Here is a 52,690-nt window from a genome sequence, read left to right as displayed (position 1 = left end):
TTCAAGTCCGGTGAGCTTGCTTATTTCACGCAAGTAGCAGCCCACGAAGCTATTCACCGCGACTTCTTGAAAGCAGCTATCATCAACGTAGCTAAGGCGAGCCCCATTCAGGACCTCACGCCCAACTTCAGCAGCATCACATTCACCTCGCGTGCATCGGTGCTAGCCACAGCACAGGCTTTTGAAGACCTAGGCGTAGCTGCTTACAATGGTGCAGGCAAGCTCATTTCGGCTAGCGACAGCAACGGCGCTACTTACCTCACGGTAGCTGGCAAAATCGTATCGGTAGAAGCTCGCCACGCAGCCTACGTGCGGGACCTGATTACGCCCGGCTCATTTGCCGATGATAACCAAGTAGATTCTAACGGCCTCGACAAATCGATGACTCCCACGGCCGTTATCGCCGTAGCTCAGAAGTACATCAACCAAACGCTGGATGCTTCTTCGGTAGGCAAATAGTCTTCTTCCCCACTCGTAATCTGTTCATAGCCATGAATTTCCTTAATATCCTCAACCAACTGGCGGAAGTTGACTCTAACGTATTCGACCGCTTCGATTCGCGCCGCGCCGTTTTTTCCTCGCTTGGCACAGTAGCTAAGCGCTCAGCCCTGGCCGCTGCCCCCGTGCTGATAACTTCGATGTTCCAGAAGGCCTACGCTGGCACCAATGCTGGTGACCCAATTGAGGTGCTCAACTACGCTCTGACGTTGGAGTACCTAGAGGCTGACTTCTACAACAAAATGAAGGCGTCGCCCTTCTTTGCTACGGCTTCGTCAGCCGACCAAGCTGCTATCAATCAGATTAGCAAGCATGAAACGGCACACGTTGCTTTATTGAGAACAGTTATTAGCGGTGTTGGGGGTGCTAGCGCAGTAGGTGCGCCTGTATCATTCAAAACCTCCACGTTTGCTACACTAACATCGTTTCAGGCGCAGTTGGCAATAGCTCAGCAGCTAGAAGACATTGGTGTTCGTGCATACAAAGGCCGTGCTACCGATTTGCAGGGTCTACCAGATGTAAACGTTCCTAACGTTGGTACTATCAATGCCCTTGAATCGGCTTTGCGCATCCACTCTGTTGAGGCTCGTCACGCGGCTCATATCCGTGTTATGCGCGGCCAAACGCCTTGGATTAATGGCAATGGCGACCTAGACTCGCAGCCAGCTTACACTGGCACTACCCCAGAGAACAACGTAACCCAAGCTGGTTATAACCTGACTTCGGCTGGTGTTATTACTCCAGGTGTTACTTACAGTGCAGCTGATGTACAAGCTGCCTTCGACGAGATTCTAACTAAAGCCGAAGTACTGGACAATAGCCGCGCAGGCAGTTTGGTACAGTAATTAGCTCTGCGCTTAAAAAAGGCTGGCTCCTTCACGGAGCCAGCCTTTTTTTATTTAGGCCCGTCTATTCCAAGAGCACCTGCAGCGCCTTCGTTTTACTATAAAAATTATTGACTTCTGACTACAATCGATTGCAGTGTCTCTTTACTAGCGCGATGCAGCTTAGATTTCATCAAATACCGTTCTGCTTGAAGTAATTACTTAACAACAACCTTACACTAAACAAAAAAATTGTTGAATATATTTGAGTAGCAATTTCCGATTGCTTAGTCGCCAGAATGGTGAAAAATGTGGCCTAGGCCACTGCTTTCGCGTATAAGGTGGCCGCAGTAGTTATCTCTTCCTGTTCTTTATAACCCCACTCTCCCACCCACCATGCTAGACTACGTGAAAACAATCCTGCTCAAGGTCAGCTTCAGCAAGGTACTGTTTGAAAAAGAGCTGCGTAAAGCGCTCCGCCACGTTTTGCCTGCCGAGCTACCCGATTTTCGTACGTGGTGCTACGAGCAGTTTTCCCGCCTCTACTGGGCGGTCATGAATCGGATTTTTGCTCAGCACACAGCGGCTGGCACCCCCCTAGCTTCCTAGGTCGAGTTGGCTTTGGCCAGTCACAAACTTGATGTTCCGCTTGAGGCCCTCATAGCCAGTACGCTTGAGGGCCGATTGCCGAAATAATGCTTGAAATACTTCGTGGGTGATATCTTGCCAGTCGCTGGTTGACAGTGTTTTCAGGTCCGGGTGCGGCTGAAACTGCGCTTCCTGCGTGGGCTTGGCAAAGCGGTTCCAGGGGCACACATCCTGGCAGATATCGCAGCCAAATACCCAGTTGCCAAACTGCCCAGCCACATCCTGCGGTATTAGCTGGTCCTTGAGCTCGATCGTGAAGTAGCTGATGCACTTGCTGCCATCGACCACGTAGGGCTCAGTAATGGCCTGTGTAGGGCATGCGTCGAGGCACTTGGTGCAGGTGCCGCAATAATCGCGGATAGCCCCGTCGTATTCCAACTCCACGTCTACTATCAGCTCGGCAATGAAGTAGAACGAGCCCGCGCCGGGCGTGATAAGGTTAGAGTTTTTGCCGACCCACCCTAGGCCGCTTTTCTTAGCCCACGCCTTGTCAAGCACCGGGGCTGAGTCGACGAAGCAACGCCCGCCTACTTCACCGATATTGGCTTGGATATCGGCCAGCAGCGTTTTCAACTTGTCTTTGATGACAAAGTGATAGTCGCGCCCGTAGGCGTATTTACTGATTTTTAGCGTGTCGTCGGGCTGCTGGTCTTCGGCCGGCGGGTAATAGTTGAGCAGCAGCGAAATAACTGACTTGGCACCATCTACAAGCAAGCGCGGGTCGAGGCGCTTGTCGAAGTGGTTTTCCATGTAGCCCATTTTGCCGTTCATGCCTCGCTTGAGCCAGTTTTCGAGCCTAGGCGCCTCCTCTTCCAAAAACTCCGCCTTGGAAATACCGCAAGCCATAAACCCGAGCTCCACAGCGCGGCGCTTGATATAAGGAGTCCATTCGGCGTGCAAAAGCATTGGAAAGCGGGCAATTGAACCTCAAAGAAACGAAGAACGCGCCGCTGGGGGCGGCGCGTTCCGTGGAATGCAGTCTTCGGCAGCAGCGACTCTAGGAGGTAATCTCACCAAATAAGTCGCCATTGTTGCCGCGCAAGTGCTGAGGCAACAGGCGCCCTAGGTGCTGATAAGCCGCCTCGGTAGCCTCGCGGCCGCGGGCCGTGCGCTTGATGTAGCCTTCCTGGATGAGGAAGGGCTCGTACACTTCTTCAATGGTTTCGCCTTCTTCGCCCACTGCTGTAGCGATAGTGCTGATACCCACCGGGCCACCTTTGAACTTGTCGATGATGGTAGTGAGAATACGCTTGTCCATGTCGTCGAGGCCGCGGGCATCTACGTCAAGGGCATTGAGCGCAAACTGCGCAATCTCGACCGTGATGGTGCCAGTGCCTTTAATCTGAGCAAAGTCGCGGGTGCGGCGCAGCAAGTTGTTGGCAATACGGGGCGTACCACGCGAGCGGCGGGCAATCTCGAATGCCGCATCTTCGTGAATAGGCGTGTGCAAGATGTCGGCCGAGCGCTGCACGATGCTCGTCAGCAGTTTCGAGTCGTAGTACTCAAGGCGGGCCGAGATACCAAAGCGGGCCCGCAGCGGCGCCGTAAGCATGCCCGAGCGTGTGGTAGCCCCAATGAGCGTAAAGGGCGATAGCGAAATCTGCACCGAGCGGGCGTTGGGACCCGAGTCGAGCATGATGTCGATGCGGTAGTCTTCCATCGCCGAGTACAGGTACTCTTCCACCACGGGGTTCAGGCGGTGAATCTCGTCGATGAAGAGCACGTCGTGCGGCTCTAGGTTGGTGAGTAGGCCAGCGAGGTCACTGGGCTTGTCGAGCACCGGGCCGCTAGTCATTTTGATGCCGGCGCCTAGCTCGTTAGCAATAATGTGCGAGAGCGTGGTTTTGCCCAGGCCGGGAGGGCCGTGCAGCAGCACGTGGTCGAGGGCGTCGCCGCGCTGCTTGGCGGCAGCCACGAATACCTTGAGGTTTTCAAGAATTTTATCCTGGCCCGTGAAGTCATCGAAACTTAGCGGGCGCAGGGCCTTGTCGATATCCTTGTCGGTGGCGTCGAAGTGGTCGTTGCCGCCAGTGAGATAGGCTTCGCGCATAATGGGGTAGTGGTTAATTACTCGTTGTCAGTTGGCCGTTGGGAACGGACTATTGGCTAACCAAATTAGTTAGCAAAAAGCTCCCTAGGTGGCCGCAAAAACAACCTTATTCGCGCGGCAGCAGCACTTCTATTTCGAGGTGCAGCCACTCGTCTTCCCAGGCTTTGTGCGCTAGGCGAGCCTCCAGCGGGTAGCCGGCATCAAGCAGGCGAGCTACGGTTTCATTGCGAGTTTCGGGCAGGTAGCCGAGCCAGTAGCTATTCTTATCGCCGGCCGCACCCGAATGCACTTTCACTGCCCAATCGTCGTATTTACTATCGGCTTCACGTTCTAGGCGCAGGGCCTGGCCCACCTTAAGCTTCTTTTCTTGCGCGGGCAGTTCGGGGCGGTGGGAAGTGCCCGCAACGAGGCACTCCAGCAAAACGAGGGGAGAAGAATCAGCCATGGAGTGAAAAAGAATAAGTGGCCCTGCTGCGCCCCGCGGGGCGACTGAGGACCTAGGCACGGGCTAAAAGTAAGGCTATATAAGCAATTAGCCCTTGGTTGCTAGCCCTAGCTTTCTCGAAGAGAAAAAACTAAGAGTTAGCAACCAAGGGCTAATTACTAATCGCACAAGCGATTAGTCTTTCAGGTCGCCACCTTCTACGTTGCGCTGGTCGAGGCGGTCGGGGGCTTTGTTGCTGTTCTGCTCGGTATCGTGGCCACGCTTGCTAGCACCTTGGCCGCTGCTGCCAATGTGCGCAGCTACGCCGTCGCTGGTTTGGTCATCGGCCTGCACATTGGGGTCAAAGTTGCCATCGCCCGAGCGGGTACGCATGCGGTGGGGCAGGTCGGGGTCGGGGCCGCCCTGGCGCATGTCATCGCCTTGCTCGCGGTATTCGGCGTTAGCTTCTTCGCGACGCTCTTGGCGGCGAGTTTCAGCGTTTTCGTGGTGGGCTTGGTTTTCGTTTTCGGTAGCCATAAATGAAGACAAGAGAGGGTGAGACTGTCGATGGCTATACGGCAGGCAGTGGTGGGGCGTTGGGTTGAGCCGCAAGGCAGCAACCTAGGTTGGCCGCTTAGCAAGTTTTTTACGTTACATTCATCCCACTCACTTTCATTTTTTCTTCATGAAAAAGATTCTGCTTTTTGCTGTGCTTGGGCTAGCTACAGCTGGCTCGTGGGCCTTTTATCCGAAAGCGGTGGCGCCAACAGGCTACCTCATGGTAGTGGGCAGCGGCCGGCCGGGCACCACCTCTTCGGTACCTGAAATCACGACTATTCAGCCCGATGGTACGCGCCAAGTGCAGCGGCTACCCGACATCAAAATCGGCACCGAGCGCAACAGTACCGCCGCTGCCGTAGAGTTGCATCGCGTAGAGCTACTAAAAATCAACGCGCTAGTGGCGCAGGGTTGGCGCGTGGCGCACGTGACGCAGAGCACGGTGGGCGTAGGAGCCACTACCGAAACGGTGTACTTGCTGGAGCGGCCCTAGGCAGAATCGCACAGCAGTTGGCCCCAAAGCAATGCACTAACGAGCATCTTTTGGGATATAGAAAGCGCTATGTACTTTTCGTACCTCTTCTCGCCCTCTTTTCCCTACCTGCTCCATGAAAAAAACGCTTGTCTGCGCCACGCTGACGCTAGCTGCCATTGGTTTGTGGTCGTTTTACCCACACGCCACCAATGAGGGACGGTCACAGTACCTTTTCCTTATAAGTGACCTCACGCTGGCCCCCGAACAACAGTATAATGTAGGGCTAACTACCGTCGAGCCCGATGGCTCTTTTCATACCGAAGAGCTACCCGACAATTTCTACTCTTATGCGACGAAAGAGAAAGTAGCCGCGACGATTAGCAGCGAAAACACTAGCAACCTTTATATTAACCGCCGCAACCGTTACTCTCGCAACTTGCTACTACAACGAGAATTGCTCAAGATAAAAGAACTAACTGCGCAAGGCTGGACGCTTACGGCAACCGTACCCGACAAATCGGGGGTTCGGTATATTTTTCAAAAGCCGGCGGTACAGTAAACACTTGTATTACTGTCATTCTAGCATTTGCGCTGAGCAAGGCAGTTAATCCATACCTAGGTCGTTGGTGAAGCTGCTTTGCAGGCGTATTTCTTCGACAGGAACTCCAGACTGGTCGCTAGTAAGGCCTATAACGGCCTGCTCAATTTCATATTGGCTGGCAAAAGGCGACCTCAACAATTTCTCATAATTGAAGGCTACCGTCCAATCTATCAGCTCTGCTACCGTTTGCGTATACCAATGTGGCACGCGGGGCAAGAGTTGACCAGTCAGCCGCTCCCACAGCGAAGGTGTGGTAGGAGCCGCTTGCAGCGGAGACAGTGGCGGCAGAATTAACCCATAGCGTTCTCGCAAAGCGTGTCGATAGATTTTGAGAGCCGGGGCACCGGGAAATACCTGGCCTAGCGGCGTGACTTCAGCGCTGCCGGTCGGCAACTCACTTAATATCTGTTTGGCCACCACTGTCCGTACTGTCGATTGCTGCTGCCCGGCTACACCTAGCCGCTGACTAAACCAAGTTGCCACGTCGCCGACTGTGTAAAGCTTTTCTGCCGCCTCATCTGGTATTTCCTGGTTGAAATACCGCTCAAAGGACATGGCGAGTTCTGCAGTGTCGAGGCCCATACTAGCTTATGTATCAGACAATAGCTACTATCACTGCCTGCTTCTTAGCAACAGCCCGCTGCAGAAAGCCTTTTAACTCTACTAAGCTATCCTGCATCCAATCTTCAAGCTCTTCGTCCTCCCGGTTCCAGACACTAGGATAGATATCAAAATTCGTCATTTCTAACGGATTGAAGCGCTTGCTTATTTCCGATTGGCTCACTGTAGCTAAAGCCTGAGCAAAGGCAGCCACTTGAGGAGGCAGTAAAATGCGCGCCGGACCGTAGCCAACATCGTGTTCTTCCTCGTTGCCTACCTGCTCGCCACCCAGCAGAAGGGAGTTTAGAGGGGCCTCACCACCCCAAGCAGTACCAGTTAGGAGGTAATGAAGCCCGTGCCACGCCTTGTCGAGGTCTAAAGACTCGCCCTGCGCCTCTTCGGGCAATTCATCTTCGCTAGCTTCATCATAGTATAGCAGCACCTCATCTGGTTCCTGCAACAGTTTTTGGGCATAAGCAGGGCTTAGTTGCCGCAGCTCGCAAGTCATCCCCATTTCATCACTTCTATTTAAACGCCTGGATACCGGTAATATCCGCCCCAGTGATGAGCAGGTGAATATCGTGCGTGCCCTCGTAAGTCACCACCGATTCGAGGTTCATCATGTGGCGCATGATGGGGTACTCGCCCGTGATGCCCATGCCGCCGTGAATCTGGCGGGCTTCGCGGGCCACGTGCAGGGCCATGTCTACCGAGTTGCGCTTGGCCATGGAGATTTGGGCGCTTGTGGCTTTGCCTTCGTTTTTGAGCACGCCTAGGCGCCAGGCCAGCAACTGGGCTTTGGTTATTTCGGTAATCATCTCGGCGAGCTTCTTTTGCTGGAGCTGGAAGCTGGCGATAGGCTTGCCGAACTGCTCGCGCTGCAACGAGTATTTCAAGGCCGACTCGTAGCAGTCGATGGCCGCGCCAATGGCACCCCACGCAATGCCGAATCGGGCCGAATCGAGGCAGCTCAGCGGACCGCGCAGGCCTTCTACATTGGGCAGAATATTCTCCTTAGGTATCCGCACATTGTCGAAAACCAGCTCGCCGGTGATGCTGGCGCGTAGGCTCCACTTGTTGTGGATTTCGGGGGTGGTAAAGCCTTCCATGCCGCGCTCCACGATGACGCCTTTGATACGGCCCTGTTCGTTTTTGGCCCAGACAACGGCCACCTGGCACTCAGGCGAGTTCGATATCCAGAGCTTAGCGCCGTTCAGGATAAAGTCGTCGCCATCGGCTTTGATATTGGTGGTCATGCCGCCGGGGTTCGAGCCGTGGTCGGGCTCGGTGAGGCCGAAGCAGCCTAGCCACTCGCCGCTGGCCAGCTTGGGCAGGTACTTGCGGCGCTGCTCTTCCGAGCCGTACTGGTAGATGGGGAACATCACGAGCGAGCCCTGCACCGAGGCTGTGGAGCGCATGCCCGAGTCGCCACGCTCAATCTCCTGCATGATGAGGCCGTAGCTGATATAGTCGAGCCCGCCGCCGCCGTATTCCTGCGGAATGGTAGGCCCAAAGGCGCCTACCTCGCCAAACTTGCGCACGATTTCGGAGGGGAAATGCGCCTGCTGCGCCCACTTCTCGATATTGGGCGAAATCTCCTTTTTGACGAAGTCGCGGATGCTCTGGCGCACGAGGATGTTCTCCTCCGTCAGCAGGCCATCGAGGTCAAAATAGTCGGTGAAGCCGTTGGCGTTGGTACTACCTTTTTGGGCAGTGTGGGCTTTGGCTTCGGGCGAAAGCACGTCGGCAATAGAGGACATGGGCGGGGCAGGTTAGGTTGAGGCAAATGTAGCGCGGTCAAGGTGTACCATAGACCCTGCGGGGCCGCATAGAGGTATCTTATGAAACTACCACTTACGCACGGACCCACAGGATCCACGGTACGCCTTGACCGCGCTACTGGTAAACCACTGATAACTCAATTTCCTCCCCTAGCTGCGCCACACCGTTTACTTCGACCTCTGTACCGCCAGGCAGCTGCATCCGCAGCCGGCCGTTGGGTAACACCGCCAGTACCCGACCCCGCACGGTAGCCGGTGCAGCCGGCGCCACAGGCGGACCTACGCGGCGTACTTGTCCTAAGTCCAGTTCGACCACGCGGTCGGCCAAGCGGGCTATTTCGGCAGGGTCGTGGCTAATAAGTACGGTCGTGAGCTTAAACTGCCGGTGCACCTCCCCTAGGGCCTGCTGCAAGCGCTGGCGCGTAGGCAGGTCGAGGGCCGACAGCGGCTCGTCGAGCAGTAGTAGGCGCGGGCGGCAGGCTAGGGCGCGGGCCAGCGCCACGCGCTGCTGCTGCCCGCCCGAGAGGGCGGCCGGGCGGCGGGCGGCTAGCTCCGTAAGCTCCAACAATTCTAATAACTCGCCAACCGTTTGTTTTGCACCAGATTGGCCCTCAGCCGCAAAATTCAGATTTTCGCGCACCGTCATATTTGGAAACAACGCGTAATCCTGAAACACGAATCCTAGGGGGCGGCGCTGCGGCGGCAGCCACTGGCGGCTGGCGTGGTCGTACCAGAGTTGGCCTTCAACCCGTAAAAAGCCCGCATCGGGTCGGGTAAGACCGGCTAGCATTCGTAGCAGCGTGGTCTTGCCGGCGCCCGAAGGGCCACTGAGGGCTAGTAGCTCGCCGGGCGCCAGCGAGAGGGCCACGTCGAGGGTACGCGGGCCAGCGGCGGTGTGGAGGGCTTTGGTCAGGTGAAACTCAATCACGGGGCCTAGGACAGGTGGGCGGCGTCTTTCTTCGAAAACCAGTATAGCCCCACCAAGATGGCAAAGGCCACAGCCAGCAGCGTGCCCGCGTAGGCATTAGCTTGGTCGTATTGCAAGCTCTGCACTTCGTCGTAAATGGCGATAGATGCCACTCGTGTGCGACCGGGCAGGTTGCCGCCTATCATCAGCACCACCCCAAACTCGCCTAAGGTGTGGGCAAACGTAAGCACCGCGCCATTGAGTAGGGCGGGCTTCATATTGGGCAGCAGCACCCGCCACAGCGTGGTACCGCGCGACTTGCCCAGCGTGTACGCCGCCTCGGTGAGCGAGCGCGGCAACTGCTGAAACCCTGCCTGCAACGGTTGCACCATAAACGGCAGGCTGTACACCAGCGACCCCACCAGAATACCCGGAAACGAGAAGTTGAGACTTAGCCCTAGTTTCTCAATTAGGAAGCGACCTAGGGCTGTGCTATCACTAAATGCTAGCAGCAGGTAGAAGCCAATGACAGTGGGCGGCAGCACCAGTGGCAAACTCACCACTGCCTCGGCCAGCGGACGCAGGCGACTGCGGCTGTGCGCCAGCACATACGCCAGCGGCAGCCCTAGCACCAGCAGCAGCGCAGTGGTGCAGGAGGCCAGCGCGAGCGTCAGGCGCAGGGTTTGCCAGTAGTCAGGGGGCACTTTGGGAAGGTATATGTTGGAAATTATCGACTATAAATCAGTCATCCTCATCTGTCATGCTGAGCTTGCGAAGCATCTTCTCACGTCGGGTTGACCTAGCGTGAGAAGATGCTTCGCAAGCTCAGCATGACAGATGATTTTAGTAATTCACTTCTTACAAGCCAAACCCATACTTCTTCAATGCCTGTCGGGCCGTGGGGCTGACCATGAAGGCGGCAAACACAGCGGCGGCAGCGTTGGTGTTGGCGCGCTTTAGCACTACAAAGGTCTGCTGCAAGGGCGTGTGGGCCGTAGTCGGGATAAGGTAAAAGTTACCCGCTCGGCGCAGCACGGGGCTGAGGGCAAGCGAGTAGGCAATTAGGCCTGCATCGGCGGCGCCGGTAGCGGCGTACTGGGCGGTTTGGCCGATATTTTCGCCTAGCACCAGCTTGGGTTTTACTTGGTCATAAAGCTTGTAGTGGCGCAATATTTCCTCGGCTTTCTTACCATAGGGGGCGTGTGCGGGGTTGGCAATGGCCACGCGCTTTACCTGGGGGTCGAGCAGCACATTCATTCCCTTTGTGCTGGGGTCGAGCTTGGCGCTCCACAATACCAGGCGCCCTAGGGCATACAGTTGCGGCGCGCCGGCCGTGAGGCCCGCCTGCTGCAAGCGGCGCGGATAGTAGCTATCGGCCGAGAAAAACAAGTCGAACGGGGCGCCGTGGCTGAGTTGCTCGTAAAACTTGCCCGACGAGCCGTAGACCACTGTGGCCCGCGCCTGCGGGTGCTGGCGGTTATAAATCGTGACCAGCGAATCGAGCACATACTTTAAATCGGCAGCGGCGGCAATGGTGATGGGTGCCGGCGCTTTGGGCGGCACTGACTGCGCCACGGCGAACCGGCTGGCACCTAGGGCAATTAGGACTACTAGAAAGAAACGAAACATAAAAACAGGAAGGCAGCAGTACCCAGGGGCTACCGCTATATACCTGAAGATACAACCCTACCCCGCCCTAGGTTTCGCGCAGCAGTAAGCCCGGACGCAAAGACCCCACCTCCAGCCCCTCCCCTCCGGGAGAGGGGAGCCGACCTACTCGAACGTTTGGTAACGCTAGTAGTCGTCAGGCTCCCCTCTCCCGGAGGGGAGGGGCTGGGGGTGGGGTCCTACGCTAGATAGCCTCTTTTAAAATCGCAAATTCACCGACGCCAAGAAATTGCGCGTGGCCTGTGGGAAGTACCAGTTGAAGGTTTCCTGGCGGCCGCTGGCGCCTACGTAGCCGTAGGTGTAGCCATTGGACACGTACTCGCGGTTGAGCAGGTTGTTGACGAGCAGCGCCAGCTCGATTTCCTTCATAAACGACGGGTGCAGGGTGTAGCGCACTCGAAAGTCGAGCACCTGGTAGGCGCCGATGCTGCGGTTGTCGCTGGCCGAATTATCGAGGTACTGGCGGCTCACAGTTTTGTAGAGCAGCGCCAGGCGCAGGCCTTTCAGCGGCTGGCCCTCTAGGGTGTGCGCTGACACGGCCGACGGCGAATACGAGATGGTAGTGGTGCGGCCCTCGGCCGAAATCACGGGGTTGTAATCGGCATCGTAGGTGATGTCGCGGTAGTCCTGAATGCGGTTATGGCTGAGTGTGAGCGTACTGCTAAGGCTAATTTTGTCATTGGCCGACACGAAGCCCGTGAGCTCGACGCCGCGGCGGTAGCTGCGGGCCACGTTGGTGCGCAAGGCGGTGCCCACGTCGTTGAGTTGGCCGGTGTTCACGAGCTGGTTGCGGTAGGTCATGTAAAAGCCGTTGGCCTCGACGCGCGCGGCGGTGTTCGGACCTAGGAAGCTGAGGTCGGCGCGGGTGAAGCGGTAGCCGCCTTCCCAGTCGTTCATCCGCTCGGCCTGGGCGGGCGCGTAGCCGGGCTGGCGGTCGGTGAAGTCGGCGCGCACCGGCTCGCGCTGCCCTACCGCGAAGCTGGCGTAGAGCTGCTGCCCGTGCCCGAGCGACGCCGTGAGGCCAGCCTTGGGGTTGAAGAACGTGTAGTTGACGCGGGTGGTCACATCGGCTTGGTCGTCCTCTACTCCATCAATTTTGTAGATAATGCGGCGCACCTGCGCATCGCCGTACACACCCAGCCAGGGCAGTACCTGCCAGGTAGCGCGGGCGTAGGCGTTGAAATCAGTTTTGCGGGCCGTGTTGAAGTAATAGCGCTGATTGATAAAGCTATTCGAGGCGTATTGAGCCCAAATAACTTCGCCGTAGTGGTCGTTGTCGAAGCGGTTCCAGCCGCCACCTAGGGTAGCTTGGAAAGCACTGCTGGCCTTGGGCTGGTAGTTGAGGGCGAAGGTGCCGCCGTAGAAATAGTTATCGAGCCACTTGCGGTCGATGAGGTTGGTGCGCGTGAGCGTATCGCCGCCGATTATCACGTTTTGCAGGCCGTAGTCGGTGAAGCGGCGGCGCTCGCGGTAGCTTTCGTAGTAGCCAAAGCCCCGGGTGAGGTGCAGCGCGGCACCTAGGTTCCAGTCCGAGCCCAAGCCCTGCGAGAGGTGCAGCTGGTAGTGATTTTGCTGGTAGTTGTCGGTCTGGTTGTCGTAGGTGTAGTAGCTGTAGCGGCGGCCTTCCTGGCGCACGCGCTCGGCATCGGCAGCCGACAGCTCGCCGTTGTCTACGTAGGTTTGAAGCAGCGCCTGGTTGCCGGTAATGGCCGGCTCGGGCACGCCGTTCCAGGCCTGATACGTTTTTTCGCGGCCCGAGAAGGTGATGAATTTCAGCAGCGTATTCTTATTCTGATAGCCGGCCGAGAAGTAGTACGACTTCAAATCCGACGCCGCCCGGTTCATGTACCCTTTGCTGCTGATACGCGACAGGCGGCCATCAAACGTGAAGTACTTGCCCACCAGCCCGGTGCCGAACGATACGTTGTTCTTCCAAGTATTGAAGGAGCCAAACGAGTTTTGCGTCTCGCCATAAGCCTCGCGACGCACATCGAGGGTCGAGATGTTGAGGCTGGCGCCAAAGGCCGCGCTGCCATTCTGGCTCGTGCCCACCCCGCGCTGCACCTGAATGCTGTTAATGGACGACGCCAGGTCGGGCAAATTCACCAAAAACGAGCCGTGCGACTCGGGGTCATTCAGCGGCACGCCATTGACGGTGGTGTTGATGCCCGTGCTGCTCGTGCCCCGGATGCGGATATCGGTGTAGCCCACGCCCCCGCCGGCGTCGGAGGTCACGACCACGGAGGGCGTTTGGTCGAGCAGGTAGGGCAGGTCTTGGCCGAAGTTGCGCTTGTTGAGGTCCTGCTTGCTGAGGTTAGTGTACACCGTGGCGGTGCGGTCGCTGGCGCGCGAAGCTGTCACAAGGGCCTCGCCCGTGAGCACGCCGCCCGGCTGGAGCTGCGCGCTGAGCTGCTGCGCATCGGCGCGGCCTTGCACCGCCCGCACCAGTGGCTCGTACCCTAGGAAGGTGATGCGCAGCTCGTGCGACCCGGCCGGCACGGCCGCCAGGCTGAAGGCCCCAGCCGGATTGGTAGTGCCGATGGCTGCGCCATCGAGCAAAATGGTAGCGCCGGGTAGCGCCTCGCCCGTGCGGGCATCGGTGATGGTGCCCGACACGGGGCCTTGGGCCCAGGCGGGCGCCGAAGCCAACCCTAGGAGGGCAGCACCGGCCAGTAGTACAGTTTTAGGCAACTTAAACTAAGAAAAGCAACACGTACCCGCGCCCCAGGGGTCGGCACACAGGCAAAAACGTTCGCGGATTGTTCTTTCCCGACGCCGGCATTACCCGGTTCCGGTTCAATGGGTGTAATCTCAGCCGCCGAGCTTATTCCCGGCTAGCACCCCTAAACACGGCGCAAAGGTACGTCCCCCTGACTTAGACCCGAAATTTTTAATCTGCGACGGCCCTAATGTCCGGCTTGCCGCTTTTTCGTTTGCTGAGCATCAGTTAATTTAGCCTACGGCTAGGGGGCGGCGCAACGCGGGCCGGCGCGTTTACGTTGCCTAATCCGGCTCCGCTCGTTTCTGGTCTCTGGTTCCCACCGCCTGTCGGCCCTTTTCTACCGTCCTGCCTTATGCATCAGCTACTCTTCGCTTTAGTTATGCTTGCAGTATTTACCTTATTTATGGTAATACCGCGGCGGCGGCGGGTGCCGCCCCCCCCACCCCCTTCCGACGGCGACGACGGCGGCGGCGAGCCTCACGACCCCGGCCTGCCCGACCTCGACCTGCCGCCCGGCATCTCGCGCCCCATCAACGACTGGGAGCCCGACTACAACCGCCGGCGCCGCCCGGTAGACGTGTAGGGTTTAATTAGGGTTTGATTCAAATAAGATTGTCATGCTGAACGCCAGTGAAGCATCTCGCTCGCATCGTTGGAGTACTATCCTAACGACCCGAGCGAGATGCTTCACTGGCGTTCAGCATGACAGTAAGTGTGCCTAAGCAGACCTCACCTACCCAATCTCTATTGTGTAGTTGCAATCAAACATTTGGCTCGGGGCCAGGGTCATAATCCCTTCTTTATCGCGCAGCTCTTGCGGCGGGCCCACAGGGCTAGCCACGCCCTGCCAGGGCTCGATACACACGAAGTTGGCGCCGGGCCCTTTGGTCCACAGCCCTAGGTAGGGAAACCCGTCGAACTGCATCCGCACGAAGGGGCCGGTTTTGTCGGTCTTTTGCAGCGTGATGCGCGTGAAGTCAAAGTGGTCGAACACCAGCGCATCGTCGGCAAACAGCTCGTAGCTGAGCGGCAGCGTGGCCTGCTGGTTCAGCACAGGGGCCATTTCACCGGTGCGCAAGCCGCCGCGCAGCAAGTGTCGCTGCAAAGTGACGGGGTGGTCGAAGTGAAAGGCGTAGTCGGCAAACTGCCCGCCTTCGGACCCTAGGGGACAATTGAAGGCCGGGTGCGCCCCGATACTAAATAGCAAGTCCTGGTCGGCTGCGGCGGGGTTGCGCACGTGCCAGCCCACCGTGAGCACCGAGCCACGCAGCGTATAGCTCACGCGCAGCTCAAACTCAAACGGATACACCTCCTGGCTAGCCGCACTGTGCATCAGCTGAAAAACTAGGTTATCAGCCTCCTCATGGATGAGCTGAAACTCCTGGTCGCGGGCAAAACCGTGCTGCGAGAGCTTGTAGGTCTGGCCGTTGTGCAGGTAGGTATCTTCGGGCAGTTTGCCCACAATGGGGAACAGCAGCGGCGCGTGGCGCGCCCACTGCGCGGGGTCGGCAGGCCACACGTACTCAAGCCCGGTGGCGAGGTTTACGAAGCTGGTAAGCTCGGCGCCGTGCGCGGCAATGTGCACGCGGGCAGTAGCAGAGGTGAGGGTAGGCATTTTGAAGGAGTTATGAGCAGTGAACAATAAGCAATTAATCAACTCGACAACTGCGCGTCGATGGCCGCCCGGGCCAGTGCCAAGCGCTGGGCAGGCGGGCCGCTAACTTCGGCGAAGGGCCACCCTCGGCTTACTAACTCGGCGCGGTATAGGTTGTAAAAATGCCAACGCTGCGCCGGGTCGGGGTGCTCGCGCAGGGGGTCGGGCGCCCAAGGCAGGTCGGGCGCCAGCAGCAGCGTGAGCGCGTAGCGCGGACGCGCCAGCTCGGCTTCGACCCAAGCCGGGCAGGTGCCAAAGGCGTTCTCGGCCCATATTTTAATGACCAGCAAATCGGTATCGCAAAAGAGCAGCCGGGCGGCTTGCGGCGCGGCGGCGTCCTCGGCCGCGAGCTGGCCGCGGGCTATGGCTTCGAGGTCGGCCAGGGCATACCTAGGGCCGTGGGCTTCGAGGTAGGTGCGGGCATACTCGGGCACGAATACGGTGCCATAGTGCGCCGCCAGCTCAGCGGCCAGGGTTGACTTGCCCGCCGATTCGGGCCCAGTGATAGAGATACGCTGCATACCTAGGACGCTAGGGGTGCGGCTGGGCCGGCCGCTTCTTTTTGCCACTGCTGGCGCCACTGCTGGCGCCACTGCCAGTAGCCATACGCGGCCAGGCCTAGGTACAACGCATAGAGCAAGCTAGTCGGATACAGCTCCTTGACCCACAGCACGGGCACATAAATAACATCGACGAGTAGCCACAACCACCAATTTTCGAGGCGCTTGCGCATCAGCAGAAACTGCGCTACCAGGCTGGTGCCCGTCGTGAAGCTGTCGAGGTATGGAAACGACGAATCGGTATGGTGCGCCAGGTAGTAGCCAAAACCCGCCGTGAACACCGCGATAAACCCGGCCCCTAGGGCCCACTCGGCGGCTGTGGTGTGCGCAATGGCCAGCGGCGTCTGGTTGCGGCCACCGTACAGCCACTCATACCAGCCGTAGGCGCTCAGCGCGATAAACATCACCTGCAAGCCACTGTCGGCGTACAGCGCTTTTTGGTAGTAGATGAGGATGTAGAGCAGGCAGCTAACAATGGCAATGGGAAAGTTGAGGAGCGACTCGCGGGCGGCCAGCCACACGCAAGCAAAGCCGGTGAGCACGGCCAGCCATTCGAGGGCGGAAGTGCCGCGCAGGGCTTGCACCACCGTAGCCTGCACCTCAGAAAACGCAAAAAGCAGCATGAGCAGTAAGCCTTAAAAGCCGCGCAAGGTAGCCCGCCGGGGTACTTTTGTTCTATGCTACCCGACCTTACTCCCGCCGCGCTGCACGCCCGCTTGGCGGCCGGCGAAGATATTCAGCTCGTAGATGTGCGCGAGGAAATGGAATTTGACTACTGCCGCATCGCGGGCAGCATGCTTATTCCGCTGGGCGAAATCCCGCGCCGCGCCGCCGAAATCCGCACTGAGGGGCCAGTAGTGCTCATTTGCCACCACGGCGTGCGCTCGGCGCAGGCGCTGGGCTACTTGCAGCACCGCCTAGGTCACCAAAACTTGCTTAACTTGAAGGGTGGCATCGACGCTTGGAGCCGCGAGGTTGACCCGTCGGTGGCGCTGTACTAATAGTAAGCTGGTACGTAGTAGAAGCCAGTTATCCTTTATACTACTAAGCCCATGCCCACCTCCCCCACCCTAGCCGACCGCCTGGCCTTGCGCGAGCGCCCCGCCGGCCGGCCACTTATGTATCAGGACTGGGGCGATTTGCTATTTATGCACTGGCCGGTGCCGGCCGAGGTCATTCAGCCGCACCTGCCGCCGCGTTTGCAGGTCGATACCTACGATGGCATGGCGTGGCTGGCCATCGTGCCGTTTCGGATGTGGGATGTGCGCAGCCGCGTGACGCCACCCGTGCCCGGCGTGCGCGAGTTTTTGGAGCTAAACGTGCGCACCTACGTGCACCTCGACGGCGTGCCCGGCGTCTGTTTTTTTTCGCTCGATGCCACCAACGCGCTGGCCGTGTGGGCGGCGCGCACGTTTTTTCACCTGCCTTATTTTCGGGCGCAGCTCACCCTAGAGCGGCCAACCCCCGAGCGCCTGCACTACACCGGCCACCGCGTGCACAATGGGGCACCGCACGCACACTTTAGCGCCACCTGGCACCTAGGCGAGGTACTGCCGCCCAGCGAGCCGGGCTCGCTGGCCTTTTTCCTGACCGAGCGCTATTGCCTCTACGCCGCTTGTGAGAAGGGCCAGCGCTTGTACCGCGGGCGCATCTCACACGACCCGTGGCCGTTACGCAGCGTCGAGTTGTTGAATTTTGAATCGGACCTGGTCGAGGGCCACGGCTTGCCGCCGGTGGTGGGTGAGCCGGTGCTACATGCGGGCGGTCCGTTGCACGTCAGCTTGTGGGCCTTGCAGCGGGTGTGAGGCATTTACCCCACCCCCGGCCCCTCCCCTCCGGGAGAGGGGAGCCTGACGACTTAATAGCATTCGCTTACGTTTGCTCGCGGTCGGCTCCCCTCTCCCGGAGGGGAGGGGCCGGGGGTGGGGTAAATGCCCTAGGTGGCTGCCGTAGGCGCGGGCACAGCAAAGGTGTTAAGCAGCCCGCTGATGGTCATGTACTGGCCGGCCAGTGCTATCATGTCCACCACGCCTTTCTCGCCAAAGGTCACGATGGCTTGCTCATACAGCTCGGGGGCTATTTGGTGGGTAGTGGTGAGGCGGTGGGTGAAGTCGTAGGCCACGGCCTCGTCGGCTGATAGCGTGGCGGGCTTTTGGCCGGCTACCAACTGCTGCAGGGTAGCTTCGTCGAAGCCCGCTTGACGGCCCACGGCGGTATGAGCGTACAGCTCATAGGCCGCCTGCCAGGCGGCGCCCACCGTCAGAATGACTACTTGGCGCACTTTCTCATTTAGTGAGGTGTGCTCGCCCTCAGCAGCTGTCACGCTCATGAGCGCCTTAGCAATGAGGGGACTGCGCAGCATGGCGTTGAAGGGGCCCACCAGGCGGTCGTCAAAGGTCGCAGCTTGGAAGCCCGACTTCTTGGCCCAAGGCACCATGGTGTCTTGCAGCTGATTATAGAGTTTTTTCTGGTCAGAGTTTAGGTCGTCGGGGGCCAGCAGGGCTAGCCGCCCGCCTAGGTTGTCTTCGAAGGTTGCCATAGTGGGTGGGCGCGTCGCGCCGAATACTTGATACGCTCCGCATACGGCTACAACCTAGCCAGCGGCTACCCTAGGCGGGTACCAGCACGGTACTTTGCTGGCCTCAACCAGCTAGCCTGGTATTTTCGCTCCCTCCTTTTACCAAGCGCCGTTTGTTATGCCCGTTTCGCTTCCCACCCGATTAGCCAGTTTAGTGGCGGCCAGCCTGCTGGCTAGCTTGCCGGCGCTGGCCCAACAGCCGGCCCAGCGCCTAGGTCTCATTCCGCTGCCTCGCGAGGTGAGCACCCCGGCCGGCACCTACTCGCTGCCCCAGAAAATCAGCATCTACGCCCCCGGCAAAGATGCCCAGAACGTGGCCGGCCTGCTCAAGGAAATGCTGGCGCCGCTCGGCAAAACCGTAACCGTTACTAACAGCGCGGCGGGCGCTCAGATTAAGCTACTCACGGCCAGCACTGTGCCGAGCGCCGAGGGCTACCGGCTAGTGGTCGATAAGGCCGGCGTGCAGCTCACGGCAGCTAGCGGGCCGGGGCTTTTCTATGCCAGCCAGACGCTGCTGCAATTGCTGCCGCCGCGGCCCAGCGCCAGCAGCAGCCTGCCCTACGTGCGCATCGCCGACGAGCCGTCCTTTCAGTGGCGCGGCTTGCACCTTGACGTGAGCCGCCACTTCTTCTCGGTCGATTTCGTGAAGAAGTACATCGACTTTCTGGCTAGCTACAAGCTCAATACCTTTCACTGGCACCTGACCGACGACCAGGGCTGGCGCATCGAAATCAAGAAATACCCCAAGCTCACCCAAATAAGCTCTGTCCGCAAGGAAACGCTGATTGGGGCGCAGCAAACGTTTAAAAAACCTTCGGACTTTAAGTACGACGGCCAGCCCTACGGCGGTTTTTACACCCAAGACCAGATTCGGGATGTAGTGGCCTACGCCAAGCGCCGCTACGTCACCATCGTGCCCGAAATCGAGATGCCCGGCCACTCGGTGTCAGTGCTGGCGGCCTACCCCGAGTTGGCTTGCAAGCCCAGCACCTACACCCCCTGGACGATGTGGGGCGTGAACGAGGACATTGTGTGCCCAACCGAGCCCACCTTCCGCTTTTTCGAAGATGTGCTTACCGAAGTAGCGGCCCTGTTTCCGGGCAAGTACGTGCACATTGGCGGCGACGAGGCACCTAAAACCCGCTGGAAGGAAAGCGCCGCCGTACAAGAAATCATGAAGCGCGAAGGCTTTACTGATGTTGAGCAGGTGCAGGGCTGGTTCAACCGCCGCATCGAGAAATTCTTGGCCACCAAGGGCAAAAAGCTCATTGGTTGGGATGAAATCTTGGAAGGTGGCATCGACGCTAGCGCCACCGTGATGAGCTGGCGCGGCGAAAAAGCGGGCATCGAAGCCGCCAAGCACGGCAACGACGTGGTGATGTCGCCCGCCGGCTACCTCTACATCGACGCCGGCCAAAATCCCGTGCCCCACAGCCCCAACGAGCCGCTGCACATTTCGGGCTACCTGCCGCTAGATAAAATCTACAACTACAACCCGCTGCCCGCCGAGCTGACGCCCGCGCAGCAAAAGCACATCCTAGGTCCGCAGGCCAACCTCTGGACTGAGTATGTTGAGACGCCCAACAAAGTCGAGTACATGCTGTTCCCGCGCTTGCTGGCCGTGTCGGAAGTGGCCTGGACGCCGGCAGCCCGCAAAAGCTACCCCGAGTTTGTGCCGCGCATGAGCCAGCACTTCGCCCGCCTCGACGCCAAAAAGGTCAACTACCGCGTGCCCGAGCCCCTAGGTCTCGATAGCGTAAACATGGTGAAGCAAGGCGGCAAAGCCGTGTTCACACTGCGCTCGCTGGTGCCCGGCGCCCAAATCCGCTACACCCTCGACGGCCTCATGCCCGACGAAACCACCACGCTGTATACCAAGCCACTATCGGTGCCGACGGGGCAGCAACTTCTGGTGCGGGCCGTCACCATCGCGCCCAACGGCCGCAAGAGCCCACCCGCCGAGTTTATTGTGAAGTAAAAACTGTAGCTTGGACTCTGCGAGTCCGAGAGCGAGCGTAGCGAGCATCGACGTTAGATGCTATTGAGTAGCGTACCTAGACCCGGGATGCTCGCTGCGCTCGCCCTCGGACTCGCAGAGTCCAAGCTACTTCTCTCGTTTAGTTTTTGATAGCTCGCAGCATACCCGCCAGGGTCGGCGCGGAGTACACCTTGCCCCGCGACACTACGGCGGAGATTTTGCGGGCGTTAGCTACGTTGACCAGCGGGTTGGCGGTCAGCAACAACAGGTCAGCGTCTTTGCCCACGGCGATGGTGCCGGTGCGGTCGGCCACGCCCATAAACCGCGCGCCATTGAGGGTGGTGGCCCGCAGGGCTTGTGCAGGCGTGAGGCCGGCTTGCACCAGTTCGCGCAGCTCGTCGTGCAGCGAGGCGCCGGGGTACGTGTAAGAGTTGAAGGGCCCGCTATCGGAGCCGGCCAAGATGGTGACGCCGGCGGCCTGCATCTGCGGCACGAGGGTCATGAACTTGGCTTCGAGCTTTTGGGTGAAGGCCCGGGCGGCGGCCGACTGTTGCCGGGCGCTGGCCTGCCGCTTGGCGTAGGTACGCTGAATTTTGGGGTCGATATAAGCCAGCAACGTATCGTGGGCGTGGTCGGTGGTGCCTAGGTTGGCCAGCGTGTTGCCGATGGCCAGCGTGGGCACGGCGGCTGTGTGGTGCGCCGCCATCTGCTGGAAAATGCGGGCCGCGGCGGCTAGGCTATAGGTGTCATACACGGCCGGCAGCATTGCAAACAGCCCTAGGGGCTTGGAAGTGTTCAAGCTGGCGCGCACCAGCGCCGTGAGGCTGTCTTCCTTGCCCGAGCAGGCTTTGAAGACATAGTACAGATGCTCGGTGGCGTCGAGGCCACGGTTCACGGCTTCGCCCAGTGTCACCGAATAGGGCATGTGACCGGTGGTTTTCATGCCCCGCGCCTCGGCCTGGGCGATGGTGCTGAGGTAGGCCTCGCCCGAGATTTTGCTGTCGTAAATCTTGACGTAATCCACCTTCAGCCGTTGCAGCGAGTCGAGGGCCTTGCCGACTTGGGCGGGCGTGGTCACCTCTAGCGAGCCAGGCCAAGTGCCGCCCGGCCCGTCAATCTTGGGCCCCGAGGTGAAGAGGCGCGGGCCGGCCAGCGTGCCCGCCGCCTCTTCGCGCCGCCACTGGAAGATGTGCGGCGTGAGGTCGCCGCCGCAGTCGCGCACCGTTGTGATGCCGTGGGCCAGGTACAGCGTCAGACTCTTTTTATTGGCCGCCGCTAGGCTGTCGCCGCCCCGAAAGTGCACGTGCATATCCCAGAGGCCCGGCATGAGGTAGCGGCCGGTGCCGTCAATAGTTTGCTGGGCGGCGTACTGGGCTTTGCTAGCCGGCTCTAGGCGCACGATTTTGCCCTTTGCCACGGCCACTACTTGGTTGGGGCGCAGGCGGCCGGTTTCCACATCTACTATCGTTACGTGGTTGATAACTACGTCGTAGCTGGTAGGCGGAGCGGGTCGGTGCCCAAAGGCAGTCAGCAGCGCGGCAGCGCCTAGGCCCAGGAACAGAAAAGAACCTTTCATAAGCCGCAAGTAAACGCCTAGGGCGGCAACTGCGGCTGGGCTCGTGCCCGCCTCATGAAATCACGCCGGCCGAGGCCTCTGCCTAGGCTACTGGCAGGTGCGTTGTGATGGCGATGCGGTTCCAGGCATTGATGGTGATGGCGGCCATGATGGCCTGAGCCACCCGCTGCTCGCCCAGCACGGCCACCGCCTGCTGGTACGTGGCCTCCGATACGCCGCCTTTGCTGATGAAGGTAATTTCCTCGGTGAGGGCCAGTAAGGCTTGCTCCTCGGGGGTGAAGAGGCTGGTTTCGCGCCAGGCATTGAGCAAGTACAGGCGCTGCTCGGTTTCGCCATCGTGCCGGGCTTCACGGGTGTGCATATCCAGGCAAAAGGCGCAGCCGTTGAGCTGCGAGGCGCGCACTTTCAGCAGGTGTTTTTGGATGGGCGTAAGCTGGGTGGTACCTAGGTATTTTTCGAGGGCAAACATGGCCTTGTAGGCTTCGGGGGCGACATGCTGCAAATTGAGGCGCTGGCTCATAAGAGGCTGGGGGTGATTGAGTACGCAGCAAAATTCCGCTTGCCTCACCCCTCTTCTCCTTAACCTAGGTTAAGAAATACGGCCCGGCTAGCCAGCGCTGGCTTTGGCCCTCACCTTACTCAGAAACTCGGGCGTGCAGCCTAGGTACGAGGCCAGCATATACTGCGGAATGCGCTGCACAAACCCCGGAAACCACGTGCTAAACTGCTGGTAGCGCTCTTCCAGCGACTGCCCGTGGTGGTATACCCAGCGCATCTGGTCGGCGGCGGCGGCCCGCTGCAGCACCAGCCGAAAGTAGCGCTCTAGTGCGGGCACCTGCGCCAGCAGCGCCTCCTGCTGCGGATAGCTCAGCACCGCCACCGTGGTCGGCTCCACGGCCTGAATATAGAATTCCGACGGCCGCTGGCTGAGCAGGCTGGTGTAGTCGGCCAGCCACCAGTTTTCGAGCGCGAACCGTGTAATTTGCTCGGCCCCCTTCTCGGTAACGAAGTACAGCCGCAGGCACCCTTGCAGCACGAAGTAGCTGGCGGCGCAGGGCTGCCCGGCTTCGAGCAAATGCGCCTTGCGCGGGAGCGCCTACCGGGTGAAATACTCGCCCACCAGTTGTGCCTCGGCCGGCGTAAGGGCCACGTAGCGCGCAATGTGGGCGAGTAATTCGGGGTACATCTTTGAATGAAATAACTTCCCACGCTTTGAGCTAAAAAGCAGCCTAGGCGCTACCTAGGAGCCCAAAATTGCCTGCAAGCTCGGCTCACTCTACTACTTAAGGTCGTCGTAGCCACCGCCATTCACGACGTGGCGGAAGCCTTTCTGATACATGATGTCGGCGGCCTTGCTGCTGCGCTTGCCCGAGCGGCAGTACACCACGTAGGTTTTGCTGGTGTCGAGCTTGGCCACTTGCTGAGCGAAGTTGTCGTCGTTCACGTTCAGGTTTTGGGCGGGCTGCAGGTGCCCTAGCATGTACTCGGGGGACGTGCGCACGTCTAGCACCTGGGTGCCCGGCTGCTTGAGCAGTTCCTTAGCCCTGGGGGTGTTGATAGTGGCCGTGGGGGCCAGCTGGGCCGGAGCATCGGCCGTGGCCGCGGGGGCTGGCGAAATGGCGGTCGTAGTTTGCGGGGCCGACTGGTTGCAGGCCGTGGCCAGCCCAGCCACTAGCAGGAAAGCATACTTTTTCATATTCACAAAAATACCTGTTTAGTGCTACCAACCGGCCGACGCTATCTAACTAAACCAAGCAGCTGTTCAATCGCTTTTGAATTTACGCAGCTACTCCGCGCCCTAGGTCGCTTCCACGAGGCCAGTGCCGCCGAAGCGGTCGAAGCGGACTGACCGGAGCCTTGCCTAGGTTTGTTGTGCCGGGCAGCTGGCTGCTTAGCAGGTCCACTTAGTGCACAGCGCTAACAAAGTACCTTCGCCAGCCTTTCAGCGCCTTTTCCTCATGAACCGCATCGACCGCCTGTTTGGCATGACTACCCTGCTGCAAGCTCGTCGCTATACCTCGGCCGAGCGACTAGCCGAGCAGTTCGGCATCAGCGTACGCACGGTGTACCGCGACATTAAGGCCCTGGGCGAGCAGGGCATTCCAGTCGGCTTTGAGGTGGGACGCGGCTACTTTCTGGTGCAGGGCTATTTCTTGCCGCCGGTCAGCTTTACCCCCGACGAAGCCAATGCCTTGCTGCTGCTCGAAACCCTAGGCGCTACCCTGGCCGATGGCTCCATTCAGCCACATACGGCCGCGGCATTGCAAAAGGTGCGCGCCGTGCTGCGCCCGGCCGACCAGGACCGGCTGGCGGAATTGGCCAGCCGCATCATGCTGCACGTGCCCGAGTATGCCGAAAGCCACACGGCTCACTTGGCCACTATTCAAGCGGCCATCGCCAACGGGCGAGTGCTGGAGGTGGACTACCAGGACAAGAACGGCGGCAGCAGCCGGCGCCGGGTCGAGCCCATTGGGCTGGTGTTTTACAATTTCACGTGGCACTTCATTGGCTGGTGCCAGCTGCGGCAGGCGTACCGCGACTTCCGGGTGTCGCGGGTGCAGCACCTCGCGGCCACTACCCTACCCTTTGCCCACTCGCCGCAGCTTACGCTGGCCGACTACCTCGCCACCCTAGGTCTGCCGCGCACAGCGTAATTTTTTTTATAGGGCCGAAATGGACTGCCATAGGGCTGTCAGTGGGGGTGCCGCTCTTTGTGGCATCATCATTTATTTCTCAAGCCCCATGCAGTTCGCTTCCGTCCGCCTCATCACCGCCGACCTCCCGCGCCTCGTTGAGTTCTACGAGCAAGCCACCGGCCTCCCCGCCACGCGCTACACCCCCGACTTTGCCGAGCTACCCACGCCGGGCTCGACGCTGGCCATCGGCAGCCTGCGCACGCCCGAGCTATTTGGCGATGCGCACACGACGGCCGCCGCCAACCGCTCGGCCATTATCGAGTTTCACGTCGCCGACGTGGATGCCGACTACCAGCGCCTGGCCGACCTACTAGCCCCCACCCTGGTGCAGGCGCCCACCACCATGCCCTGGGGCAACCGCTCGCTGCTCTTCCGCGACCCCGACGGCAACCTAGTCAACTTCTTCACGCCCGTAACGCCGGCCGCGCAGCAGCGGTTTGCTAAGCAGGCGGCAGCTTAAAAAGCCTTAAAAATCAGAAATGTCATGCTGAGCTTGCGAAGCATCTTATCACGTTGGGTTAACTACCCATGACGTGATAAGATGCTTCGCAAGCTCAGCATGACATTTCTATAGATAAGGTACCCTAGGGCCTTTATCCCAAGTACGCCATGTCCTCGGCGCTCAGCTCGATGTCGGCGGCGGCTAGGTTTTCGCGCAGGTGAGCCACCGACGAAGTGCCGGGAATGGGCAGCAGCAGCGGCGACTTGTGCAGCAGCCAGGCAATGTTGAGTTGGGCTTCGGTCACGCCTTTTTGCTGGGCTAGCTCGGCGAGCTTGTTGCCCGCGTTGGGCAGGCCGTGCACCAGCGAGAAAAAGGGTACGAAGGCGATGCCGTGCTGCTCGCACAGCGGCAGTACTTCGCCGCCGCGGGTTTCGCCGTGGCCATCGTTCATCGTGGTGCGCTGGGCGTAGCTGTACATGTTTTCCACGCTGGCTACTTCGCCCATACCTAGGGCGGCGGTCAGCTCTTCGGGGGTGACGTTGCTTACGCCCACGTGCTGGATTTTGCCCTCGCGCTGCATATCGTACATGGCGCCCATCGACTCTGCGAAGGGCACCTCGGCGCCCGGCATCACACGGAAGTGCACCAATTGCACGGCCTCTTGCTTGAGGGTGCGCAGGTTGCGCTCGATGCTCTGGCGCAGCTGCTCGGGCCGGTTGAAGGGCGGCCAGCTTTTGTCGACGGGGTTGCGGGTGGCGCCTACCTTGGTGCAGATTACTAGGTCTTTGTTGTAGGGGTAGAGCGCCTCGGCAATAAGCCGGTTGGTGATGTCGTCGCCGTAGTAGTCGGCGGTGTCGATGAAGGTAACGCCGTTGGCGACGGCGGTTTTTAGCACTTCCAGGGCCTGCGGCCGGTCGGCGGGCTCGCCCCAGATGCCGGGGCCGGTGAGGCGCATGGTGCCGTAGCCCAAGCGGTTGACGGTGAGCGGCTGAGCCGACGTGGGGGCAATGGTGAGGATACTAGACATGAGAGAGAAGAGAATAAAGAAATTTATAGGCGAGCAGTCCGCACAGGTTAGTTACCAAGGCGTAGGGCCTTCTTCGCTGAAGAACTGGCCAGTGGGGCCATCGGGCGGCAGCGTGGCGTATTTCACTAGCACCTGCGCGGCGTGGGCTGGCGAGTGGCCTTGGTGCCTGGTAAAATCCGTGGCCGTGTAGCCGGGGTTTACCGAATTGACCTTGATGGCCGTGTCGCGCAGCTCGTAAGCCAGGCAGATAGTCCAGGCATTGACCATCGCCTTAGAGGTGGTGTAGGCCACGGGCTTTACCTGGTAATACTCCCAGGCGGGGTCGGCTTGCAGCGTCAGCGAGCCAATGCTGGACGATACATTGACGATGCAGGCCTGTGGTGCCAGCCGCAGCAGCGGCAAAAACGCCTGCGTGGTGCGTACCACTCCGTAGAAGTTGGTGGCGAAGAGCGACTCGATGGCGTCGAGCGGAATGGTGGAGGGCTGGTGGGCGAGATTGCTGGGAATACCGGCGTTGTTGAGGAGCGCATCTAGCTGCGGCGTGCGCTGGCGCACCACTTCTACTGCCCGCCGCACCGACTCGTCGCTGGTTACGTCCAGCTCCACAGCTTGCACCTGGCTTAGGCCCACCGCCTGTAGTTGCTGCTGCGCCTGCTGGCCCTTGGCCGCATCGCGGCTACCTAGGAACACGAAGTAACCGGCTTGCAGCAGTTGCTGAGCAGCTTCGTATCCAATTCCCTTGTTAGCACCAGTGATGAGAGCGTATTTCATATAAAATTGAGTGCAAGAACCCGCGTCGCTGTAGCAGCACAAAAGTGCGGGTTACTCCAGCAGTGGGTATGGTGAATACTTCACTTTCTACGGAAGCCTCACCTTACTCGCTGCTCCGTAGTTGCCGCTTGCCCGAATACTAGCTGCGGCACCAGCGCCACTAGCCTAGCGCTGCGACATAACTGCAGTGTATCAGGTGCGCTGCCTTACCTCAGCCAGCCTTAGGTTACCTTTCTTTACCAAGGGCTAATGCCGGTTTCGGGCGCGCTGTCGTCGCTGAAGAACTGGCTAGTGGGGCCATCGGGCCCTAGGGTGGCGGCCTTTACCAGGCGGGCAGCGGCCTCTTGTACGGTGCCGGGGCCGCTGTGGTGGTTGAAGTCGGTGGCGGTGTAGCCAGGGTCTACTGCATTGACCTTGAAGGGCGTGTCGCGCAGCTCGTAGGCCAGCATGATGGTGTAGGCATTCAGCGCTGCCTTAGAAGGCTGGTAGGCGGCCCCTTTCACGTGGTAGTACTTCCAGGTGGGGTCGTTGTGCAGCGTGAGCGAGCCCAGGCCGGACGTGACGTTGACGATGCGCGGCTCAGGCGACTGGCGCAGCAAATCGAGGAACGCCTGCGTGACTTCGACTACGCCAAACACGTTGGTGTCGAACACCTCCTTAATCATGGCTACGCTGGCGCTCGTGGCGGGCTGCACCGGAGTGCCCAGGATGCCGGCGTTGTTGATGAGCACGTCGAGCACGGCCGTTTTTTGCCCTAGGGTTTCGCGGGCGGCAGCTATGGAAGCGCTGTTGGTTACGTCGATAGCGAGTGGCTCTACCTGGGTAAGGCCTTCGGCGTGGAGCTGGTCTACGGCCTGCTGGCCGCGCTCGGCGTCGCGGCTACCTAGGTACACGTAGTAGCCTTGCTGGAGGAGCTGGCGGGCGGCTTCGAAGCCGATGCTCTTGTTGGCGCCGGTGATGAGGACAGTTTTCATGGGGAGGTTTTGTGCGTTGTTTGAACAGCACAAAGGTCCTGGGCGCTGCAAGCGCCGCCGTTACCCATTTTGCGGCTTCACTGGTACATTTTGCGGATGTTGGTTCGGTACTCAGCGGGCGTGGTGCCGGCCTCGCGCTTGAAGAAGCGCGTGAAGTACGAGGCATCCTGAAAGCCTAGGTCGTAGGCGATTTCCTTGAGTGGCTGCTGGGTGTGCAGCAGCAGGCGCCGGGCCTCTAGCACCAGCCGCTCGTGCAGGTGCTTGATGGCGGGCCGCCCGGTCTGAGCCTTAATCACTTCGCTTAGGTGCCCGGCCGAAATATGCAGCTGCGTGGCGTAGGCGCTCACCTCGTGCACTTCCCGAAAGCACTCTTCCACCTTGGCCTGGTAGGCGCGTAGCAGGCGCTGGTCGGGCGTGGGCTCGGCTTCGGCGTACTGCGCGGTGTAGAGGCGGCTCAGGAAGGTGAGCAGCACTGTGAGGTAGGCCCCCAGCATACGCTGCTGCCACTCGCCGGGACGCTGATACTCAGCCTCTAGCTGAGCCAACAGCGCCTCCACCGTGTCGGCTTCGGCGGCCGTCAGGCGCAGTTCGTGGCCGTGGTGCGGGTTCTGCACAATGGGCAGCGTGCGCAGCTCGGCGTGCTGGGCCACAAACTCAGGCGTAAACTCCAGGTGCGTGCCCCAAAAGGGCGTAGGCTCCTCCTTCACCAGTATTTGGCCCGGCTCGGAGAAATACACGGTATTGGGACGGTGCTCGTAGGGCGTGAGGTCGGCCCAGTGCCGCCCATGGTTTTGGCGCACAAACACCAGCAGATAATACGCCTTGCGGTGCGGCAGCAGCATGTCGGCTTCAATCACGGTGCCGCCCTCCGACCGCGCCATCGTGAAAGTTTCCGGGCCGTTGCCCTTGAATGGGTGTACCGGCACCGGCGGCCGGCTAGTGAGCGTCTGCATATCCCCGAAACTATCAACCGGGCCGGAAGTTGGCTAGCCCGGTTTGCACTTAGGTGCTGCTACCGCCTGGCAGCGGACCTAGGCGGTGAGCTGCTGCAAGCGCAGGTGCTGCAAAAGCATAATGGTTTTGCCATCCTGGATTTCGCCAGTACCTACCATCGCTAAGGCCTGGGCTAGGGGAAGTTCTAGCACGTCAATCTCTTCTTCCTCGATGCCGCCGCCCCCACGCCGCTCGGTGGCCGCCGAATAGTCAGCTAGGTAGAAATACAGCCGCTCGGTTACCGAGCCGGGACTCATGTAGGCTTCCATCACCTTGCGCACCGACGTCAGCCGGTAGCCGGTTTCTTCTTCGGTTTCGCGCAAAATGGCGGCCTCGGGCTGCTCATCGTCGAGCAGGCCCGCACAGGCTTCAATCAGCATGCCGGTGGGGTTGCCATTGATGAAAGTGGGCAGCCGAAACTGCCGGGTGAGAATAACCGTGTCGGCGGCCGGGTTGTGCAGCAAAATGACGGCCCCGTTGCCCCGGTCGTAGGCCTCGCGCGACTGCGTTTCCCAGGCGCCATTTTTTCGCTGGTAGTCAAAGGTGAATTTGCGCAGTGTGTACCAATTACTGGACAGCGTGACTGGTTCGTGCAGCCGAATACGTTCATTCATGATGAAAAAATTGTTCGTTTATGTTTGAGTATATTCCTTTGTGATTGTCTATATGCAAGTAAGGCCCCAGCCATGAATTTCCAATTGCGTAAGCAGTATTTGCTAGCTACCCTGGCTCAGCTCGGCAGCCTCGATGTTACCGCCGCCGCCCAACAGCTCAGGACGACTCCCCTCACCATCCGCCGCGATTTAACCCAACTGGCGGCCGAGGGCCTGGTGGTGCGCACGCACGGCGGGGCCGTGCTGCCCGACGTGGTCAAGAACCCAGTGGCCTTCGCTCGTAAGTCAACTAGCCACGCCGCCGAAAAGGCGGCCATCTGCCAGCTGGCCGCCGCCCAAATTGCCGCTGGCGACACCATTTTTATTGACTGCGGCAGCACCACCTTCCCGCTTTGTCCACTTATTCGCCATCTCCAGCTGCGGGTGGTCACCAACTCGCTACCCGTACTGTCCGAACTGGTGGGCTCGGCCGTGCAGGTGGTGCTACCTGGCGGCGAAGTAGATGCGAAGCGCCAAGCCCTACACGGCACGGTGGCCGTAGAGCAGCTCAGGCGCTACCGCGTAGATAAGGCCTTCCTAGGGGTCGATGGCCTCTCCTTGCAACGCGGGCTGAGCGCCAACAGCGAGGTCGAAGCTGCCACTAGCCTGGCCGTGGCCGAGGCGGCAGGCCATGTGTATTTGCTGTGCGACGCTAGTAAGCTAGAGCAGGACAAGTACCTGCAATTCGCTCCTCTCTCCCTCGTCAACACCCTCATCACGGACGCCCGCGCCCCCGCCGATTTGCTAGCCCGATATCAGGAAGCCGGCCTAACAGTGCTCACTCCTTAATCCATAAAAACACGCCAGCCGCTACCTAGGACAGTAGCGGCTGAGTTCAGGAGGGTGGTCGGGCTGCTTCTGCTATTACGCCGCCCGCCTAGGGCTGCGGCTCTGTTTCAAGCTAGTGCTGGGGTAGCCGTGGCGGCAGCTTCTTTGCCCGCCCGGCCCAGGTGCGTGTCTTGGAAGCCAGTGGCGTACTTGAGGCCGTAGCCCAACAGACGGTCGAAAGCGCTGTGAAACAGCAGTACGGTGCCGGCCAATACCAGCAGGGGCAGCCCCAGCGCCCAGCCCGCTACCCCTACGACTATAGCCAGGGCCTTGTGGTGGGCTAGGTTGTAGCTGGCGGCGCCCACGCGCGGGCCAGCTAGGTAGCCCAGCATGCTCAGGTCGGGCAGCAAAAAGGTGGCGGGCAGCACCCACCAGGCATAGGGCAGGTGGGCAAATACAAATACGGCCAGCAGCAATTCGGCCAATTCTTCGAGTTTCAGTAGGGTTTTCATGGGCGTAAGCGGGGGGATTGAAGTGGTGAAAATCAATACCCAAAATTCCGCTGGTCCCTAGGTCCCCGACGATAACAAAAGATAAGAAATACCTCCCCCGCTGCTACTTCTCCCGCGCCACCCGCGCCCGAATGCGACTCAGCGACACCGGCGTGACGCCTAGGTAATTGGCCACCAAGTGCTGCGGTATGCGCTCCAGTATTTTGGTTTTGCCGCTGGCTAGCAGCGCCTGGTAGCGCTCTTCGGGCGAAAGCATGAGTTGCTCGACGAGGCGGGCATCGGTGCCCAGCAGGTGGTACTCGGCCATCACCCGCCCAAACCGCTCGTAGGCCGGGCACTCGTCGTAGAGTTGCCGCAGCACCGCGTAGTCGAACACCAGCAGGTCGGTATCGGTGAGAGCCTGAATATTGAGCCCGCTCGGCTGGCCCGTCAGACAGCTCGGGTAGTCGCCCAGCAGGTGGTTTTCGAAGAAGAAGTACGTGGTGCGCTCCTCACCACTCGGCCGCAGGTAGTAGAGGCGGCAGCTGCCCTGGAGCACCAACGCAATTTCGGGTCGGTGCTCACCGGCCTGCACAAAGTGCTGGCCCCGCCCTAGGTGGCACGGCCGCACGGCCCCGGCCAGTAGCTGCCACTCGGCATCTGTGAGGGTAGGCACAAAGCGACGCAAATAGGCAAGCAGCGGGTGCATAGGCAGGCAGGGCTAGGCACCAAAGCTACTGCGTAAGCAAGCCGCCGAAACTACTAGCTATTTGGCACCTAAGTTCACGCACCTCCTTGCCTTCCGCAACACGCCAACCGCTAGCCAGGTAGTGACTGGGTGCATAAGAAACAAGTAGCAGTGCACCACACGGGCAACTCTCGACTTACCCTAGGCGAGGCAACTGACGCAGCCGGAGGCGCAGGTACTGCTGTAGCCAAATGGGGTACAGATTATACCCCACATTGAGCAGGCTAAGCAGCCCGGCCCAGCCCCAGTGCCCTAGGGCTACCGCGTAGCCAGTGGTTAGCAAGAAATACACGAGCATCACCCAGTGAAAGCGCTCTAGGTGGTAGCTGGTGCTCACCACCTTGGCTAGGTTGGCCCGCGGGGGCAGATACTGATACTGCGGGTAGCGGTGCCGCAGCAGGCGGTTGACGAGCGTGCCGTGCTGGGTGAGGTGGTTGAGGGCCGGCACCCGCAGCTTGCGGTACACTGCGGGCCGGGCACTCAGTTGCAGGTGCCGCAGCCAGGCCGTGGGCCACGCGTAGACCAGCAGACTAAGGGCAACAAACCCATACAGCCACGGCCGCGCCACGTGCTGGTAGCAAAACACCACCAGGGGCACCAAACTCAGCACCGACCACAGCACATTGGGCACGGCATTGCAGAAGGCCACCACAGCCGGGGAGGGGGTAGCGCGGCGAGGCTCGGCGGCTGGCATATAAGGCTGGGCTAAACAGCTGTAAAGTAGCAACTAGTGCGCATTATTGCGCCGCCACTAGTGCGCACTAGTTGCTTTGCCCTTCCTAGCTGATGGCACGGGGCACAGCCCCGCGCCATCGGCGCATCAAGGTCATTGCCGTTATAGAAAAGCGCTGAGTGGCACGCCGCAGTCGGGAAATGCGCTGCTGAACGGGTAGTGGTGCGCTTCATCCACCAGGCGGGCTGTCACAGGGTTTTGGTGAATATAATCACGCTTCTGGCGCATCCACTCCTCCGAGTTCAGGCTAATGGGGTGGTTGCCTTCTTGCCAGATTTTGAATGCCTGCCCGTGAGGCCGGCCATAAAACTGAAGCAGCCGCAGCAGCCATTCGCGGCGGCTCTCCTGCGGATGCGTCTCGACCAGCGTATATAACCTTTTGGCCGTGTAGCTTTTCAAGTCGCGGACTACGTGCGCCAGCAGACGGTCATCCTCAATCAGGTCGGCAATGATGTGAATGTGACTGGGCATGACGCAGAACGCATACACCCGCAGCCCCTTGTGTCGAATGCAGTACCGCAGACTTTCCAAAAACACCTCGGCATAGTCGGAGCGGGTAAATAAGTCTATCCACCCTACTACCGTTAGGGTCACGAAATACAGTCCTGCTTCGTGCGTTTTGTAGCGTTCCGACATACTGCAAAGGTCAACGCAATTTCTCTCCATTCTTTCTCAGCCGATGACCGATGGCGCGGGGCTGTGCCCCGTGCCGACTATTCGCAGGCCTCTGGCCTGCCACGGCCACCCGCTACCCGCACAACTTACAACGACCGCAGGCCAGAGGCCTGCGAATAATCGGCACGGGGCACAGCCCCGCGCCATCATGAAACAACAGAGAGGCTCCTAGGTGCCGCTAGCGCACGGCCGTGGCTTCCACCTCCACTTTCAGGCCCTTGAAGGCCAAGAAGTTGACTTCGACCATCGTGGCGGCGGCCTGGATGCCGTGCCGGGTTACCCAGTCGGTAAACACGTCGAAGCAGCCGCCTTCGCCAAAGAGCGCGGCCGTGTCGGTGGTGTACAGGCGCAGGTGCACGATGTCGCGGCACTGGTAGCCGGCCGTGGTTACTACCTGCTCCACATTGCCGAGCACTTGCCCGAGCTGGGCGCGCATGTCGGCGGTGCTGGGGTGGCCGTCGGCGTCGATGGCGGCCTGCCCGGCGCAGTAGAGCGTAGCGGCGGGCTGGGTTACTTCTACGGCTTGCTGGTAGGCACTGGGCGCTTGCCACTGCCAGGGGTTGATTGCGCGCTTTTCCATTTCGTAAGCTAGGTTATCGCGCCGGCCCTAGGGCGGCGCGGGGTGAGGTTGCGGGGGCAAAGGTCCCGGCCGGCCCCGCCCGCTACCTGTGACCTAGCGCACTATTTTGGAGGCCGCTCCTGGTCGGCTAGCCGGCTCAGAGTCTCGCGCGATACCCCTAGGTAGGCCGCCAGCAGGGTTTTGGATACCCGCTGCGGCAGCGTGGGGTACTGGCGCAGCAGCCGCTCGTAGCGCTCGCGGGCGGGCAGGGCCAGCAGCGACACAATGCGCTGCTGCGCGGCTATGCCGCCCCGCGCAAACTTGACCAGAAAGAAGCGCGCCATTTGGGGCAATTGCTGGCAGAGGTACTCGTAGCCGGCCAGCGGCAGGCACCACACGGCCGTGTCTTCCAGACATTGCAGCGACAGCGTGGCCGGCGCCTGGGCCAGGTAGGCCGCAAAGTCGCCCTCCCACCAGTCCTCCATGGCTAGCGACACAATGTGGGCCTTGCCGGCCGCATCGGTATGCACCAGCTTCAGCAGGCCCTGCACCACGAAGTACAGCTCGCGCACCCGCTCCCCTTTCCGAATCAAAAACTGCCCCTTGCGCACCTGCCGGCTCGTGAACTGCGCCAGCACCAGCGCAAACTCCTCGTCGGTCAGCGACACAATGCGCTCTAGATGCTCTCGTAACTGCTGCTGCATAGCCCCTACCTACGCAGCCGCCCTAGGTGGGGTATCAGTTGCCCCGCTCGCTAGCCCCCAAAAACACAGCAGCCGCTACCGGGGCGGCAGCGGCTGGATGATACTACAGAACGGCGTAAACGCCTTCAGCTTCTGAGTCTACCAAGTAATCCCCGTAGTCTGCCATTGATGAAAAAGACTTGAGCACATCACACTCAACTACAATGTCAAATTCATCATCTTTTTGGTATTCAAAGGCAACACCGCATCTTGGGCACTCATCATTCTCTAGAATCCCATATACCTTCACTCTAGGCAGGTTAGGTTTCCCATTTTCGTTGTAACCCCATGCTAACGTATCTCCAAGTTTGTACTCCAATTGACGGGTGGCCCCAAACTTAAATTGAATGCGCCCCTCAAACTCTTGCCCACAGTGTGGACATTGAACAGGAACATTTAGAACGTTGAACAAGCCCATGTTTTAAATGAGGTGATAGTGGAATAAACTTCCTTAGTAGCTACCGACAGCAATTAGTAAACTCCAAAAAAGAAAGCTTTGCACACACAGCGTTTAAGCCCTTTTCAGGAACTTTTCTAGGCGTAATCATTCCATGTTTACTGCTTTCTTCCTTTCTTTACAAGACAATTCGAGGCCAACTCAGTTAAACAAATAAGCCACCCAAAAACTTGAGTGGCTTATTACCGAAGGTCATGACATCCTGAATAGCAGGAATCTATTAGTTACAAAGGTCTATAACCCAGCGGGATGCATTCCAGAGCTTCTGGCAAGCTCTACTGAAATCAGTGAGGCCAACTGCTAAAGTTGAGCCACGCTTTATCAGGCGCTGAATTTTTGTCCAATTAATCTTTTGCATGGCGCAGGATTGTTGGAAGTATGAGGTGAACAACCTCGCATGAAACGGAAGGGCTGCAACCCTTCCGTTTTTGCGTTTATACACCCTTACACGGGTCGAACACCCCTAGCCGGAGCTAACGGATACGTGCAAGTGGTTTCGTCTGTCATAGGCAGAAAAATTAAGTAAAGCACACTCAGTATCCCGTTGGCTACGGTATACTGAGTGGTGTTATCAATGCTTACGAACCACACGCCTCGCAGGCGTCGGGGTTATCAAGTGAGCAGGCCATGTCAGCTTGGTTCTGGGCGTACATGGGCTCCAGGGTTTCGGCGGCTTGCTTTTCCACCGTGAACTTGATGGCGTCGGCGGCGGCTTTGGTGCGCAGGTAGTACATACCGGTTTTGAGGCCGCGCTTCCAGCTGTGGAAGTGCATGCTGGTGAGCTTGCCAAAGTTGGGGTTCTGCACGTGCAGGTTCAGGCTCTGGCTCTGGCAGATGTAGGCGCCCCGGTCGGCGGCCATGTCGATGATGGTACGCTGCGAAATCTCCCACACCGTCTTGTACAGGTCCTTGATGTGCTGCGGCACGCGGGCAATGCCCTGCACCGAGCCATTGGCCGCGATGATGTCCTGCTTCATCTGCTCGTTCCAGAGGCCCAGCTTCACGAGGTCCTTCAGCAGGTGCTTGTTCACCACCATAAACTCGCCGCTGAGCACCCGCCGCACATAAATGTTGCTGGTGTAGGGCTCAAACGACTCGTTGTTGCCCAGAATCTGGGCGGTGCTGGCGGTAGGCATGGGGGCTACCAGCAGCGAGTTGCGCACGCCGTGCTCCACTACCTGGCCACGCAACGTTTCCCAGTCCCAGCGGCCCGACTTGGGCGTCACGCCCCAGAGGTCAAACTGGAACTTGCCCTCGCTCAGGGGCGAGCCGGGGAAGGTTTCGTAGGCGCCCTCCTTCTTGGCAAGGTCCATCGAAGCCGTCATGGCCGCGAAGTAAATCGTCTCGAAGATGTCCTCGTTCAGGCCCTTAGCTTCGTCGCTCTCGAAGGGCATGCGCAGGGCAATAAACGTATCGGCCAAGCCCTGCACGCCCAGCCCGATGGGGCGGTGGCGGAAGTTGGAGCGCTCGGTTTCGGGCACCGGGTAGTAGTTCACGTCGATTACCTTGTTGAGGTTCAAGGTAGTCTGGTACGTGATGTCGTAGAGCGTCTTGTGGTCGAAGGTCAGGTTGCCCTGGGCATCTTCCACGAGGTAGCGGGGCAGCGCCAGCGAGGCGAGGTTGCACACCGCAATCTCGTCCTTGTCTGTATACTCCATAATCTCGGTGCAGAGGTTGCTCGACTTAATTGTGCCTAGGTTCTGCTGGTTGCTCTTGCCGTTGGCGGCGTCCTTGAAGAGCATGTAGGGCGTGCCCGTCTCAGTCTGGCTTTCCAGGATGTGGAACCACAGCTCCTGCGCCTTAATGGTCTTGCGGCCGCGGCCCTCGCGCTCGTACTTGGTGTAGAGCTTCTCAAACTCGGGGCCCCAGGTGGTGTCGAGGCCGGGGCACTCGTGGGGGCACATCAGCGTCCAGTCGCCGTTGGCTTCCACGCGCTTCATGAACAAGTCAGGCGTCCAGAGGGCGTAAAACAAGTCGCGGGCGCGCATTTCCTCCTTGCCGTGGTTCTTCTTCAAGTCCAGGAATTCGAAAATGTCTGCGTGCCAAGGCTCTAGGTAGATAGCGAAGGCGCCCTTGCGCTTGCCGCCGCCCTGGTCCACGTAGCGGGCCGTGTCGTTGAATACCTTCAGCATCGGCACCAGGCCGTTGGAGTTGCCATTGGTGCCCTTGATATAAGAGCCCGTGGCGCGCACGTTGTGCACGGCCAGGCCGATGCCGCCCGCGCTCTGCGAAATCAGCGCGCAGTCTTTCAGCGTCTCGTAGATACCCTCAATCGAGTCGTCCTTCACCGTGAGCAGGAAGCACGACGACATCTGCGGCTTGGGCGTGCCGGCGTTGAACAGGGTCGGCGTGGCATGGGTCATCCAGCGCTCCGACATCATGTTGTAGGTCTTAATGGCCGAGTCGATGTCCTCCTTGTGGATGCCCACCGACACGCGCATCAGCATGTGCTGGGGCCGCTCTACCACCTTGCCATCGAGGCGCAGCAAGTACGAGCGCTCCAGGGTCTTAAAGCCGAAGAAATCGTAGTTGTAGTCGCGGTCATAAATAATGGCCGAGTCCAGGGTGTGCGCGTGCTTGTGAATCACCTCCCACACGTCCTTGGCAATCAGCGAGGCGTTGTCGCCATTCTTGGGGTCCTCGTAGGTGTAGAGGCGCTTCATGGTGCTCGAAAACGACTTCGACGTCACCTTGTGCAGGTTGCTCACCGCGATGCGGGCCGCCAAGATGGCGTAGTCCGGGTGCCGGGTGGTCAGCGAAGCGGCCGTCTCGGCCGCCAGGTTGTCGAGTTCGACGGTCGTCACGCCATCATAGATGCCGTCGATGACCTTCTTGGCCACCTCGATGGGCGACACATAGTTTTGATTAAGCCCATAGCAAAGTTTTTCAATGCGGGCGGTGACTTTATCGAACTTGACCGACTCACGGCGGCCATCGCGTTTGATTACGAGCATGTTATAAGGAGAGCTTGGGGTAGCGGGGATACTAATCTGGCTGGCTTCTCGGGTGAAGCTGCGGTGCTTTAAAGTCGGAAATTAGTTCCCTTGTTTGGGAGTGCCAAAGGAAATATTTAGAATCTCTCCGCATAGCCTGAAAATGAGGCCGCCCGGCCGTTTTTTTATAAACCGCCGGGCGGCTCGCCCGCTCGTTAAGCTTTTTTTGTGTATATCCAGTTGCCGCTTTTAGCGGCGGCGCACCAGCCACCAGCCGCCGGCCCCCACCGCCAGCACCGCGCCCACCACCAGCGCTACTATAGTTACGGGCGGACCAAAGGCTCTGCACGAGCAGCTCGCAAATACTTGCTTCCCGCCTAGGTGCAGCCGGCGGCGGCAAAAGGCACAAGGCGTGAGGGCGGGGTCAACCTGGCCGGGCAGCGGCCACTTATCAGCAGGAGCAAGCATGGGAATAAGCTAAGCGGCAAAACCAACGGCGGCAGCCACTTGTCAATACCATGTCTCCCTAAAAGGTCACCCCGCCATGCCCGACGCTCGCCCTCCCCTACCGCCCTTCACCTTCGAAACCGCCACCCAAAAAGCCCGCCTCGCCGAAGATGCCTGGAACTCCCGCGACCCCGCCCGCGTGGCCCTGGCCTACACCGAGGCCAGCCAGTGGCGCAACCGCAGCGAGTTCTTTAGCGGCCGCGAAGCCATCCAAAAGTTTTTAACCCGCAAGTGGCAAAAGGAGCACGAGTACCGCCTCATCAAGGAGCTGTGGGCTTTCCACGAAAACCGCATCGCCGTGCGCTTCCAGTACGAGTACCACGACGCGGCGGGCCAGTGGTACCGCGCCTACGGCAACGAGCAGTGGGAATTTGACGCCCTAGGTCTCATGCAGCGCCGCGAAGCCAGCATCAACGACGTAGCCATCGCGGAAGGTGAGCGTAAGTTTCACTGGCCCCTAGGTCCCCGCCCCGCCGACCATCCGGGCCTAACGGAGTTGGGCATGTAGCCTAATAACCACCTACAAATCAGCCACCCATCACACCTGTCATGCTTCGCAGGCTCAGCATGACAGGTGTGATGGGGCGTCAGCCGCATTAGACAAGTAGAAATTCGCGCTCTGGGTTTAGGGTATCAATCAGTGCATCCTTCCTAGCCCGCGTCCAGCCTTTCAGCTCCTTCTCCCGGCTAATAGCTGCCTTAATATCCGTAAACTGTTCGTAGTACAGCAGGTTATAGCAGAAGTATCGACCCGCAAAGGTTTCATTACTACCTCGATTCTCGTAGTGCTGCCCCATACGGCGCGGCAAATCATTCGTTACGCCAATGTACAGCACCATTTTAGCCGGATTGGTCGTGATGTAGACGTAGTAAGCCATAAACAAAAAACTGTCATGCTGAGCTTGCGAAGCATCTTCTCACGGCCGGAACAACCCAATGTGAGAAGATGCTTCGCAAGCTCAGCATGACAGTTTTTGAAACCTAGGAGTTAAGCGACTGGCCTAGAAGTCCTCGTCCATCGAGAACACGTTATCGGCGCGCTCGGTCATTACACCGGCTTTCTGATACTCAGCCACACGCTTCTCGAAGAAGTTCGTCTTGCCCTGCACCGAAATCATTTCCATGAAGTCGAAGGGGTTAGTCGAGTTGTAGATTTTGCCGCAGCCCAGCGACACGAGCAGGCGGTCGGCCACAAACTCGATGTACTGGCTCATGGTGCGAGCATTCATGCCAATGAGGCTCACGGGCAGCGCCTCGGTCACGAACTCCTGCTCAATCGTCACCGCGTCGCGGATGATTTCCTGCACGCGGGCCTCGGGCAATTTATTCTCTAGGTAGCTGTAGAGCAGGCAAGCAAAGTCACAGTGCAGCCCTTCGTCGCGCGAAATCAGCTCGTTCGAGAACGTCAGGCCGGGCATTAGGCCGCGCTTCTTGAGCCAGAAGATGGAGCAGAACGAGCCTGAGAAGAAAATGCCCTCCACAGCCGCGAAGGCAATGAGGCGCTCGGCAAAATTCTCCGAGTTAATCCAGGTCAGCGCCCACTGGCCCTTGCGCTGCACAGCAGGCACGGTTTCGAGGGCGTTAAAGAGATAATCTTTTTCCTTAGGGTCTTTGATGTAGGTATCAATCAACAGCGAATACGTTTCGCTGTGAATGTTCTCCATCATAATTTGGAAGCCATAGAAGCAGCGCGCCTCGGGCATCTGCACTTCCTGCATGAAGTTGATGGCCAGGTTCTCATTTACAATGCCATCGCTGGCGGCGAAGAAGGCCAGCACGTGCTTGATGAAGTGGCGCTCATTGTCATTCAGGCCGTTCCAGTCTTTCTGGTCCTGGCCCAAGTCGATTTCTTCGGCCGTCCAAAACGAGGCTTCTGCCTTCTTATAGAACTCCCACACCTGCGGGTTCTGAATGGGAAAGAGGACAAACCGGTTGGGGTTTTCGGCAAGTAAAGGCTCCATAAGCTAACTGGGTTGCGGGGGATAACGAAGTGCGACGAACAAGAACCAGGCTGAACGGTGGGCGCTAGTGAGCCCGAGGTTAACCTGTGTCTCAAAGATAGCCAAGTAACCTGCGGAAGCAGGATTACGTTTTCTTAAGCCGACTTTTTCAGTGGGCAGGCAGTAGGCTGAGTAATACATGAAGCAAAGCTGCCAAAACCCCGCATTTATAACTACTTATCCACATTTTGAGTGTGGATAACAATAGTTGTCCACAGAAATGGCCTGTAGCTAGTCAGCCTCTTGCTGTCAATTACTTATCCTAGCTAGTCAAAAATGTGCTTGAAATAAACACATTTTGTGGCGAGCTATTAATGATTAGCTACTTAGGTTTGGAATTGCCGGAATGTTGCCGTACTTTTGCGTTCCCTTTTGAGAAACCTCCAGCGGAAATAAGATGTACGCCATTGTTAATATCGCCGGCCAACAGACTAAGGTTGAGGCTAATAAATTTGTTTATGCCAATCGCCTGGCTGGTAACGTCGGCGACGCGGTAGAGCTGGGCAACGCCCTGCTAACCGATGACAACGGCACCATCAGCGTAGGTGCTCCTACCCTTGATGTAGCCGTAAAAGGCACTATCGTAGCACACGTACAAGGTGACAAAGTACTGGTGTTCAAGAAGAAGCGCCGCAAAGGCTATAAGAAGCTGAATGGCCACCGCCAGCAGTTCACTAAAGTTCTGATTAACAGCATCGGTTAGTTTAGTGCCTAGTTGTTAGTGCTTAGTGCTTAGCGCCCTACGTTCTGACAGCTACCTCAGCACTAAGCCCCAATAACTAAGCACTAACTAAAATGGCACACAAAAAAGGCGTAGGCTCGTCAAACAACGGCCGTGAATCGCATAGCAAGCGCCTCGGCGTAAAAATCTTCGGTGGTCAGCCCCTCATCGCTGGCAACATCATCGTGCGTCAGCGCGGCACCAAGCACCACGCTGGCACCAACGTGGGCATGGGCAAAGACCACACGCTGTTTGCGTTGGTTGATGGCACCGTACAATTCAAGAAAGGCCGCGACGACCGTTCGTTCGTATCGGTAGTTCCGGTTGCTACTGAAGTAGCTGAGGCCTAGGTCTTCCCAGAGCTTTATAGCTTATAAAAGGGCTGCCCCGCGAGAGGCAGCCCTTTTTGTGTTAGTGCGAGTAGAACCCGTGGCTCCAATACAGGCGCAGATTTACTTGCGCCGCTATGTTGTAGTGGGCAGGCGCGATACTCTCGAAGTTATAATAAGTAGGTGCCTGGAAGCCCAGACCAGCGCTAGCATCATACAGCAGCGCCCCGCGTAGCCGATGCTGCGTGCCCCAATACACATATAGCCCGGGCGTGAGGCCAGTGGTAGCTTGGCGACGCAGCTGACTTACGTATCTGCCCGTCACGGCATTGCGCTCGATATTGCCTTCTACCGCCAAGTAGCCACCATACAGGCGGGCATTGCGGAGTGACTCGCCGCGCCGGGGCTGATTGTAATAGTAGCGCAATCCTACCCCGAGAGCAGCGCTGGGCACCGCCACTGCCGCCTGCGTAGGACGTCGCCGCCGCGCAATAGTGCTGCGGCTAGTTTGCAAATCGGCTTCTACCTGGCCGTAAAAGCCAAAGCGCGGGGCCAACCGATATTCGGCGCCGAGCGACAACGGCACGACGAGGCTCCAAGCTTGGCTATTGGCCGAGTAGCTGATGTGCGTAGCGCGCAGCCCTACTTTGAGCAGCACGGCGGGTGGCACAGGCCCACGCACCGAGTCGGAGACCAAGGAGGCGGATTGAGCGTGGGCGCCTAACGCTGCTGTCAGCGTTAGCGTCGCACCTAGCAAGCCGCGTTTGAGAAGGTAAAGATGAACCAAGGGCAGTAGTAGTATAGGTGAAAACTGCTACTAATATACTGGTTCTTACCGAAAGATAACTCTAGGCGGGGTGCTGATACTCAGGCAGTGGCTACTTCGCACAGCAGTCGGCTGAGTGCCGCCGCATGGCTTACTATCATAAAGTGACCAGCGCCAGGCAGCGCATAATCGACAGGGCTATGGCCGGCGGGTAGCAGCCGGTCATGGGTGCCATGCAGGCGCACCGCAGGAGGCACGCCGGTGCTGTCCCAATGCAGCAGTTGGCGGGTAGCCCACCGAGCAAAAGTTGGGTCGGTATCGCGCAGAATGCGGGCGAGTAGCCGATACTCACGGCCATTGCGCGCTCCAAAAAACCACTGGGCTAGCCTAGGTAGCCGCGGCAGCAGCCCAAATGGCACCAGCCGATAGAGTCGGGTGGCACGCCCGAATTTCAGCAAAGGAGGCAATTGTCTGGCATTGGCTAAGCTGGAAATCAAGACTACCCGCGCTAAGGGTCTCAAGCGCCCCACTTCCAACGCCAGCAAGCCACCAAACGACACCCCAACCAGCCAGCACGGCTGGTTGGGGGGCACAGCTTCGGCCAGACGGGCGGCGTACTGCCGCAAGGGTTCGGTGGGCGACTGGGGCTGCAGCCACGCGAGTACCACCTCCGGGCCGGGTAGGCTCAGCCCCCGAAACACGCGCTCATCGGCGCCTAGGCCCGGAATGAGGTACCAATTAGATGGCTGGACAGTGTTTTCCTCTTGCTGCTTTTGGCGGAGCATCTGGCGTAGGGTGACAATCTTAACAACAGTAGCTTTCGCTACAGACAATAAGCTTCAATGGACACCTTGCCTTTATCTGATTTATTATCAACCGTTTAAATGTGCGTATATACCTTCTAAGTAGAAAATATTGTGTGGCTGCGGGTCGTCGTCCTCCAAGTCTTCATCGGCAGGGTAAGTGACAGCAAGCTTGAGAGCCACGCTGGGCAGCGCAATAGGCGGCGCTTCGGCTGAAGTGTATTCGAGCAGGCAGGGCCACTGCTCAGTGGTGGCAAGTGCATCGGCCACTTCTTCGGCCAGGGCTTCGGCACGGTCGCCAGCTACGCGCAGCAAAGTGTCGAGGTCGTGGAAGGGCAGGCCTAGGTGAAAAAAATGTGGCTCATCGTTCCGAAACGTTGTGGCCCAAACGGTTACATCGTCCGTGTTATCAAAGACAATGGCCGTGAGGTGGACTTGCTCCACAAAAAAGTCGTCGTTGCTGACTAAGGCATCACTCAATAGCTTCACGGGCCGCAGGAAAAATAAGTTTACCGCAAATTGGTAAAAATTGGGGAATGAACGGCACAAGGCCGCCAGCATTCTAGCGCAAGCTATGCGCTAACCGCAGATGGCGCCTCCGCAAACAACTCTAAGGTGATGTGGTCGGCCAGCAATTTGCCAGCATCGGTAAGGCGCAGGGTGTCGTCGGTGAGGGTGGCCATGCCCTGCGTCAGCAAGCTGCCTAGGTACTCGGTGCGGTCGGCCAATAGATTGAGCCCTAGGGCATCGCGCAAGTGCCGCAAGTCGCAGCCACGACTGGTGCGCAGGGTGGTAAGCAGATACTCGTTGGCTTGGTCGAGCGGGCTGAGGACCTCGGTGGTGGCGGGCACTTCGCCGCGCTCGAGCACGGCGGCCACGTACTGCGGATTATTAGCCACGGCGTACTGGCGGCTGCGCCCGTCAAAGGAGTGGGCGCTCGGGCCGAGCCCTAGGTAGGGCACGCCACGCCAATAGTTAGAATTGTGGCGGCTCTCGCGGCCGGGCTGGCAAAAGTTACTGATTTCATATTGCTCGTAGCCATGGGCACGCAGCTGGGTTAGCAAAATCTCGAATTGCTGCGCTACGAACTCCTCGGGCGGTGCCACAAAAGTGCCTTTTTTGAGCCGGCGCCCAAACGCGGTATCTGGCTCGATAGTGAGCGCGTAGGCCGACACATGCGGCACACGCAGGTCAAAAAGCTGCCCTAGGTCCTCTTCCCAGATGCCGTGCCCCGCAGCCGGCACCCCGTAAATTAAATCGACAGAAATATTCTCGAAGCCCGCGGCCTGGGCCCGGCGCACGGCTTGGCTCGACTCTAGGGCCGAGTGAGCACGGTTCATCAGCCGCAGGTGGGGCTCGTGAAAGCTTTGGAGCCCGATGCTAAGACGGTTGACGGGCGAGGCGGCCAGAACCGCTAGCTTGTCGGCGGTGAGGTCGTCGGGGTTGGCTTCGAGGGTAATCTCGGCTTGGGGCGACACCTCAAAATTGGTTTGAATGGCATCAAAAATTTGGGTGAGCTCCTCGGCCGTCAGCAGCGAAGGCGTACCACCGCCAAAATAGATGGTTTCGAGTAGGGCGCTGGGGTCGGGCAGGTAGGTCCGGCGCAGGGCCATCTCCTTTATCAATGCTTCCACAAACTGCCCCTTCAGGCCCATCGACGTGCTGAAGTGAAAATCGCAGTAGTGGCAGGCTTGCTTGCAGAACGGAATGTGGAGATATAACCCAGGCATAAATAACTACTTTACAATCAATATAATCCGACCAAATATGCTGATTTTTTGCGGGCCGGGGCGTATTTTCGATAGCTTTTTTGAATAGGTAAAAACAACGGGCTCGAAATTAAAAATTCCATTCAGCGTTTGCCACCCCGAATGTACGTCCGTCTACTCGTCTTGTGGGGCTGCTGGCTGGGCCTAGGCTGGCTGGCTCGGCCGGCGAGTGCCCAGGTGCCCGATAGCGGGTCGGGCGTGGCCGTACCTACGGCGCCGGGGCTAGCATCGCCGCCCCTCCCCCCCGCCCCCACCAAAACCAGCGCCCAGGTTACTACGGCGCGGCGCGCGGGGCGCAGCCGAGTGCTACTCGTAGAAACTGACCCCAGCGGGCGGGCTCGGGTGCGCCGCTACCACCTGCCAGCTACGGTGGCCGACTCGCTCACGGCCCTGCGCACGGTGCGCGACCTGGTGCTGGCCTTGCAGGCCGATGCCTACCTGCTGGCTTCGGCCGATAAGATGCGCTGGGGCCGCGACACGGTGCGGGCGCAGCTCTACGTGGGCGAGCAGTTTCACTGGGCCTACCTGCGCAACGGCAACCTAGGCGATGGTCTGCTGACCCGGGCGGGCTACCGCGAAAAGTTTTTTCGGCACGCGCCCTGGCACCCGGCCGACTGGGCAGCCTTGCAAGAGCGTATTCTAACGGAAGCCGAAAACCAGGGCTACCCCTTCGCTACGGTGGGCCTCGACTCGGTGCGGCTCGATGGCCAGGATATTGCGGGGCGCGTGGTGCTGAAGCGCGGCCCAGCCGTAATATTCGACTCCATCCAGATTATTGGCTCTAGCAAGACCAAGAAGCGCTTTCTAACCAAATATTTACAGATTTTTCCGGGTGCGCCCTACAGCCAGCAGCGCGTAGATGCCGCGGCCGTGCTGCTGCGCCAGCTGCCCTACGTGCGCCTACGGGCCGAGCCCGAAGTGCGCTTTGCCCGAGGCCGGGCGCGGGTGTACTTGCTGCTCGACGAGCGCTCAGCCAATCAGTTCGACGCCATTGTGGGCCTGCTGCCTAACACGGGCACCACGGGCGGCGTGCAGTTTACGGGTGATGTCAACATCAACTTGCGCAACCTGCGCGGTGGCGGCAAGCAAATCGGCCTGCAATGGCGTAAAGTTGACGCCCTGACGCAGTCGCTAGATGGCAACTACTTGCATCCCAATTTCTTTGGGTCGCCGCTAGAGGTCGGCGCCACCTTCAATCTCTATCGGCAAACGGGGGCGTTTCTTACCATCAGGCCCCGCATTCAGGTCACGTACCCCACGGCGCGGGCGGGGCGGCTCACATTTTTTGCCGAGCAGCGCAGCTCGCGGCTGTTGCTCGATAGCGTGGCCTATACCCGGCTCACCACTACCCTACCCGATTACATCGACTCGGAAGCCAGCTCGTATGGGCTGGCCTACGCCCGCACCAACCTCGACGACCTCTACTTTCCGCACCGCGGCAGCTTTGTGGCGGTGCAGGGCGGCGCTGGCACCAAGACCATTCGCCAGAATGCCAACATCAGTGAGGCGCTGTACACTGGCGTGGCGCGGCACACTACGCAGTACACATTTAGTGCGCGCGTCGAGCGCTACTGGGCCCTAGGGCGCCAAAGCGTGGTGCTGGCCCGGCTACGTGGCGAGGGCTTGTTCAACCAGCAGTTTTTCCTGAACGACCTGTTTCGCCTTGGGGGCTTGAACTCGTTGCGAGGCTTTAGTGAAAATCAGTTTTACACTAATGCCTACGGCGTGGGCACAGTCGAATTTCGGCAGTTTACCGGGGCCGAGGGCTACGTATTTGTGTTTGCCGACCAAGCCGTGTTAAAGGCTTATCAGAGCGACGTTACTCTAGGGTCGTCTTTGGACCAGCCCACTGGCCTAGGAGCTGGCATTAGTTTTCGCACGGCGGCGGGGTTGTTCCAATTCGTGTATTCGGTGGGCCGGTCGTCGTTTGCCGGGCAGCAGCTAGGGCTCAGTTCGTCTAAAATTCACTTCGGCCTGACGAGCCGCTTTTGAGAAGGCAGGAGCTAGAATCTGGAGATATAGACTCCCCCTTTGCAAGAGTTTTAGCCTCAACTTTTGAGTTATACTGCTGCACTCTGCCACATCGGCGGCTATTCGGCCAAGGTGTCATTTAGTCGGCATGCAGAATTTATTAGACAGGCCAATTTGTCACATAAATAGCTGACTGGCCGATATTTGCAAGTTGGTACGGGGTTTGATTTATACCCACCGAAGCCAGCTATAATGGCTACTATCCTATGAAACTTATCAGCCGCGAATTTATCCGCAACATCGCTCCTCAGCTCGACCTGCTCAACACTATTGGAGGGGGCGTGGCCCAACCCAAGTTGCATGTCAACCAGCGCCCGAAGGGCGTGGTGCTGCATGTGGCTATGCCTAGCGTAGCCGCCGAGCAGTTTCACGTGGTGCTCAACAATGACAACCTGACCGTCTACGGCGAGTTCCGCCACCAGCCCGAAGACCAGCTAGCTGCCCCGCTGTTTGTGCAGAAGCTTAATCTGCCGGCCAACCTGGACCTGACCAGCATCAACGCCACCCACGAAAATGGGGAGTTGCGCGTGGCCATTCCGTTCAAAGACGCCAACCAGCAGCGCGAGATTGATATTCGCCCGAGCTAAGCGCCGGGCTTGTTGATACGGCCGGGACCGACCGGCCACTTAGCCACCTGCGATATGGCCGGGACCGACCGGCCGCCTGGTTTCACCCTCTTGAGAGCCACCGTGATGAACGGTGGCTTTGTTATTTTCAAGCCCCTAGGTTAGTCGTAGGTTGAATCAAGCACGATGTGGGTGACGCGCCCTTGCTGGTCGTACTGTATCTCGTATAGCACATCGAGTCCTTCGCCTTTTTCAGTCTTCATATAGCCGTGGCTGATGGCGCTGTAGCTCAAGTTGCGCGACTTACCCGGCTTGCGCTCTACTTTGAAATTACCGAAGGCTAACGTCGGCTTGGCAGTGGCCCTAGGTAGTACCGAGCCCACCCGGAAGCTGGAAGCGCCTGGCTTGCCTACCGTTAGGCGCGCATCTTTTAGCTCGACCAGCGCTAGCTGGTTATTATCAAAGTAGAGCTTATTGCTACCGTAGTGCAGCAAGGGCCACCACTTCTCATCTATATCGGAGTAGAAGCGGCTAGTTTTGGTGGGTGGACCAAGCACTTTGATAACCTGACTTTTGCTAGCGCCTAGCTCGACGGTGTGCTGACCATTGCCAGCGCTCGGCCGCAGCCCGAAGGCGCTGGCCACTACAGCGTTTTGGGCTTGCGCGGCCACGGCAAAGGCTAGCAAGAAACCCACGAGAAGAACGGAGCGCATCAGCGTGAGGAAATAAAGCAGGAAATAAAATCAGCAGCTCATAAGTGGCGGATAATGGCTAGAAAATTCCTTGCCAATTCCTGGGCGACCTACGAAAACAGCGGTATCAGCAATACAAAACTCATGAGCAGGCTTAGGTAAAACCAGCCCATCAACTGCCCGCGGTAGCGGCGCGGCAGGCGATTGCTGAGTACCAAGACCGCTCCGATTACCAGGGCTAAGTGCATGACGAAGAAAGCCATCGTCTTTACCCAATTGCTAACGATGGTGTTGCGCTCTGTTTGGAACTGGTCGCGCTCGCCTAGGCCCGCCGTGAGGTAGCGCAGCACGTAATAGGTGACAACCTCGAAGGCTATAAATAACCCGAAGCCCAACAGCAGGGCCAGCGGCCCCGATTTTTCACGAATTTCAGCCATTGACCGCCTAGGTTTGAGAGGCGAAGATAGGCGCCAAAAAAGCCGCCTAGGGCCGAGGCCGGCCCAAAATTTCGGCGGTGCGCAGGCGCACGTATAGTTCTTCCACCTTGGCCCGCGCCCAGGGCGTGCGGCGCAGGAAAGTGAGGCTCGACTTCACGCTTGGGTTCACGGCAAAGCAATTGAGCTTCAAGCGCTCATCGAGGCCCGCAAAGCCATAGTGCGCCACCAGGTAGTCGAGCAGACTAGCCAGCGTTACACCGTGCAGCTCGCGGATAAGGTGGCCAGATTCGTCGCGGGCTTCGGAAGGCATAAGAAGAGAAGGATAACGCAGAAGAAAGAACAAAATAACGACCTAGGCGCGTTGCCAAGTGCCGCCGGGGCATACGCTACCGCCGCGGCGTGCGTTATTTTTGGCCGCCTCCCCCTGCCTATGTCGCCTGTTGCCGTGCCTAAACGCTTACCTGCCTCGCCCCCGCGCCCGCGGCGGCCGTGGCGGCGCTGGGTATTAGCCGGGCTGCTCTTGGGGCTGCTGGGCGCGGGCACGCTGTACTACCGCCACCAGCGCCAGTTCAATCGCTATGTGCGGCACACCTGGGCCACGCTCACTAGCCGCTACCTCACGGGCCGCGAGAAGACGCCACTGCTGGCTGGCTACTCGGTGCACGGCATCGATGTATCTGCTTACCAAGGCCGTATTGACTGGCCCGAAGTGGCACGCCACCGCGTGCGCTTTGCTTTCATCAAGGCTAGCGAGGGTGCTACCATGCGCGACGCACGCTTTGCCCGCAACTGGCGCCAGGCGCGGGCGGCGGGCATTTTGAGCGGCGCCTACCACTACTTTCAGCCCAACCGCGACGGAGCCGTACAGGCCGCACTGTTTATAAAGCTAGTACCCTTGGCCAGCGGTGACCTGCCGCCTGTGCTCGATGTTGAGGCCACGCGCTTTCACGACGTGGCCGAGCTGCGCCGCGAGGTGCGCCAGTGGCTCGAACTGGTGGAGGCGCACTACGGCGTGCGGCCCATTTTATACAGTAACTACGGGTTTTATAAGCGCTATCTAGCTGGGCACTTCGACGATTTTCCGCTGTGGCTGGCGCACTACGAGGTGGCCCGCCCTACCCTACCCGCCACCCGCTGGATAATCTGGCAGCACTCCGACGAAGCCTATGTGCCCGGCATTCGTGGCACCGTCGATTTCAACGTTTTTCAGGGCAGCTACGAGGCCTTGCAAGACCTGCGTGTGCGGCCACTGCCGCGCGCCACCAGCCCCGCCTCACCAACCAAGCCCGCTCTACGCCCAACAAAAAACGCCCGGCCCCGCAGCTCACATAAGCTACCGGGCCGGGCGATTAAGGTGGCCTGAAGACCCAGAGCTACATTTTAGGCGCCATTTTATCGCCTTTCATCTTGTCTTTCTTCATCATTTTGCCATCGCCCATTTTGTCTTTGTGCATTTTGCCTTTCATCTTACCATCCTTCATTTTGCCGTCCATCATCTTGCCCTCCGCCATAGGGCGGTCTTGCGGCATAGGAGTAGTTTGGGCGTAGGCGGTTAGACAAAGGCCCGACAACGCGAGGCCCGCTACAAGTTTACCAATAGTGTTCATGCTGTTGAGATGGAATGAGGTGAAACTTCGCTAGCAAGGTGAGCTTTTATTCTGGCATGGCCAATGAAAATCAAGTGAATACCTAAATTATGCACTCATCCTCCGCGCCCTTCCGAACTAGCTTTTTGCTACTAAGCGTCTTAACCCTAGTGCTCGGTGCCTGTGGCAGCAGCAAATCAACTTTCACGCAATCGGGGCAGGGTTCCTACTACGCCGATAAATTTAGGGGCCGGCCCACGGCCAGCGGCACACCCTACCGCCCGAGCAAGCTCACGGCGGCGCACAATACGCTGCCATTTGGTACTAAAATCCGCGTCACCAACACGCGCACCGGCCGCTCGGTGAAAGTGACTGTCAACGACCGCGGCCCACATGTAAAAGGCCGCATCGTGGACCTCTCCAAAAAAGCGGCTCGTAAAATTGGCCTCGTCGATGCTGGCGTAGCTCCCGTGCAGCTCAAAGTAGTACGCGCCGCAGCAGGGCGCTAAATCCTGTTGAATTTCCTTTAAAATTTCTATCCTTTGCTACGTAATGGCCAAGCAGTTAAACATTCGCAAAAAACTTACTTGGTCGGCTCCGGCCGGCGGGCGCTTCGCAGCGCTAGCTAGCTTCGTGAAGGCAGCCGAAGCCCAAGGCTGGACCGACGACGAAATCCAGTTTGTGATGGATGAGGTAGTGGAGGCTGACGACGACGCAGCCGGGCTCGCTATTCTAGCCGACTACACGGCCCGCTAACAACAGAGCCCGGCACCGACGCCACCCTAGGGTGGCGTCGGTGCCGGGCTCGCAACGCTAAGTACCTAAGCAGCCGTTACTTCTTAGCGGCTTTAGCCTTGGCTTTTTCCTTTTCTTTATCGGCCTTTTCCTTGGCTTTCTCGGCTTTTTCGCGGGCTTTCTCCATTTCCTTGCGCTTGCCAGGGTGCTTCAGGTCGTAGGCCTGCAGCTTCTGAATGCTGTCTTGAGCAGCTATTTCGGCGCGGGTTTCTACGCGGCCAGTCAGCGATACATAGTCGCCCTCGTGCAGTTGGGTCGTGGCGCCGTCCTTGCCAGTTACTACACCGTTTGTAGTGATAATCGTGCCGTTGCGCAGCGTCTTATCAGCAGTGACAGGGTTAGTCATGCCCATTTCAGTGGCAATCAACTTCCCATCTTTCATCGTCACACCATCTTTCATCATGCCTGCGCCAGCCTTAGGGCGGGCCTTAGGGGCTACAGCGCGGCGCGGTGCGGGCCGCGACTGGGCTTGCGCGCCCTGTACCGTTAGCAACACAGTAGCAGCCAGCAGAATACGGGTTATATTTTTCATTTGATAACAAACAAGTTAGGGTAGGTAAGAAATAAGTAAAAAAATCGTGCCAAGCCAAGTAATCTAATAGAGGAAATCTTCCCGCAGTACAAATCTAGCACTAAGCTCGGAAGTTGCCGCAGCCAACGTTTACCGGCACTTACGCGTTCAATTATTCCTACGCTTTTCTCCACATTTTATTGTCTTTTTATGAGCACTGCCCACGATTCTTCTGACATCCACGCCGACTTTAAACACGACGTTAATATGACGGCCAGTGAGCTAGAAAAATGGCTGAAAACTGATGAGTCCAAATCAGTAGGCCAAGACAGCGGCTCGGGTGAGAGCATTGGCCACCAGTCGGGCGAGCATATTATCCGCATTCTACACAAGAAGAAGGCCGATATAACGTCCGATGACGAAGCTCACATGCGCAAGGTTCATTCGTATGTTAGCCGCCACTCGGCGCAGCGTCCGCACGGCGATATCGAGCATTCGCGCTGGCGCTACTCGCTCATGAACTGGGGCCACGACCCACTGAAGTAATTATGAATTAAAAATTATGAGGTAGAAGTGTCTCACTCGCTGAGCGCTTCTACAACTCATGGTTTTTGATTCACAATTCATAATTATCCACCATGGACTACAAGGATTATTACAAAATACTCGGAGTCGAAAAAACGGCCACTGCCGAGCAGATAAAGAAGGCTTATCGCAAGCTTGCCCGGCAGCACCACCCCGATGTAAATCCGAACGACACAACGGCCGAACAAAAATTTAAGGAAGTAAACGAAGCTAATGAGGTGCTCTCCGACCCCGAGAAGCGCCGGAAGTACGACCAGTTTGGGGCCGACTACCAACGCTACGAGCAGGCGGGTGCGGGCGGCACTGGGCGTGGCCCCGGTGGCTTCGACTGGAGCCAGTACGCCCAGGGTGGCCAAGGCGGCAACCCTTTTGGTGGCTTTGGCGGCGGAGCATCTTTTGAAGAAGGTGAGGACTTTTCCGACTTTTTCAGTTCGCTCTTCGGAGGCATGGGTGGCGGAGCCGGCGGCCGCAGCACGCGCCCTGGCGCCGGCCAAGACTACCAGGCCGAGCTAGAGCTGACGCTAGCGGAAGCCTACCACGGCGGGCCGCGCACCATCACAGTGCAGGGTAAAAACCTGCGGCTGACCATTCACCCGGGCGTGGCCGATGGCCAAACCATCCGGCTACGCGACCAGGGCGGCCCGGGCCGCAACGGGGGGCCCAATGGCTCGCTGCTCATTACGCTCCGCGTCTTGCCAGATGCGCGCTACGTGCGCACCGGCGACGACCTAACCCAGGATGTGCCCGTGAGCCTATACCGCGCCCTACTAGGTGGCTCGCAAACAGTGGAAACGCTGAGTGGCACAGTCAAAATCAACATCAAACCC

64 protein-coding genes and 1 pseudogene (2 of these 65 only partly in view) are annotated in these 52,690 nt (G+C 58.8%); 21 read left to right on the top strand and 44 right to left on the bottom strand.

The annotated features are described in order from the left end of the window. Both FNT36_RS13480 and FNT36_RS13475 read left to right on the top strand, forming a co-directional pair. Positions 1-459: the 3' portion of a ferritin-like domain-containing protein gene (locus FNT36_RS13480; protein ID WP_144848439.1), read on the top strand. The gene continues 276 nt to the left of window position 1, outside the view; only the last 459 of its 735 coding nucleotides appear in the window; its start codon lies beyond the left edge, outside the window; it ends in the stop codon at positions 457-459. Positions 460-491: 32 nt separating this feature from the next. Continuing rightward, complete coding sequence (locus FNT36_RS13475; RefSeq protein WP_144848437.1) at positions 492-1,343, top strand: ferritin-like domain-containing protein; 852 nt, start codon at positions 492-494, stop codon at positions 1,341-1,343. Between the two features lie 576 nt (positions 1,344-1,919). Here the strand turns inward: FNT36_RS13475 and queG are convergent. From queG to FNT36_RS13450, 4 genes are all read right to left on the bottom strand, one after another. Then, a complete protein-coding gene (queG, locus tag FNT36_RS13465) occupies positions 1,920-2,876 on the bottom strand; it encodes a tRNA epoxyqueuosine(34) reductase QueG (protein WP_144848433.1) in 957 nt (318 codons plus the stop codon). 91 nt (positions 2,877-2,967) lie between these two features. Continuing rightward, positions 2,968-4,020 carry a Holliday junction branch migration DNA helicase RuvB gene (gene ruvB, locus FNT36_RS13460; protein WP_144848431.1) on the bottom strand — a complete coding sequence of 351 codons (1,053 nt, stop codon included), beginning with the start codon at positions 4,018-4,020 and terminating at the stop codon, positions 2,968-2,970. A gap of 106 nt (positions 4,021-4,126) precedes the next feature. Further along, positions 4,127-4,465, bottom strand: a complete 339-nt coding sequence (locus FNT36_RS13455) for an HIRAN domain-containing protein (RefSeq protein WP_144848429.1) — start codon at positions 4,463-4,465, stop codon at positions 4,127-4,129. Between the two features lie 174 nt (positions 4,466-4,639). After that, on the bottom strand, positions 4,640-4,981 hold the full coding sequence (locus FNT36_RS13450) for a hypothetical protein (RefSeq protein WP_144848427.1): 342 nt from the start codon (positions 4,979-4,981) through the stop codon (positions 4,640-4,642). A 148-nt stretch (positions 4,982-5,129) separates the two neighbouring features. Between FNT36_RS13450 and FNT36_RS13445 the strand changes: the two genes are divergently transcribed. Both FNT36_RS13445 and FNT36_RS13440 read left to right on the top strand, forming a co-directional pair. Further along, complete coding sequence (locus FNT36_RS13445; RefSeq protein WP_144848425.1) at positions 5,130-5,495, top strand: hypothetical protein; 366 nt, start codon at positions 5,130-5,132, stop codon at positions 5,493-5,495. Between the two features lie 115 nt (positions 5,496-5,610). After that, positions 5,611-6,036, top strand: coding sequence for a hypothetical protein (locus FNT36_RS13440; RefSeq protein WP_144848422.1), 426 nt, complete (start codon positions 5,611-5,613; stop codon positions 6,034-6,036). Between the two features lie 45 nt (positions 6,037-6,081). Here the strand turns inward: FNT36_RS13440 and FNT36_RS25915 are convergent, their stop codons facing one another. The 7 genes from FNT36_RS25915 to FNT36_RS13405 form a co-directional block, all read right to left on the bottom strand. After that, positions 6,082-6,660 (bottom strand): acyl carrier protein, encoded by a 579-nt coding sequence (locus tag FNT36_RS25915; RefSeq protein WP_317129608.1) that lies wholly within the window; start codon positions 6,658-6,660, stop codon positions 6,082-6,084. A 13-nt stretch (positions 6,661-6,673) separates the two neighbouring features. After that, the gene (locus FNT36_RS13430) at positions 6,674-7,192 is read right to left on the bottom strand and encodes a YfbM family protein (protein ID WP_144848420.1); all 519 of its coding nucleotides are present in this window, start codon (positions 7,190-7,192) and stop codon (positions 6,674-6,676) included. A gap of 10 nt (positions 7,193-7,202) precedes the next feature. Next, positions 7,203-8,438, bottom strand: coding sequence for an acyl-CoA dehydrogenase family protein (locus FNT36_RS13425; RefSeq protein ID WP_233635892.1), 1,236 nt, complete (start codon positions 8,436-8,438; stop codon positions 7,203-7,205). Positions 8,439-8,574: 136 nt separating this feature from the next. Then, positions 8,575-9,387: an ATP-binding cassette domain-containing protein gene (locus FNT36_RS13420; RefSeq protein WP_233635891.1), complete on the bottom strand. Its 813-nt coding sequence runs from the start codon at positions 9,385-9,387 to the stop codon at positions 8,575-8,577. Positions 9,388-9,392: 5 nt separating this feature from the next. After that, a complete protein-coding gene (gene modB / locus FNT36_RS13415) occupies positions 9,393-10,070 on the bottom strand; it encodes a molybdate ABC transporter permease subunit (RefSeq protein ID WP_144848416.1) in 678 nt (225 codons plus the stop codon). Between the two features lie 154 nt (positions 10,071-10,224). Beyond that, positions 10,225-10,995 (bottom strand): molybdate ABC transporter substrate-binding protein, encoded by a 771-nt coding sequence (gene modA, locus FNT36_RS13410; protein WP_144848414.1) that lies wholly within the window; start codon positions 10,993-10,995, stop codon positions 10,225-10,227. A gap of 237 nt (positions 10,996-11,232) precedes the next feature. Further along, complete coding sequence (locus FNT36_RS13405) at positions 11,233-13,725, bottom strand: TonB-dependent receptor (RefSeq protein ID WP_144848412.1); 2,493 nt, start codon at positions 13,723-13,725, stop codon at positions 11,233-11,235. A 410-nt stretch (positions 13,726-14,135) separates the two neighbouring features. Here FNT36_RS13405 and FNT36_RS13400 point away from each other — a divergent pair, with 410 nt between their 5' ends. Then, positions 14,136-14,339: a hypothetical protein gene (locus tag FNT36_RS13400; protein ID WP_144848410.1), complete on the top strand. Its 204-nt coding sequence runs from the start codon at positions 14,136-14,138 to the stop codon at positions 14,337-14,339. A 150-nt stretch (positions 14,340-14,489) separates the two neighbouring features. Here FNT36_RS13400 and FNT36_RS13395 read toward each other — a convergent pair whose 3' ends face one another. The 3 genes from FNT36_RS13395 to pnuC are packed head-to-tail and all read right to left on the bottom strand — an operon-like array spanning position 14,490 to position 16,593. Continuing rightward, a complete protein-coding gene (locus FNT36_RS13395) occupies positions 14,490-15,371 on the bottom strand; it encodes an aldose 1-epimerase family protein (RefSeq protein WP_144848408.1) in 882 nt (293 codons plus the stop codon). Between the two features lie 38 nt (positions 15,372-15,409). After that, positions 15,410-15,931, bottom strand: a complete 522-nt coding sequence (locus FNT36_RS13390) for an AAA family ATPase (protein WP_144848406.1) — start codon at positions 15,929-15,931, stop codon at positions 15,410-15,412. 2 nt (positions 15,932-15,933) lie between these two features. Beyond that, positions 15,934-16,593 (bottom strand): nicotinamide riboside transporter PnuC, encoded by a 660-nt coding sequence (gene pnuC, locus FNT36_RS13385; RefSeq protein ID WP_144848404.1) that lies wholly within the window; start codon positions 16,591-16,593, stop codon positions 15,934-15,936. Positions 16,594-16,647: 54 nt separating this feature from the next. On the opposite strand from pnuC, the gene FNT36_RS13380 reads away from it, so the two are divergent. Both FNT36_RS13380 and FNT36_RS13375 read left to right on the top strand, forming a co-directional pair. Then, positions 16,648-16,971 carry a rhodanese-like domain-containing protein gene (locus tag FNT36_RS13380; protein ID WP_144848402.1) on the top strand — a complete coding sequence of 108 codons (324 nt, stop codon included), beginning with the start codon at positions 16,648-16,650 and terminating at the stop codon, positions 16,969-16,971. Positions 16,972-17,022: 51 nt separating this feature from the next. Then, the gene (locus tag FNT36_RS13375) at positions 17,023-17,775 is read left to right on the top strand and encodes a YqjF family protein (RefSeq protein WP_144848400.1); all 753 of its coding nucleotides are present in this window, start codon (positions 17,023-17,025) and stop codon (positions 17,773-17,775) included. 131 nt (positions 17,776-17,906) lie between these two features. On the opposite strand, the gene FNT36_RS13370 is transcribed toward FNT36_RS13375, so the two are convergent. Next, the gene (locus FNT36_RS13370) at positions 17,907-18,509 is read right to left on the bottom strand and encodes a carboxymuconolactone decarboxylase family protein (RefSeq protein WP_144848398.1); all 603 of its coding nucleotides are present in this window, start codon (positions 18,507-18,509) and stop codon (positions 17,907-17,909) included. A 157-nt stretch (positions 18,510-18,666) separates the two neighbouring features. Between FNT36_RS13370 and FNT36_RS13365 the strand changes: the two genes are divergently transcribed. Beyond that, positions 18,667-20,526: a beta-N-acetylhexosaminidase gene (locus FNT36_RS13365; RefSeq protein WP_144848396.1), complete on the top strand. Its 1,860-nt coding sequence runs from the start codon at positions 18,667-18,669 to the stop codon at positions 20,524-20,526. A gap of 139 nt (positions 20,527-20,665) precedes the next feature. On the opposite strand, the gene FNT36_RS13360 is transcribed toward FNT36_RS13365, so the two are convergent. The 4 genes and pseudogenes from FNT36_RS13360 to FNT36_RS13345 form a co-directional block, all read right to left on the bottom strand. After that, on the bottom strand, positions 20,666-22,102 hold the full coding sequence (locus tag FNT36_RS13360; RefSeq protein ID WP_144848394.1) for an amidohydrolase family protein: 1,437 nt from the start codon (positions 22,100-22,102) through the stop codon (positions 20,666-20,668). Positions 22,103-22,184: 82 nt separating this feature from the next. Then, positions 22,185-22,622 carry a carboxymuconolactone decarboxylase family protein gene (locus tag FNT36_RS13355; RefSeq protein ID WP_144848392.1) on the bottom strand — a complete coding sequence of 146 codons (438 nt, stop codon included), beginning with the start codon at positions 22,620-22,622 and terminating at the stop codon, positions 22,185-22,187. Positions 22,623-22,709: 87 nt separating this feature from the next. Continuing rightward, a pseudogene (locus tag FNT36_RS13350) lies at positions 22,710-23,183 on the bottom strand (Crp/Fnr family transcriptional regulator); the annotation flags it as partial. 198 nt (positions 23,184-23,381) lie between these two features. Continuing rightward, a complete protein-coding gene (locus FNT36_RS13345) occupies positions 23,382-23,798 on the bottom strand; it encodes a rhodanese-like domain-containing protein (RefSeq protein WP_144848390.1) in 417 nt (138 codons plus the stop codon). Between the two features lie 262 nt (positions 23,799-24,060). Here FNT36_RS13345 and FNT36_RS13340 point away from each other — a divergent pair, with 262 nt between their 5' ends. Together FNT36_RS13340 and FNT36_RS13335 are read left to right on the top strand one after the other, a co-directional pair. Next, positions 24,061-24,756: a helix-turn-helix transcriptional regulator gene (locus FNT36_RS13340; protein ID WP_144848388.1), complete on the top strand. Its 696-nt coding sequence runs from the start codon at positions 24,061-24,063 to the stop codon at positions 24,754-24,756. A gap of 88 nt (positions 24,757-24,844) precedes the next feature. Beyond that, the gene (locus FNT36_RS13335; RefSeq protein WP_144848386.1) at positions 24,845-25,258 is read left to right on the top strand and encodes a VOC family protein; all 414 of its coding nucleotides are present in this window, start codon (positions 24,845-24,847) and stop codon (positions 25,256-25,258) included. Positions 25,259-25,391: 133 nt separating this feature from the next. Here the strand turns inward: FNT36_RS13335 and FNT36_RS13330 are convergent, their stop codons facing one another. From FNT36_RS13330 to FNT36_RS13310, 5 genes are all read right to left on the bottom strand, one after another. Continuing rightward, positions 25,392-26,267, bottom strand: a complete 876-nt coding sequence (locus FNT36_RS13330; protein WP_144848384.1) for an aldo/keto reductase — start codon at positions 26,265-26,267, stop codon at positions 25,392-25,394. 51 nt (positions 26,268-26,318) lie between these two features. Then, positions 26,319-27,038: an SDR family NAD(P)-dependent oxidoreductase gene (locus tag FNT36_RS13325; protein ID WP_144848382.1), complete on the bottom strand. Its 720-nt coding sequence runs from the start codon at positions 27,036-27,038 to the stop codon at positions 26,319-26,321. A gap of 236 nt (positions 27,039-27,274) precedes the next feature. After that, positions 27,275-28,012, bottom strand: coding sequence for an SDR family oxidoreductase (locus FNT36_RS13320; RefSeq protein ID WP_144848380.1), 738 nt, complete (start codon positions 28,010-28,012; stop codon positions 27,275-27,277). Positions 28,013-28,089: 77 nt separating this feature from the next. Continuing rightward, complete coding sequence (locus tag FNT36_RS13315) at positions 28,090-28,965, bottom strand: helix-turn-helix domain-containing protein (RefSeq protein ID WP_144848378.1); 876 nt, start codon at positions 28,963-28,965, stop codon at positions 28,090-28,092. A gap of 78 nt (positions 28,966-29,043) precedes the next feature. Beyond that, positions 29,044-29,619 (bottom strand): NUDIX domain-containing protein, encoded by a 576-nt coding sequence (locus tag FNT36_RS13310; protein ID WP_144848376.1) that lies wholly within the window; start codon positions 29,617-29,619, stop codon positions 29,044-29,046. A gap of 72 nt (positions 29,620-29,691) precedes the next feature. On the opposite strand from FNT36_RS13310, the gene FNT36_RS13305 reads away from it, so the two are divergent. Further along, positions 29,692-30,447 (top strand): DeoR/GlpR family DNA-binding transcription regulator, encoded by a 756-nt coding sequence (locus tag FNT36_RS13305; RefSeq protein ID WP_144848375.1) that lies wholly within the window; start codon positions 29,692-29,694, stop codon positions 30,445-30,447. A 107-nt stretch (positions 30,448-30,554) separates the two neighbouring features. Here the strand turns inward: FNT36_RS13305 and FNT36_RS13300 are convergent, their stop codons facing one another. From FNT36_RS13300 to FNT36_RS13260, 9 genes are all read right to left on the bottom strand, one after another. Beyond that, complete coding sequence (locus tag FNT36_RS13300) at positions 30,555-30,938, bottom strand: DUF4260 domain-containing protein (protein ID WP_144848374.1); 384 nt, start codon at positions 30,936-30,938, stop codon at positions 30,555-30,557. 103 nt (positions 30,939-31,041) lie between these two features. Next, positions 31,042-31,626, bottom strand: coding sequence for a Crp/Fnr family transcriptional regulator (locus FNT36_RS13295; protein WP_144848373.1), 585 nt, complete (start codon positions 31,624-31,626; stop codon positions 31,042-31,044). A gap of 175 nt (positions 31,627-31,801) precedes the next feature. Further along, complete coding sequence (locus tag FNT36_RS13290; protein ID WP_144848372.1) at positions 31,802-32,359, bottom strand: glycosyl-4,4'-diaponeurosporenoate acyltransferase CrtO family protein; 558 nt, start codon at positions 32,357-32,359, stop codon at positions 31,802-31,804. 141 nt (positions 32,360-32,500) lie between these two features. Next, complete coding sequence (locus FNT36_RS13285) at positions 32,501-33,034, bottom strand: REP-associated tyrosine transposase (protein ID WP_144848371.1); 534 nt, start codon at positions 33,032-33,034, stop codon at positions 32,501-32,503. A gap of 217 nt (positions 33,035-33,251) precedes the next feature. After that, positions 33,252-33,653, bottom strand: coding sequence for a RidA family protein (locus FNT36_RS13280; RefSeq protein WP_144848370.1), 402 nt, complete (start codon positions 33,651-33,653; stop codon positions 33,252-33,254). 101 nt (positions 33,654-33,754) lie between these two features. After that, entirely contained in the window at positions 33,755-34,336 is a 582-nt protein-coding gene (locus tag FNT36_RS13275) for a Crp/Fnr family transcriptional regulator (protein ID WP_144848369.1), read from the bottom strand. A gap of 103 nt (positions 34,337-34,439) precedes the next feature. Next, positions 34,440-34,793 (bottom strand): hypothetical protein, encoded by a 354-nt coding sequence (locus tag FNT36_RS13270; RefSeq protein ID WP_144848368.1) that lies wholly within the window; start codon positions 34,791-34,793, stop codon positions 34,440-34,442. Positions 34,794-35,410: 617 nt separating this feature from the next. Further along, positions 35,411-37,786: a ribonucleoside-diphosphate reductase subunit alpha gene (locus FNT36_RS13265; protein WP_144848367.1), complete on the bottom strand. Its 2,376-nt coding sequence runs from the start codon at positions 37,784-37,786 to the stop codon at positions 35,411-35,413. 228 nt (positions 37,787-38,014) lie between these two features. Next, on the bottom strand, positions 38,015-38,233 hold the full coding sequence (locus FNT36_RS13260; RefSeq protein ID WP_144848366.1) for a hypothetical protein: 219 nt from the start codon (positions 38,231-38,233) through the stop codon (positions 38,015-38,017). Between the two features lie 76 nt (positions 38,234-38,309). Between FNT36_RS13260 and FNT36_RS13255 the strand changes: the two genes are divergently transcribed. Then, positions 38,310-38,780 carry a nuclear transport factor 2 family protein gene (locus tag FNT36_RS13255; RefSeq protein WP_144848365.1) on the top strand — a complete coding sequence of 157 codons (471 nt, stop codon included), beginning with the start codon at positions 38,310-38,312 and terminating at the stop codon, positions 38,778-38,780. Between the two features lie 88 nt (positions 38,781-38,868). Here FNT36_RS13255 and FNT36_RS13250 read toward each other — a convergent pair whose 3' ends face one another. Next, a complete protein-coding gene (locus tag FNT36_RS13250; protein ID WP_144848364.1) occupies positions 38,869-39,150 on the bottom strand; it encodes a GIY-YIG nuclease family protein in 282 nt (93 codons plus the stop codon). 123 nt (positions 39,151-39,273) lie between these two features. Further along, positions 39,274-40,233 (bottom strand): ribonucleoside-diphosphate reductase small subunit, encoded by a 960-nt coding sequence (locus FNT36_RS13245; protein ID WP_144848362.1) that lies wholly within the window; start codon positions 40,231-40,233, stop codon positions 39,274-39,276. Between the two features lie 436 nt (positions 40,234-40,669). On the opposite strand from FNT36_RS13245, the gene rplU reads away from it, so the two are divergent. Beyond that, positions 40,670-40,975 (top strand): 50S ribosomal protein L21, encoded by a 306-nt coding sequence (gene rplU, locus FNT36_RS13240; RefSeq protein ID WP_144848360.1) that lies wholly within the window; start codon positions 40,670-40,672, stop codon positions 40,973-40,975. A 92-nt stretch (positions 40,976-41,067) separates the two neighbouring features. Further along, positions 41,068-41,343 carry a 50S ribosomal protein L27 gene (gene rpmA, locus FNT36_RS13235; protein WP_144848358.1) on the top strand — a complete coding sequence of 92 codons (276 nt, stop codon included), beginning with the start codon at positions 41,068-41,070 and terminating at the stop codon, positions 41,341-41,343. A 61-nt stretch (positions 41,344-41,404) separates the two neighbouring features. On the opposite strand, the gene FNT36_RS13230 is transcribed toward rpmA, so the two are convergent. The 4 genes from FNT36_RS13230 to hemW all read right to left on the bottom strand — a co-directional run bounded on the left by FNT36_RS13230 (position 41,405) and on the right by hemW (position 44,621). Further along, on the bottom strand, positions 41,405-42,019 hold the full coding sequence (locus FNT36_RS13230) for a hypothetical protein (protein ID WP_144848356.1): 615 nt from the start codon (positions 42,017-42,019) through the stop codon (positions 41,405-41,407). Between the two features lie 170 nt (positions 42,020-42,189). Beyond that, a complete protein-coding gene (locus FNT36_RS13225) occupies positions 42,190-42,873 on the bottom strand; it encodes an alpha/beta hydrolase (RefSeq protein WP_144848354.1) in 684 nt (227 codons plus the stop codon). Between the two features lie 87 nt (positions 42,874-42,960). Then, the gene (locus tag FNT36_RS13220) at positions 42,961-43,380 is read right to left on the bottom strand and encodes a hypothetical protein (protein ID WP_144848352.1); all 420 of its coding nucleotides are present in this window, start codon (positions 43,378-43,380) and stop codon (positions 42,961-42,963) included. Positions 43,381-43,463: 83 nt separating this feature from the next. Then, positions 43,464-44,621 (bottom strand): radical SAM family heme chaperone HemW, encoded by a 1,158-nt coding sequence (gene hemW, locus FNT36_RS13215; RefSeq protein WP_144848350.1) that lies wholly within the window; start codon positions 44,619-44,621, stop codon positions 43,464-43,466. 141 nt (positions 44,622-44,762) lie between these two features. Here hemW and FNT36_RS13210 point away from each other — a divergent pair, with 141 nt between their 5' ends. Beyond that, positions 44,763-46,652, top strand: coding sequence for a BamA/TamA family outer membrane protein (locus FNT36_RS13210; protein WP_144848348.1), 1,890 nt, complete (start codon positions 44,763-44,765; stop codon positions 46,650-46,652). A 245-nt stretch (positions 46,653-46,897) separates the two neighbouring features. Next, a complete protein-coding gene (locus FNT36_RS13205) occupies positions 46,898-47,278 on the top strand; it encodes an Hsp20/alpha crystallin family protein (protein ID WP_144848346.1) in 381 nt (126 codons plus the stop codon). Between the two features lie 140 nt (positions 47,279-47,418). Here the strand turns inward: FNT36_RS13205 and FNT36_RS13200 are convergent, their stop codons facing one another. The 3 genes from FNT36_RS13200 to FNT36_RS13190 form a co-directional block, all read right to left on the bottom strand. Next, positions 47,419-47,970, bottom strand: a complete 552-nt coding sequence (locus FNT36_RS13200) for a hypothetical protein (RefSeq protein WP_144848344.1) — start codon at positions 47,968-47,970, stop codon at positions 47,419-47,421. Positions 47,971-48,059: 89 nt separating this feature from the next. Continuing rightward, positions 48,060-48,386, bottom strand: coding sequence for a hypothetical protein (locus tag FNT36_RS13195; RefSeq protein WP_144848342.1), 327 nt, complete (start codon positions 48,384-48,386; stop codon positions 48,060-48,062). A gap of 46 nt (positions 48,387-48,432) precedes the next feature. Continuing rightward, positions 48,433-48,696: a VF530 family protein gene (locus tag FNT36_RS13190; protein WP_144848340.1), complete on the bottom strand. Its 264-nt coding sequence runs from the start codon at positions 48,694-48,696 to the stop codon at positions 48,433-48,435. Between the two features lie 120 nt (positions 48,697-48,816). On the opposite strand from FNT36_RS13190, the gene FNT36_RS13185 reads away from it, so the two are divergent. Then, on the top strand, positions 48,817-49,749 hold the full coding sequence (locus FNT36_RS13185; RefSeq protein WP_144848338.1) for a glycoside hydrolase family 25 protein: 933 nt from the start codon (positions 48,817-48,819) through the stop codon (positions 49,747-49,749). A 10-nt stretch (positions 49,750-49,759) separates the two neighbouring features. On the opposite strand, the gene FNT36_RS13180 is transcribed toward FNT36_RS13185, so the two are convergent. After that, the gene (locus FNT36_RS13180) at positions 49,760-49,993 is read right to left on the bottom strand and encodes a hypothetical protein (RefSeq protein WP_144848335.1); all 234 of its coding nucleotides are present in this window, start codon (positions 49,991-49,993) and stop codon (positions 49,760-49,762) included. A gap of 89 nt (positions 49,994-50,082) precedes the next feature. Between FNT36_RS13180 and FNT36_RS13175 the strand changes: the two genes are divergently transcribed. Then, positions 50,083-50,481, top strand: coding sequence for a septal ring lytic transglycosylase RlpA family protein (locus FNT36_RS13175; RefSeq protein ID WP_144848333.1), 399 nt, complete (start codon positions 50,083-50,085; stop codon positions 50,479-50,481). 43 nt (positions 50,482-50,524) lie between these two features. Beyond that, complete coding sequence (locus FNT36_RS13170; protein WP_144848331.1) at positions 50,525-50,728, top strand: hypothetical protein; 204 nt, start codon at positions 50,525-50,527, stop codon at positions 50,726-50,728. Positions 50,729-50,804: 76 nt separating this feature from the next. Here the strand turns inward: FNT36_RS13170 and FNT36_RS13165 are convergent, their stop codons facing one another. Beyond that, entirely contained in the window at positions 50,805-51,299 is a 495-nt protein-coding gene (locus FNT36_RS13165) for a DUF6799 domain-containing protein (protein ID WP_144848329.1), read from the bottom strand. 189 nt (positions 51,300-51,488) lie between these two features. On the opposite strand from FNT36_RS13165, the gene FNT36_RS13160 reads away from it, so the two are divergent. Further along, entirely contained in the window at positions 51,489-51,824 is a 336-nt protein-coding gene (locus FNT36_RS13160) for a DUF3140 domain-containing protein (RefSeq protein WP_144848327.1), read from the top strand. A 92-nt stretch (positions 51,825-51,916) separates the two neighbouring features. Next, positions 51,917-52,690, top strand: partial view of a DnaJ C-terminal domain-containing protein gene (locus FNT36_RS13155; RefSeq protein WP_144848325.1) — the 5' portion only. The gene runs 177 nt beyond the window's last position; only the first 774 of its 951 coding nucleotides appear in the window; its start codon is at positions 51,917-51,919; its stop codon lies beyond the right edge, outside the window.

The organism is Hymenobacter setariae (assembly GCF_007713685.1).
Lineage (GTDB): Bacteria > Bacteroidota > Bacteroidia > Cytophagales > Hymenobacteraceae > Hymenobacter > Hymenobacter setariae.
This window is presented reverse-complemented; position numbering and strand designations above follow the sequence as displayed.

Bases quoted from the DNA above. Each gene is read 5' to 3' on its own strand.
- FNT36_RS13185 (WP_144848338.1), top strand. From the start codon at position 48,817: ATGTCGCCTGTTGCCGTGCCTAAACGCTTACCTGCCTCGCCCCCGCGC.
- FNT36_RS13160 (WP_144848327.1), top strand. From the start codon at position 51,489: ATGAGCACTGCCCACGATTCTTCTGACATCCACGCCGACTTTAAACAC.
- FNT36_RS13395 (WP_144848408.1), bottom strand. From the start codon at position 15,371: ATGCCTACCCTCACCTCTGCTACTGCCCGCGTGCACATTGCCGCGCAC.
- FNT36_RS13205 (WP_144848346.1), top strand. From the start codon at position 46,898: ATGAAACTTATCAGCCGCGAATTTATCCGCAACATCGCTCCTCAGCTC.
- FNT36_RS13320 (WP_144848380.1), bottom strand. From the start codon at position 28,012: ATGAAAACTGTCCTCATCACCGGCGCCAACAAGAGCATCGGCTTCGAA.
- FNT36_RS13295 (WP_144848373.1), bottom strand. From the start codon at position 31,626: ATGCACCCGCTGCTTGCCTATTTGCGTCGCTTTGTGCCTACCCTCACA.
- FNT36_RS13315 (WP_144848378.1), bottom strand. From the start codon at position 28,965: ATGCAGACGCTCACTAGCCGGCCGCCGGTGCCGGTACACCCATTCAAG.
- FNT36_RS13380 (WP_144848402.1), top strand. From the start codon at position 16,648: ATGCTACCCGACCTTACTCCCGCCGCGCTGCACGCCCGCTTGGCGGCC.
- FNT36_RS13290 (WP_144848372.1), bottom strand. From the start codon at position 32,359: ATGCCAGCCGCCGAGCCTCGCCGCGCTACCCCCTCCCCGGCTGTGGTG.
- rpmA (WP_144848358.1), top strand. From the start codon at position 41,068: ATGGCACACAAAAAAGGCGTAGGCTCGTCAAACAACGGCCGTGAATCG.
- FNT36_RS13360 (WP_144848394.1), bottom strand. From the start codon at position 22,102: ATGAAAGGTTCTTTTCTGTTCCTGGGCCTAGGCGCTGCCGCGCTGCTG.
- FNT36_RS25915 (WP_317129608.1), bottom strand. From the start codon at position 6,660: ATGGGCCTCGACACTGCAGAACTCGCCATGTCCTTTGAGCGGTATTTC.
- FNT36_RS13225 (WP_144848354.1), bottom strand. From the start codon at position 42,873: ATGCTCCGCCAAAAGCAGCAAGAGGAAAACACTGTCCAGCCATCTAAT.
- FNT36_RS13335 (WP_144848386.1), top strand. From the start codon at position 24,845: ATGCAGTTCGCTTCCGTCCGCCTCATCACCGCCGACCTCCCGCGCCTC.
- FNT36_RS13285 (WP_144848371.1), bottom strand. From the start codon at position 33,034: ATGTCGGAACGCTACAAAACGCACGAAGCAGGACTGTATTTCGTGACC.
- hemW (WP_144848350.1), bottom strand. From the start codon at position 44,621: ATGCCTGGGTTATATCTCCACATTCCGTTCTGCAAGCAAGCCTGCCAC.
- FNT36_RS13325 (WP_144848382.1), bottom strand. From the start codon at position 27,038: ATGAAATACGCTCTCATCACTGGTGCTAACAAGGGAATTGGATACGAA.
- FNT36_RS13195 (WP_144848342.1), bottom strand. From the start codon at position 48,386: ATGGCTGAAATTCGTGAAAAATCGGGGCCGCTGGCCCTGCTGTTGGGC.
- FNT36_RS13255 (WP_144848365.1), top strand. From the start codon at position 38,310: ATGCCCGACGCTCGCCCTCCCCTACCGCCCTTCACCTTCGAAACCGCC.
- FNT36_RS13445 (WP_144848425.1), top strand. From the start codon at position 5,130: ATGAAAAAGATTCTGCTTTTTGCTGTGCTTGGGCTAGCTACAGCTGGC.
- queG (WP_144848433.1), bottom strand. From the start codon at position 2,876: ATGCTTTTGCACGCCGAATGGACTCCTTATATCAAGCGCCGCGCTGTG.
- FNT36_RS13375 (WP_144848400.1), top strand. From the start codon at position 17,023: ATGCCCACCTCCCCCACCCTAGCCGACCGCCTGGCCTTGCGCGAGCGC.
- FNT36_RS13340 (WP_144848388.1), top strand. From the start codon at position 24,061: ATGAACCGCATCGACCGCCTGTTTGGCATGACTACCCTGCTGCAAGCT.
- FNT36_RS13250 (WP_144848364.1), bottom strand. From the start codon at position 39,150: ATGGCTTACTACGTCTACATCACGACCAATCCGGCTAAAATGGTGCTG.
- FNT36_RS13330 (WP_144848384.1), bottom strand. From the start codon at position 26,267: ATGTCTAGTATCCTCACCATTGCCCCCACGTCGGCTCAGCCGCTCACC.
- FNT36_RS13365 (WP_144848396.1), top strand. From the start codon at position 18,667: ATGCCCGTTTCGCTTCCCACCCGATTAGCCAGTTTAGTGGCGGCCAGC.
- FNT36_RS13210 (WP_144848348.1), top strand. From the start codon at position 44,763: ATGTACGTCCGTCTACTCGTCTTGTGGGGCTGCTGGCTGGGCCTAGGC.
- FNT36_RS13245 (WP_144848362.1), bottom strand. From the start codon at position 40,233: ATGGAGCCTTTACTTGCCGAAAACCCCAACCGGTTTGTCCTCTTTCCC.
- FNT36_RS13175 (WP_144848333.1), top strand. From the start codon at position 50,083: ATGCACTCATCCTCCGCGCCCTTCCGAACTAGCTTTTTGCTACTAAGC.
- FNT36_RS13275 (WP_144848369.1), bottom strand. From the start codon at position 34,336: ATGCAGCAGCAGTTACGAGAGCATCTAGAGCGCATTGTGTCGCTGACC.
- FNT36_RS13305 (WP_144848375.1), top strand. From the start codon at position 29,692: ATGAATTTCCAATTGCGTAAGCAGTATTTGCTAGCTACCCTGGCTCAG.
- FNT36_RS13390 (WP_144848406.1), bottom strand. From the start codon at position 15,931: ATGCAGCGTATCTCTATCACTGGGCCCGAATCGGCGGGCAAGTCAACC.
- FNT36_RS13270 (WP_144848368.1), bottom strand. From the start codon at position 34,793: ATGGGCTTGTTCAACGTTCTAAATGTTCCTGTTCAATGTCCACACTGT.
- rplU (WP_144848360.1), top strand. From the start codon at position 40,670: ATGTACGCCATTGTTAATATCGCCGGCCAACAGACTAAGGTTGAGGCT.
- FNT36_RS13190 (WP_144848340.1), bottom strand. From the start codon at position 48,696: ATGCCTTCCGAAGCCCGCGACGAATCTGGCCACCTTATCCGCGAGCTG.
- FNT36_RS13440 (WP_144848422.1), top strand. From the start codon at position 5,611: ATGAAAAAAACGCTTGTCTGCGCCACGCTGACGCTAGCTGCCATTGGT.
- FNT36_RS13310 (WP_144848376.1), bottom strand. From the start codon at position 29,619: ATGAATGAACGTATTCGGCTGCACGAACCAGTCACGCTGTCCAGTAAT.
- FNT36_RS13280 (WP_144848370.1), bottom strand. From the start codon at position 33,653: ATGGAAAAGCGCGCAATCAACCCCTGGCAGTGGCAAGCGCCCAGTGCC.
- FNT36_RS13400 (WP_144848410.1), top strand. From the start codon at position 14,136: ATGCTTGCAGTATTTACCTTATTTATGGTAATACCGCGGCGGCGGCGG.
- FNT36_RS13260 (WP_144848366.1), bottom strand. From the start codon at position 38,233: ATGCTTGCTCCTGCTGATAAGTGGCCGCTGCCCGGCCAGGTTGACCCC.
- FNT36_RS13475 (WP_144848437.1), top strand. From the start codon at position 492: ATGAATTTCCTTAATATCCTCAACCAACTGGCGGAAGTTGACTCTAAC.
- FNT36_RS13425 (WP_233635892.1), bottom strand. From the start codon at position 8,438: ATGTCCTCTATTGCCGACGTGCTTTCGCCCGAAGCCAAAGCCCACACT.
- FNT36_RS13370 (WP_144848398.1), bottom strand. From the start codon at position 18,509: ATGGCAACCTTCGAAGACAACCTAGGCGGGCGGCTAGCCCTGCTGGCC.
- FNT36_RS13300 (WP_144848374.1), bottom strand. From the start codon at position 30,938: ATGAAAACCCTACTGAAACTCGAAGAATTGGCCGAATTGCTGCTGGCC.
- FNT36_RS13450 (WP_144848427.1), bottom strand. From the start codon at position 4,981: ATGGCTACCGAAAACGAAAACCAAGCCCACCACGAAAACGCTGAAACT.
- FNT36_RS13200 (WP_144848344.1), bottom strand. From the start codon at position 47,970: ATGCGCTCCGTTCTTCTCGTGGGTTTCTTGCTAGCCTTTGCCGTGGCC.
- FNT36_RS13430 (WP_144848420.1), bottom strand. From the start codon at position 7,192: ATGGGGATGACTTGCGAGCTGCGGCAACTAAGCCCTGCTTATGCCCAA.
- FNT36_RS13455 (WP_144848429.1), bottom strand. From the start codon at position 4,465: ATGGCTGATTCTTCTCCCCTCGTTTTGCTGGAGTGCCTCGTTGCGGGC.
- FNT36_RS13265 (WP_144848367.1), bottom strand. From the start codon at position 37,786: ATGCTCGTAATCAAACGCGATGGCCGCCGTGAGTCGGTCAAGTTCGAT.
- FNT36_RS13345 (WP_144848390.1), bottom strand. From the start codon at position 23,798: ATGAAAAAGTATGCTTTCCTGCTAGTGGCTGGGCTGGCCACGGCCTGC.
- FNT36_RS13355 (WP_144848392.1), bottom strand. From the start codon at position 22,622: ATGAGCCAGCGCCTCAATTTGCAGCATGTCGCCCCCGAAGCCTACAAG.
- FNT36_RS13170 (WP_144848331.1), top strand. From the start codon at position 50,525: ATGGCCAAGCAGTTAAACATTCGCAAAAAACTTACTTGGTCGGCTCCG.
- pnuC (WP_144848404.1), bottom strand. From the start codon at position 16,593: ATGCTGCTTTTTGCGTTTTCTGAGGTGCAGGCTACGGTGGTGCAAGCC.
- FNT36_RS13180 (WP_144848335.1), bottom strand. From the start codon at position 49,993: ATGAACACTATTGGTAAACTTGTAGCGGGCCTCGCGTTGTCGGGCCTT.
- FNT36_RS13165 (WP_144848329.1), bottom strand. From the start codon at position 51,299: ATGAAAAATATAACCCGTATTCTGCTGGCTGCTACTGTGTTGCTAACG.
- ruvB (WP_144848431.1), bottom strand. From the start codon at position 4,020: ATGCGCGAAGCCTATCTCACTGGCGGCAACGACCACTTCGACGCCACC.
- modA (WP_144848414.1), bottom strand. From the start codon at position 10,995: ATGTTTCGTTTCTTTCTAGTAGTCCTAATTGCCCTAGGTGCCAGCCGG.